This is a genomic window from Anaeromyxobacter terrae (assembly GCF_022690685.1).
Classification (GTDB): domain Bacteria; phylum Myxococcota; class Myxococcia; order Myxococcales; family Anaeromyxobacteraceae; genus Anaeromyxobacter; species Anaeromyxobacter terrae.
Genome location: NZ_JALCYY010000040.1, coordinates 1 through 52,463, shown reverse-complemented (window position 1 = coordinate 52,463; position 52,463 = coordinate 1). Strand labels below are relative to the sequence as shown.

Here is a 52,463-nt window from a genome sequence, read left to right as displayed (position 1 = left end):
GACCGCTGCGCGCGGCCGCCCTCGGCGCGGCCGCGGGCGCGCGCGGGCTTCGCCGGGTGCGGCCGCTGGCGCGGCTGGGCGGGGCCCGGGTCCTTCTGCGCGGAGGCGGCGCGCGCGAGCTCGACCTGGAAGATCTCCGCGTCGCGCGGCACCTCGGCGCGCGGCAGCACCGCGCGCGTGAGCCGCTCGATGGCGTGGAGGAGGTCGCGCTCCTCCGGCGCCGAGAAGCTCGAGGCCCGGCCGCTCGCGGCCGCCCGCGCGGTGCGGCCGATGCGGTGCACGTAGTCCTCAGGCACGTGCGGCAGGTCGAAGTTCACGACGTGGCCGATCTCGGCGACGTCGATGCCGCGCGCGGCGATGTCGGTCGCGACGAGCACGCGGTAGGTGCCGTCCTTGAAGCCGTCGAGCGCCATGCGCCGCTGCGCCTGCGAGCGGTCGGCGTGGATGCGCGCGACCTTGTGGCCGGCGCGCCCGATGTGCTTCCAGATCTTGTCCGCCCGCCGCTTCGTCCGGGTGAACACGAGCGTCGAGGCGTCGTCGCGCTCGAGGAGCGTGAGCAGGAGCGGGAGCTTCTCGTTCTGGCCCGCGAGGAACACCTGCTGCTCGGCGCGGGCCGCGGTCGTGCCGCTGCGCGCCACCTCGACGCGTACCGGATCCTTGAGGTGCGCGCGCGCGAAGTCGGCCACCTCGCCCGCAGTGGTGGCGGAGAAGAGCAGCGTCTGGCGCTGCTTCGGCAGCCGGCGCAGGATCCGGTCGAGCTGGGGCTTGAAGCCCATGTCGAGCATCCGGTCGGCCTCGTCGAGGACGAGCACCTCGATCGCGTCGAGCTTGGCGTTGCCCTGCTCGAGGTGATCGACGAGCCGCCCGGGCGTCGCGATGACGATCTCCCGCCGCTCCCGGAACGCCTCCGCCTGGGCGCCCATGCCGACGCCGCCGATGATCACGGCGCCGCGCACGCGCCGGCCGCGGCCGAAGCGCTCGAGCTCCTCGCCGATCTGGACGGCGAGCTCACGGGTGGGCGCGAGCACGAGCGCCCGCGTCCCGGCCGGCTTGCCGGCGAGACGCTCGATGATGGGGAGCAGGAAGGCCGCGGTCTTGCCGGTGCCGGTGGCGGCGGTGCCGATGACGTCGCGGCCCTCGAGCGCCGGCGGGATGGCCTGGGCCTGGATGGGGGTCGGGTGCTCGAACCCGGCGTGCGCGAGCGCGGTGAGCGCCTCGCGGGACAGCTTCAGATCTGCGAAGGACTTCGACGTCGACAGAGGGTGCTCCTCGTGGGAGGCGCGCGGCGAGTCGCGGCGCGCTCTTGAAGTGAGGCCGGCTGAACGGGGGGACCGCGCGGGCCGGGACACCTCCCGGCGACAGGCGTTCGGGCGCGGTACGAACGAAACGGCCGCGGATGGTATACCCGGCCGCGCATGCCGGGGCAACGCGCGATCGCTCGGGGTGGGGCCGGGTGGGCGAGAGGCTGCCGGCGTCGCCGGGGCCGCGCCCGGGGCGAGCGATCCGGCCGGGAGCGCGATACCGGGGGTACATGGACGCACGAACGACGCTGAAGCGGGCCGGGATCCTCGTCGCGGTGCCGGTCGCCGCGGTGGCGGGCTGGGCGGCGTTCGTCCGTCCCTGGCTTCGCCGCTGGGGCGCGACCGACGAGGAGGTCGCCCGGCCCATGCCCGGCGACGAGCTCGTCCCGAAGCCGCGCTACCGCTCCACGCGCGCCATCACCGTCCGTGCGCGCCCGGAGGAGATCTGGCCGTGGCTCGCGCAGATGGGGAACGGGCGCGGGGGGCTCTACAGCGTCGACCTGCTCGATCGCGCGCTCGGCGTCCTCGACGCGCCGAGCGCGGAGCAGGTGCACCCGGAGTGGCAGGATCTGAGGCCGGGCGACGTGGTCCCCATCGGCGGAACGCCGGGCTGGCCCGTGCACGCGGTCGAGCGGGAGCGCTCCCTCGTCCTGCGCATCGAGCACGGGGAGGCGCTCGTCACGCAGGCGTGGGGGCTCTACCCCGTCGACGCGGAGACCACGCGGCTCGTGCTGCGCGTCCGCGGGGCCGCGCCGCCGGGGCTCCGCAGCACCGCGCTCGTCGCCATGATCGAGCCGCAGGAGCTCATGATGGTGCGGGCGCAGCTCCTCGGGATCCGCCGGCGCGCCGAGGGCCTGGCCCGCGCGCGCCGGACCGGGGCGCGGGAGCTGACCCGCGGCGCTGGCGGTCCGTGAACGCCGTCAGAGGGGCTCGACGCGCGCCTTGCCGAACCGCGTGCGCGCCCACGCGTGCATGTTGTGCGGGAACCCGGTCTCGGGCAGCACCATGAACGGACAGAGATCGGTCACGACCGAGATCCCGTGCGCGTCGCAGTAGCGCAGCGCCTCCGCGCTCGCGGCGCCCACCCCCGCCCCCCGGTGCATCCAGACGTACCGCACGCCCGCGCGGGCGCAGTCGCGCACCACCTCCTCGGTCTGGGTCGGCGGCGTCAGGAGGAGCGCCGCGTTCACCGGCGGCTTCACGTCCTGCACGTGTGGGTAGCAGGCCTTCCCCTCGGCCACGTCGAGCGCCGGGTTCACCGGCACGACCTCGTAGCCCGCCTTCACGAGCGCGCGCAGCACCTGCCGGCTGAAGTCCTTCTCGTTCCGCGAGATCCCGACCACCGCGATGCGCTTCTGGGCCAGGAACTCGCGGGCGCGATCGAGTGCGATCCCCCGCATGGCATCCTCCTACGGCTTTGACGCTACCGCCCGGAACGGTGGGCGGGTTCCAGTCTACGGGGGTACCTCGGCGCGGTGCGCGCGGCAGCGCGTCGCGCACCCGTCCAGCCAGGCGGGCCGCTTCCGGGCGAAGGCCACATCCTGCGATCGACGACGGGGGGACGGCATGGCGGGGCGAGCGGGGTGCGAGGGGGCGAGGGGACGGGAGGGCAAAACGCCATGAGAGCACGGGCGAGGTTCCAGCGGCGCGGGCTCCTCCGGCCGAGGCCGTCCACCGCCCGGGTCGCGCGGGCGACGTTCGCGATCGCGGTCGGCGCCGCCGCCCTCGGCGCGCTCGCCGTGGGGAGCGTCGCCATCGCGGCGCTCGCGATCCGGAAGCTCGCGGTGAAGGAGGCGCGGATCGGCCGGCTCGAGATCGACGAGCTGCACGTCCGCAGCGCGCGCGGGCTGCCCCCGCCGCCAGGGTGAGCGCCGCGCGCCGTCCTCCGCTAGATCATCGGGCCGGAGGACGACGAAGCGATGCTCACCCTGTGGCACGCCTGGGGCTGCCCGTACTGCCAGCGCACCCGCATCCAGCTCGACGAGAAGGGGCTCGCGTGGGAGTCGCGCGAGATCGATCTCGCGAGGAAGCCGCCCGAGGTGCTCGCGATGAACCCGCCGCTCGGCGGCGTGCCGATCCTGGTCGACGGCGACGCGGTGATCCCCGACTCGCTCGTCATCGCGCAGTACCTCGAGGAGCGGTACGGCGAGGTTCCGCTCGTGCCCCGCGACGCGCTCGGTCGGGCGCGGATGCGGCTCCTGTTCGAGCGCATCGCCCCCCTCGCGGCGGCGATCGGGGTGCTCGCGAAGGGCGGACCGGAGGCCCGGCCCGAGGCCGAGCGGAGGGCGCGCGCCGCGCTCGAGCTCCTCGAGCGCGAGACCCCGGAGGACGGGTTCCTGCTCGGCGCGTACGGCCTCGCGGACATCGCGCTCGCGCCGTTCGCGCTGCGTCGCCCGGAGCTCTCGCCCGCGGCGCTCGGCTTCGTGCGCCTCGCGCGCTGGGCGGAGCGCGTCTCGTCGCGGCCGGCCGTCCGGCGGCACGTCGCGCCGAGAGCGTCCTGACCCACGCTCACCGCCGCCGCGGCCGCCACCGCCGGCGGTCGCGCAGCATCTCCCGCGCGGCGTTGTAGCCGCAGGCGCCCATGACCCCGCCGCCCGGGTGCGTGGCCGCGCCGCACAGGTAGAGGTTCGCGACGGGCGTGCGGTAGTCGGCGAACCCGGGCATGGGCCGCATCGAGAAGAGCTGCGGGAGCGTCATCGCCCCCTGGAAGATGTTCCCCCCGGTGAGGCCGAAGCGGCGCTCGAGGTCGGGAGGGGCGAGGACCTCGCGCGCCACGACCGACGCCGTGAAGCCGGGCGCGTACTCCTCCAGCGCCTCGAAGCAGCGATCCGCGAACCGCTCGCGCTCCACCTCCCAGCTCCCCTGCGCGAGCCGGTACGGCGCGTACTGCACGAACATGGACATGAGGTGCCTGCCGGCGGGCGCGACGGAATCGTCCACCACCGACGGGAGCGTGCACTCGAGGACCGGCGCGCGGGAAGGGATCCCCGCGCGCGCGTCGTCGAAGGCGCGCTCGAGGTAGTCCATCGACGGCGCGACGTGGATCGTCCCGCGGTGCTCCGGTCCGGGCCGGTCGCCGCCGCCCTGCAGCGCGCGGAACCGGGGCAGGGAGGAGAGCGCGACGTTGATCTTCACGGAGCCGCTCGCGTAGTCGATGTGCCGCGCCCGCGCCGCCGCCTCGGGCGGCAGGTGCGCCTCGCCGACCAGGCCGAGGAGCGTGCGGGTCGCGTCGGCGTTCGAGGCGACGCGCCGGGCGAGGAGCTCCGTCCCGTCCGCCAGCACGACCCCGCGCGCGGCGCCGTCGCGCACGAGGATCCGCTCGACGCGCGCGTTCGTCTGGATCTCGGCGCCCGCCGCGCGCGCCGCCGCGGCGATGGCCTCGGAGAGCGCGCCCATGCCGCCGCGCACGTATCCCCAGACCCCGCGCGCGCCGTCCACCTCGCCCATCACGTGGTGGAAGAGGACGTACGCGGTGCCGGGGGTGGAGGGCGAGGCCCAGGCGCCGATGATCGCGTCGGTCGCGAGCGTCGCCTTGAGCGCGTCGGACTCGAACCAGCGGTCGAGCACGTCGCGCGCCGCGCCGGTGAGAATCTCCACCGCCGCGGGGCCATCCTTGCCGAGGCGCAGGAAGCGCGCGCCCATCCGCGCGAGGCGCAGCAGCTCGCGCGGCCGGCGGGAGAACGGATCGGGCGGCGTCTCGAGGAGCGTCGGCTCGATGGCGCGGGCGATCCGCTCGAGCTGCGCCTCGTACTCCGGGAGCCGCGCGGCGTCGGGCGCGGAGAGCTTCGCCACCTCGCGCTGGTTCGCGGCGAGGTCGGGGCCGAGCAGGAGCGAGCGACCGTCGGGGAGGGGCGTGAACGAGGAGGGATCGCGGCGCAGCACCTGGTAGCCGTGGCGCGCGAGCTCGAGGTCGCGGACGATCTCGGGCCGGAAGAGGCTCACCACGTACGCGGCGGTGGAGACCTTGAACCCGGGCCACGTCTCCTCGGTGACGCACGCGCCGCCGACGCGGTCGCGCGCCTCGAGCACGAGCACGCGCTCGCCCGCGCGGGCGAGATAGGCCGCGAGGACGAGCCCGTTGTGGCCTCCGCCGACGACGATGACGTCCCAGGTACGCACCGGCACGCGCGGGCGCCGTGTGCAGGGCGCCCGGGGGCGTGCCTAGCGGGAGGGCCGGGCGGGCGCTCGGCCCGTCGGGGGCACCCTCGAGCGCCCGGCCCCGGGCACCCGAGGAGCCCCGGACCGTCACTGCACGGTGTGGTGGATGCAGAGGATGTTCCCGTCCGGATCCTTGAACCAGGCGCAGGTCTCGCCGTCCTTCTCGAGGATCCCGTCCTTCGTCTGCAGCTCCGGGTAGTCCTCGAAGCGCACGCCGCGGGCGCGGAGATCCTTCACCTCGGCGCGGACGTCGGGGACGTCCCAGCTCATCGCGGTGTGATCCGACTGCGGGGGTGTCTCGCGCGGATAGAGCGCGAACTCCGCTCCCTCGAGCTGGTACAGCACGTCCCCGGTCGGCAGGGTTCTCCCGGCGTGAATGCCGAGCGTCTCCTCGTAGAAGCGTCGCGCGCGCGCGACATCGGTGACCGGCAGCATGGCGGTGAAATGGCGGTTCCCCAGCATGGCGCTCCTCCTTCGACGGCTGCGACTGCGCGGTCGACGTAAGGGACGCGGCAGCTTGTCGCGGCGTCCAGCCGGGGATCCCGCGCGCGGGGGCAGCGCCGGACGGCCGGGCGCCGTTCCGTCCGCACGCAGCCGGGTGGCGTCCAGCGCGCGCGGGACGTAGCATGCGCGCCCGATGGAGATGGAGCACCGCACCGTGTCCCGCTTCCGGCTGCGCCCCGAGGCGTCGCGCGCCACAGCCCGGCGCATGAACCGCCGCTTCCTCGCGACGTTCGTCGCCGTCGTGGTGCTCGTGCTCGCCGCCTACGGGGCCGGGCTGCGCGATCCCGGCCGCGGCCTCGACGCGCTCGTCATCCCGTTCGCGCTCCTCCTCGTCCTCGCCGCCTTCTCCTACGTGCGCCGGATGCGCCGCTTCCGCGCGCGCTGGGCGTCGTTCGAGATCGGCCTCGAGGACGAGGCCATCGGGCGCGCGGTGATCGGCTTCCCGCCCGTCCGGATCCTCCGCGCCGACGTCGCGGCGATCGAGGAGATCCGCGCCGGACTCGCCGTGCGGGCCCGCGACGGTCGCGGGATCGTCGTGCCGCGCGAGCTCGACGGCTACGAGCGGGTGCGGGAGGCGCTCGCGGGGTGGGGGACGATCGCCACGCGAGGGCGGTGAAGCATCACTCGGGCGTGACCTCGCGCCGGTACCGCGCTCAGGCCACGGCCGGCGGCACCCGGCTCGCCCAGGGCCGCGCCGCCTCGAGCTGGGACGCGAGCCGCAGCAGCGACGCCTCGTCCCCGAACCGGCCCACGAGCTGGACGCCCACGGGGAGGCCGTCGGGGGTCCAGTGCAGCGGCACGCTCACGGCGGGCTGGCCGGTCTGGTTGAAGAGCATGGTGTTGCCGGTCGCCTCGAACGAGCGGCCGCCGATGTCCGCGAACAGCCGATCCAGGATCCGCCGCGACGGGAAGCGCGCGAAGGCGCGCAGCGCCAGGCGCTCGTGCAGGCGCGCGCCGAGGGTTCCGAGCCGCGCCGGCGGCCGCGCCATCGTCGAGGTGACGAGGACGTCGTGCGCCTCCATGAACGCGCCGACGCTCCGCGCGGCCTGGTGCATCTCGTGCTCGGCGAGCGCCAGCTCCTTCGCGCCGAGGAGCCGGCCGCCGGCGACGAGCGCGGCGGTCTCCGGCTCGAGCTCGTCGAGCCGCACCCGCCGGCCGGTCGCGCGCGCGATGAGCTCGACGTCGGCGGCGACCGACGCGCAGAGCACGACGAGGTAGGCGTGCACGAGCGCGTCGCGCGGAAACGCCGGGCGCGCCTCGACCACCTCGTGGCCGAGGTCGGCGAGGAGGGAGACGGCCCGCTCGACCGCGGCGGAGCACTCGGGGTCGGTGCGTGAGGCGAACAGCGACGCGGGCGTGAACGCGACGCGGAGCCGCTCCGGCGGCGCGCCGACCTCCTCACGGAACGGCCGCGCGGGCGGCGGCGCGGCGTAGGGATCGCCCGCCACCGGGCCGGCGAGCACGTCGAGGAACGCGGCGGCGTCCCGCACGCTGCGGGTCATGACCCCCTCGATGGCGAGGCCGCTCATGAGCTCGCCGTAGGCGGGCGCGAAGGAGACCCGGCCGCGCGAGGGCTTGAGGCCCACGATCCCGCAGCACGAGGCGGGGATGCGCAGCGAGCCGCCGCCGTCGTTGCCGTGGGCGGCGGGCACGATGCGCGCGGCGATCGCGGCGGCCGAGCCGCCCGAGGAGCCGCCCGGAGTGTGCGCCGGGCTCCACGGGTTCCGCGTGGGCCCGCGCAGCCGCGGCTCGGTCGTGCCCATCACCCCGAGCTCGGGCGTGTTGGTCTGGCCGAACAGCACGAGCCCGGCGCCGAGCAGCCGGCGCACCACCTCCGAGTCGAAGCGCGGCACGAAGCCGGCGAGCGCGCGCGACGAGGCGGTGACGGGGTGATCCTTCCAGGCGGTGAGGAGATCCTTCACGAGGAACGGCACGCCGGAGAGCGGGCCCGCCGGCAGCCGCGCGCGTGCGCGGCCGCGGGCCTCGTCGTCGTAGCGGGCGACGATGGCGTTGAGGCCGGGGTTCCGTGCGTCGGCTCGCGCGAGCGCCGCCTCGAGCAGCTCCGCGGCGGTGAAGTCGCCGCGCGCCACGCCCTCGGCGAGGGCGAGCGCGTCCATGCGGTCGTACTCCGGCATCGGGGTCACGGACGGTTCCTAACGAGGGAGCTCGCCGGCGGCCCGGGCCCGCGGGGAGCGTGTCCTGGCGCAGCGTCAGAGGTGCACGACCCGCACCTGCGGCTCCGCCGCGGCGAGCGCCTCGGCGAGCACCGAGCGGTGGCAGCGCGCCGGGTTCGCCTCCGCGCAGAGGAGCGCGGTGCGCTCGCCCGCGGCCGCGTCGAGCACCGCCCGGACGACCTCGGGGCGCTCCGCGAGGTGGGCGCGGTACCGCGCGAGGACGCCCGGGAGGTCGGCGGCCGCCTCCGCGTGGAACGGGTTCCCCGCCTCGGGAAGGTGACGGTACTCGAACCCGGCGGCGACGAGCGCGCGCTCGAGCGGGCCCCTCGAGAAGCCGGGCTTCGGTGAGCGCGCCGATCGCCTGACGTCGAGGACGCGCGTCACCTGCGCCTCGCGCAGCCGGGTCGCGAGGGCTCGCACCGAGCGGCCCTCGTATCCGATCGTGAAGACGAGCGCGGCGGAGGTCACTGCTTCAGCTGAGGTCGGTGCTGGGCCTCCTCGTCGAAGCCGTGCGCGACCACCACGTGGTAGACGGCGTACGGCTCCTCGCCGGAGCCCCCGACGAGCTCGAACAGGAACTGTCCCTGGTCTCCGTCGGGATCTGGCATCGCCTGCACGAACATCACCTCGCGCGCCTCGATGAGGATCTCGCCCAGGAGCTGCTTGCCGCGCAGGACCTGGATGGTCGGCGTGCGGTCCTCGTCCTCCTCGAGGTGCCAGTGCAGGTCCTCGTGGTCGTAGAGGTAGGCGTCGGACGTGCCCGCGCGGAGGATGCAGTTCGCGTGGCGCTTGAGCCAGCGCCAGAAGCGGTCGAACGCGAGGGTGGTGCCGGTCTCGACGGTCACGGACATGCTCGGAATATACCGGGCGGAGGAGCGCCGCGGGGGCGGGGAGGGGGCGAGCGTGGGGGCGCCCCCCTGGGACCAGCTCGGGTTCCCCCCGCGCGGGCGCATCCCGCCCCCTCCCGCGGACGTATGCACCAGGAAGCGCCGGAGGGCGCCGCGGGACGGGAGGTGCGCCATGCTGTGTCAGGACGTCATGAAGAGCGAGGTCGAGACGTTCCGGGAGACGGATCCGGTCCTCGACGTCGCGCGCCGCATGCGCGAGGTGAACATCGGGTTCGTGCCGATCTGCGACCGCGACGGTCACCCGGTCGGTGCGCTGACCGACCGCGATCTCGCGCTCCGCGTCTGCGGCGAGGACCGCCGCGCGAGCGAGACACGGGCCGGCGCGGTGATGACGCGCGAGATCATCACCTGCCGCGACAGCGATCCCATCGAGGCCGCCGAGGAGCTCATGGGGCGCTACCGCAAGTCGCGGATGATGGTCGTGGACGAGGAGGGGCGGCTCGTCGGCGTCATCAGCCTCTCCGACATCGTCGAGGAGGAGGACGACCGCCGCGCCGCCGAGACCATGCGGCACGTCTCGGAGCGGGAGCTGCATTAGGGCGGCCTGCGCGGCAGCCTACGCGTCCTTCGGCTCCCGCTCGGCGAGCGTCGACACCGCCTCGACCGCGCCGCCGCGGAGGTAGAGCCGCGGCACGCGGGCGGTGAGGCCGGCCAGGATCTCCCAGGAGATCGTGTCCACCAGGGACGCGAGCTCGTCGGCGTCCACCCGCTCGTCGCCGTCGCGGCCGAGGAGCGTCGCGACGTCTCCCGCGCGAACGTCGGGCACGGCGGTCACGTCCACCATGCACATGTCCATGGCGACGCGGCCGACCACCGGCGCGCGGCGCCCGCGTACCAGCACATGAGCGCGGTTGCCGAACGCGCGCCGGTACCCGTCGGCGTAGCCGCACATGACGAGCGCGATGCGCGACGGCCGGGGCGCCGCCCAGGTGCGGCCGTAGCCGACCGTCGCGCCGCGCTCCACCTCGAGCACGCGCGCGATGCGGCTGCGCAAGGACAGCACGGGCACGAGCTCCGCGTCGGTGCCGCACCACGGCGCCGGCCGGTAGCCGTACATCGAGAGGCCGGTCCGCACCACCTCGAGCGCCATCTCGTGGTCGAGGAGGACGCTCGCCGAGGCGGAGCAGTGGCGCTCCTTGACGAAGGGGAGCTTCGCGGAGACCTCGCGCAGCACCTCGAACTGCCGGCGCGTGAAGCGCTGGTCGCCCTCCTCCGCGGCGGCGAAGTGGGTGAAGAGGCCCTCGACGGAGAGCTCCGGGATCTCGCGCAGCCGGGTCGCGAGCGCGACGAGCGCGTCGGGGCCGAGGCCGTGCCGGTTCAGGCCCGACTCGAGCTCGAGGTGCAACGGGACCACCGCGCCGCGCCGCTTCGCCGCGGCCGCGAGGGCCTCGGCGACGTCGGCGGCGCCGACCGTGGGGCGGAGGCCGAGCGCGACCACGCGCTCGGCGTCGCTCGGCGGGGTGTAGCCGATGACCAGGATGGGCGCGTCCACGCCGGCGCGGCGGAGCTCCTCCGCCTCGTCCACGCAGACCACGCACAGCCCGGAGGCGCCGGCGGCGAGCGCCGCGCGCGCCACGGCCACCGCGCCGTGGCCGTAGGCGTTGGCCTTCACCACGGCGTAGAGCCGGGCAGGCGCCGCGCGGCCGGCGAGCAGGCGGACGTTGTGGGCGAGCGCGTCGAGGTCGACCTCGGCCCAGACCGGCCGGCCGCCCCACTGGGAGGGGTTCGAGGACATGGAGCCGTCAATATACCCAGCCGCCCCGCGCTGCCAGAGGGGCGAGCGGGCGGCCGCCGTTCCCCTGCCCGGGCGTGATGCGGCCAGGTCCGGGCCGCGCGTGCTACGACGCGTGCGTAGGAGGTGTCCGTGAGATACCAGCAGCTCTGCCAGACGCTCGAGGACGCCCGCTCCCGGTTCGCCGCGTACCGCTCCGAGTGCGTGCTGTTCGCCGCGACGCTGTCGCGCGGCTTCATGGAGTACGCCGGCTGGCCGCGCGAGCTCGTCACCTACGAGCCGCTCCCCGGCGACGCGCCCGAGGCGCCGACGCACCGGATCGAGGACGCGATGCACCTCGACGCGGACGCGTTCTGGCACGTCGGCCTGCGCCTCGCGATCGAGGAGCCGCGCGCGCGCGACTCGATCCTCCTGCGCGTGCGCTTCAAGAAGCTCGACACCCGCTACATCGTGAGCCTGTTCGGCTTCGAGGACTTCGAGGTCGCGGCGCCGACGCCCGAGCAGCTCCAGCCGATCTACGAGTCGATCCTGAACGCCGTGAAGCGCCACTACGAGTACGGGCTGCGCCTGTTCCTCGAGAACGGCGGGCGCGGCCTCAAGATCCCCATCTCCACCGAGCGGCTGCTCGAGCTTTCGCGCGGCGCGCCGCCGGTGTCGGCGCCCGGCGAGGGCGGCGAGGGCGCGGAGGCCGGCGAGGAGGAGGCCGCGCGCGCGCCGGAGCCCACACCGCACGCGAGGGCGGCCGCGGCCGCGCCGCGCGCCAAGGTGGTGACCGCGCCGCGCGCGAAGGCGGCCTCGCGGCCGCGATCCAAGGCGGCCGTCAGCGGACGAAGCTCTCCTGGTAGCCCGGGTCCTCGACCTCGAGCGCCGCGGGGGTCGCGGCGAGCGGGAGGTAGCAGTCGAGCATGACGGCGAGCTCGGTCGTCGTGCGCGCGCCGATCGAGCCCTCGTAGGCGCCCGGGTGCGGGCCGTGCATCACGCCCGCCGGGTGGTGCGAGATCGAGCCCGGGCCCACGCCGCGCCGAGAGGTGAACTCGCCGCGGACGTAGAAGAGGAGCTCGTCCACGTCCACCGAGGCGTGGGGGTACGGGCAGGGGATCGCCTCGGGGTGGAAGTCCACCACGCGCGGCACGAACGAGCAGACGAGCGCGCCGCGCGCGGCGAAGGTGCCGTGCCAGGTGGGCGGCAGGTGCACGAGCCCGGCGCGCGGCTGGAAGTTCAGGATCGGGAAGGCGAAGGGGTAGACCGCGCCGTCCCAGCCGACCACGTCGAGCGGCGACTCGTCGAAGCGGAAGCCGTGGAACGCGCCCGCGCGCTTCACGAGGAGCTCGCGGATCCCCTCGTCCATCGGCCCCTTCCACTCCACCCGGCGGAAGTCGCGGTGCGAGTAGGGGGCGTCCATGCGGAGCTGCCCGGTGTCGTTCCGCCACTGGGAGGGCAGGTGGACGCCGCCCGGGAACTCGAGCGAGAGCCAGCGCTGCGGACCGGGATCCGGCACGAACCGGTGGAGGAGGCCCTTCGGCACGTAGACGTAGTCGTCCTTCGCGAAGCGGAGGTCGCCGAGCGGCGTGCGGAGGAGCCCGCCGCCCTCGAACACGAAGAACAGGTCGTCGCCGTCGCCGTTCGAGAAGTAGACCGGGTCCTCGGCGGTGGGCGTCGCGAGGCCCGCCACCACGTCGGCGTTGAAGAGGAACGGGACGCGCGCGTCCACCGCCGGGCCGGACGGCGCGCGCAGGTCCTGCGTGCGGTAGTGCCGCTTCAGGAGCGCCCGGGGCGGCGCGGCCTGCGGGAGCGTGAAGCCGTGGCGGACCTCCGCGGCGTGCGTCGCGTGCGGCCTGTGGCGGTGGTAGGCGAGCGTGTACGGACCGTCGAACCCGGCGCGCGTGAACGCCTCCTCGTGCAGGAGCCGGCCGCCGGCGTCCCGGAACGCGATGTGGTGCTTCCGCGGCACCTCTCCCTGTACCAGCCGGTCGAGCATGGCGGCGTCCGCGCTACGCGCGCCCCTCGCGCTGCTGCTCGCGCTCGATCGACTCGAACAGCGCGCGGAAGTTGCCCGCGCCGAAGCCCTGGTCGCCCTTGCGCTGGATGATCTCGAAGAAGAACGGCCCGGCCTCGGGCTCGTGGTAGAGCCCCGCCGCGTCGCGCAGGAAGATCTGGAGGAGGTACGAGCCCCGGCCCGCGCCGTCGACCAGGATCTCGAGCTCCTGCAGCGTCTTCACCTCCTCGTCGATCCGCCCGATCCCGGTCTCCTGGATCCGCGCAGGGAGCGCCTCGTAGTAGGAGGCGGGGGTCGGCATGAACTCGACGCCGCGGGCGCGCAGGCCGCGCACCGCGGAGAGGATGTCCGTCACGGTGAGCGCCGCGTGCTGGATGCCGTCGCCGCGGTGGTCCTCGTTGAAGACGTTGATCTGCGAGGACTTGAACGCCGGCCGCCAGGGCTCGTTGTTCGCGAACTTCACGCCCGAGCGCGGGTCCTTCATCACGACCGAGCGGAGGCCGGAGCCCTTCTGCGCCTGGATCGCCGCGCGCCTCGCCTCGGCGGCGTCCTTCGTGTGGAACTGCACCTCCCAGAACTCCTCCAGGCCGAGCACGTGCTCCATCCAGAGGAGCGCCGGCTTCATGGTCTGGAAGTTCGAGGTGAGGTGGTCGATGTAGCCGAAGCCGAAGGCGTTCTGGCCGCCCTTCGGCGCCGCGTGCCGCGCGACGCCCGGGTAGAGCCCGCGGTAGCCGCGCCGCTCGACGAAGCGGAAGGTGGTGTCGCCGAGCGGCGTCGTGATGTTGAAGGTGCGGAGCGTGCCGCCCTCGTCCTCGTGGACCTGGAGATCGGTGACCGGGGTGCCGCCGCGCTCCTCGAGGAGCCGGAACGCGCGGTCCGCGTCCTCCACCTCGAAGATCACCGCGCCGACGCCGTCGGGGTGCTTGCGCAGGTAGCGCCAGGCCCGGCCGCCCTCGCCGAGCGGCTGCGAGCAGAGGATCCGGACGTCGCCGGCCTCGAACGCGGCCGAGCGCTGGTGGCCCTCGCGGTCGAGGTCCGAGGTGGACGCGCCCGTCTCGGCGAAGTCGAGTCGCTCGAGGTAGAAGCGCCGGCTCCGCTCGAGATCGTGCACGTAGTAGTGCAGGGCCTCGATGCGGACGATCCCCAGGGGCTCGAGCGTCGTCGTCATGGCGTCCTCCGATCCGGTGGCGGTGCGTCGGGCTGGCGGTCGGGGTGGGCGTCCTGGAACGGCGCGAGCGCCGCGCAGGCCTCCTCGATCCGCAAGAGCGTGGGGTAGGGCGCGAGGTCCAGCGAGAACCGGCGCGCGTTGTAGAGCTGGGGCACGAGGTAGCAGTCGGCGAGCCCGGGCGCGTCGCCGTGGCAGAAGCGGCCCGTCTCGTCGTCCTGCAGGGCGCGCTCGAGCGCCTCGAGGCCTCGCCGGATCCAGAGCGCGGCCCACTCCTTCTCGTAGCCGGGCAGCTTCTCGCGGAGGGTGCGCAGCACGATCGCGTTCTGCAGCGGCTGGATGCCCGAGTTCACGTGCTCGGCGAGGGCGCGGACCCGCGCCCGCCCGTCGAGGTCGCGCGGCAGGAGCGGCGCCTGCGGGTAGCGCTCGTCGAGCCACTCCAGGATCGCCATCGACTGCGCGAGCCGCACGGAGTACCCGTGCTCCGACACCTCGAGCACCGGCACCTGCGCCATCGGGCTGCGCGCCTGGTAGTCCGGGCCGAACTGCTCCTGGGCGAGGAGGTTCACCGGCGCGTACTCGTACGCGAGCCCCTTCAGCGCGAGGCCGATCCGCACGCGCCAGGCCGAGGAGGAGCGCCAGTAGGAGTAGAGCCGGATCACGGCGTCACCACCTTCTGGTCGATGGTGCCGAAGACGTTCCGACCGGCGGCGTCGCGCACCTCGATCTCGACCCGATCGCCGGGCGCGAGGAACCGCGTCCGCGGCGCGCCGTGGTCGATCATCTCGAGCGCGCGCTGCTCGGCGATGCAGGAGTAGCCGCGGGCGCGGTCGGCGTTGGAGACCGTGCCGCTGCCGAGGATCGTGCCGGCGGTGAAGGCGCGCGTCTTCGCGACGTGGCGGAGCAGGTCGTGGAAGGAGAAGTGCATCTCGGGCCCGGTCTCGACGTCGCCGACCCGCTCGCCGTTCCAGCGCACCGTCATGCGCAGGTGGAGCCGGCCGCCCCGCCAGGCGCCGCCGAGCTCGTCGGGCGTGACGGCGAACGGAGAGAACGCGGTCGCCGGCTTCGACTGGAAGAAGCCGAAGCCCTTCGCGAGCTCGGGCGGGACGAGGTTCCGGTGGGTGACGTCGTTCGCGAGGCAGACGAGCCGGACGTACCGCTCCGCGTCCGCCGCCGCGACGCCGCGCGGCACGTCGCCGAGCACGACGCAGACCTCCGCCTCGAAGTCCATGCCCCAGGCCGGATCGGGGAGTGGGATGTCCTCGCGCGGCGCGAGCAGCACGCCGGAGCCGCCCTGGTAGACGAGGGGATCCTGCTCGAGGGTGGGCGGCGGCTCCGCGCCGCGCGCCCTGCGGACGAGGCGCACGTGGTTCAGGTAGGCCGAGCCGTCCACCCACTCGAAAGCGCGCGGCAAGGGCGAAAGGAGGCGGCCCGGCTCGAGCGGCGCGAGGTGCACCTTGCCGGCGTCGACCGACTCGGCGAGGGCCCGCAGCGCGGGCTCGCACGCCTCCCAGCCGTCGAGCGCGGCCTGCAAGGTCGGCGCGATGCCGGAGGCGTCGGCGTACGCAGCGCCGTCCCGGTGCACCACCACGAGCCGACCGTCGCGGCTCCCATCACGTAAGGTCGCGAGGCGCATCTTGGGGCGAAGGTAGTAATGGACGCCCCGCACCGACGCGAGGTGCGCGGGGCGTCCCGTGTAGGGCGAGCGGCCGGCCGTGCCGCGTTGCGGCAGACGGCGCGCCAGCGCTAAGAACCGCCCGTGACCGGCCTCTCCCTCACCGCACACGCCTCGATCTCGGAGCTCCCCGCCGCGGAGTGGGACGCGCTCCTCGCCCACGAACCGGCCCGCGCGAGCCCGTTCGTGCGCCACGCGTTCCTGCGCGCGATGGAGGAGAGCGGCTCGGCGTCCCCGCGCACCGGCTGGCGCCCGCGGCACCTCGCCCTCCGCCGCGGCGGGACGCTCGTCGCCGCCGCGCCTGCCTACCTGAAGGGCGGCTCCGACGGAGACTTCTCGCGCGACTGGGAGTGGGCGGCGGCGGCGGAGCGCGCCGGGATCCCGTACTACCCCAAGCTCGTCCTCGCGGTCCCGTTCACTCCGGCGACCGGGAGGCGAATCCTGGCCGCCCCCGGCGAGGACCGGCGCGCGCTCGTCGCGGCGCTCCTCGCCGGCGCGCGGCGGGTCGCCGAGGACGAGGGCGCGCACGGCCTCCACGTGCTCTTCGCCGACGCGGAGGAGGCCCGCGAGCTCGAGGAGGTCGGGCTCGTCCTGCGCGTGGACTTCCAGTACCATTGGCGGAACGAGGGCTACGCCTCGCCCGAGGAGTTCCTCGCGCGCTTCCCCTCCAAGCGCCGGAACGCCATCCGCCGCGAGCGGGCGGCGCCGGCGCGCCAGGGGATCGCGATCCGCACGGTCCGCGGCGACGAGCTCTCGCGCGACCCGGAGGGCTGGGCCCGCGCCTGCTACCGGCTCCACCGCGCCTCGACGGACCGCATGGTGTGGGGGATGCGCTTCGTGAACCTCGGCTTCTACGAGCGCGCCCTCGCGTGGCTCCCCGAGGCGGTGGAGGTGGTCGAGGCCCGGCGCGAGGGGAAGCTCGTCGGCATGGCGTTCAATCTCGCCGGCCCCGACCGGCTCTACGGGCGCTACTGGGGCTGCGTCGAGTCCCACCCGTTCCTGCACTTCAACGTCGCGCTGTACCACTCCATCGACGAGTGCATCCGGCGGGGCACCCGCGTGTTCGAGGGCGGCGCCGGCGGGGAGCACAAGGTCGCGCGCGGCTTCGAGCCGGCGGAGACCTGGAGCGCCCACCTCCACCTCGACGCGCGCCTCGACGGCGCCGTGCGACGCCACCTCGCGGACGAGCGGCAGGAGCGGCTCCTCGCGGTGCGGCGCTGGCGCGAGGAGCACCCGCGGCTCGGGGGGTGAGGGTGAGGGAGGGCTAACCGCCTCGCCTCGCCCACGCGAGCGCGAGCTCGCGCCGCCACACCGCCCCGCCGTGGGCGTCCGCGAGGGCGCGCCCGTCGGCGAGGAGCGCCGCGAGGGCGGTCTCGCCGAGCGCCGGACCGACGTAGGAGAGCGACCGCAGCACGGCGTCGAGCCGCGACGGGGTGAGCTCCTCCTCGGCCTCGAACCGCTCGGACACCGGCGCGCCCAGCCCCGCGACGGAGAAGAGGAGGCCGACGGGCGGCGGCGCGGGGCGGGCCTTGAAGTTCGCGGCGGCGATGCGCGCCGAGAGCGCGGCGAGGAACGGGGTGTCCGCGAGGCGCGGGGTCACGACCGCGAGGACGCCCGTGGGCGCGAGGAGCCGAGCCGCCTCCCGCCCGCCGCGCTCGGGATCCACCCACTGCAGCGCGTCCGCGAGGACGACGAGCTCGAACGCGCCGTCCGGGAGGCCGGTCTCCTCGGCGGCGGCGTGCACCGCGGTGACGCGCGGGGCGCCCTCGGCGGTGAGGACGTCGAGCATGGCGCGCGCCGGCTCGACCGCGAACACCTCCGCGCCGAGCGCCGCGAGCGGCAGCGCGAGCTGCCCGGTCCCGGCGCCGAGGTCCGCGACGCGCGCCCCCGAACCGCCCGCGAGCGCGAGGAGCCGCGAGACGAGCGGCGGCGGGTAGCCCGGCCGCTGCCGGTAGGGCTCCGCGAGCCGGTTGAAGACCCAGCGGGAGGGATCGGTGACGCGGACGCCGCGGCGGGACACCCGCGTAGCCTAACCGAACCGCGCCGCCCGGGCGCCACCGCGCGCGGCGAGGCCGGCCGCGGTGGCACCTGGGCCCCGGCGCCCCCTCTGCGACCCTCAGCGGCTCGCGCGCGGCATGCGCCACTCGAGGCCGGCGATGGCGCGCACGTTGTCGTAGCTCCAGCGGATGTCGTAGAAGCGGCCGGCCGGATAGACGCCGGGGACGTAGTCCGGGTAGTTCGTGTCGCGCGTCACCCACTCGGCCTCGGCGCGCAGCGCGAGGCCGCCCGCGAGCGCGTAGCGCAGCTCGCCGCCGAGCGCGAGCCGGCGGTCGTAGAGCCGCGCCCCGTCCGACGTGTTCGCCTTCGAGTCCGGCCCGTACCCCCGCAGCCACGCCTCGGCGCGGAGCTGGGCCTCGAGCCGCTCGGTGAGCGGGGACTTCACGAGGAGGCGCGGGTGCTGCCCCTGGTAGGAGTAGTAGCCCTGGAACGCGTCGCGCTGGACCTCGTACCCGTAGCGGAGCGACACGTCGACCGCGCCGCCGAGCCTGGAGAGCTCGACCTCCACCGACGGCTCGACCGTGTCGAGCTCCTGCTCCGGGTTCCCGCTCGTGGCGCCGGTGCGCGCGTCTCGCGCGAGGAGCGTGAAGTCCTGACGGTGGACGTAGTCCACCCGGAACGCCGTCGCGTAGCGCTCGCCCAGGATCCGCCACGAGGCCTCGAGCTGATGCTGGCCGTTGTCGCGCGGGGTGAGGTGCATCGGCACGGCGGGATCGAAGTTGGGGTCCTGGGCGTAGGAGTACGAGACGTAGCGGTACTTGAGCCGGAGGTGCTGGTGCGCCACGGGGGTCGCGTAGAGGTTCACCCCGGCGCGCCAGGTGAGGTACCCGTAGCGGTCGGTGCCGGGCATGTTGCCGAGCGCGTCGCGCTGGTACAGGTCCTCCCAGCCGGGCCGATACGCGCCCCCGATCGACGCCTCCGCCCCGAGCCTGAGCCGCTTCAGGACCCGGTACTCGGGCTCGACGCCCACCGAGCCGGTGGTCTCGGACAGCGTCGCGCCGAAGGTCTGCCGGTGCGCGAAGCGGACGGGCAGGGCGAGCTGGAAGGCGCCGCTCCGGAGCTCGGGCGTGAGGGCCCCCTCGGCGAGGGCGAGCGCGCCCGAGTCGCGCCGGACGCCGTAGCCGTCGAAGGCGCCCGCGTACACGCCGGCGCGCGCGTCGAGGGTCCACTGCGGCGCGGCGTCGGCGGCCGCGGCGGGGGGCGCGGCGACGAGGAGGGCGAGGGCGGAGAGGGCGGCGAGGGCGCGGATCATCGCGGGGTTCCTTGTCACGGGCAGAGGCACGGCGGGGTCGCGGCGGCGAGGTAGGTCGCCGTCGACGAGACGTAGGTGCTCGAGGGGAAGTCGGCGGAGAGCTTCGCGTAGGCCGCGCAGGCGGAGGCCGGGGCGGGATCCGACGCGCGCGGGGTGGTGCAGAACTGCCAGGTCGAGTTCACGTAGGTGCGCGCCAGGTAGTGGAGCGCGTTGTCCGCGTAGGTGTTCGTCGCCGGGACGGCGCGGAACGCGCCGGCGGCCGCGGCGAGGTCCGCGGGGTCGAGCCCGGCGCTGGCGTAGTAGAACGCGTGCGCGTAGCGGGCGCGGCCGAGCCAGTACTGGGCGGAGCCTGCGTAGCTCGACGCAGGCACCGCCAGCGTCCGCTCGAACGCCGCGACCGCTGCCTCGAGGTTGGCCTTGCGCGCCGCCGCCTCGGCGGTGGAGAGCCCGGTGAAGGTGGCCGTGGCGTTCACCGGCTCCGCGAGGTAGCTCCGCCCGAGGTAGTACTGCGCGTTGTCGTAGTACGTGCTCGTGGTCGGAACGACCTGCAGCTCCGCCTCGGCGAGGTCGAGCTTCGCGATCGCGCCGAGCCCGTCCCCCGCGCCCGCGAGCGCGAGCCCTAGCTCGAAGTCGCAGCGGCCGAGGTAGTACTGCGCGTTGTCCGCGTAGGTGCCGGTCGGGCCCGCCGCGAGCGACCGCTCGAACTGCGGGCGCGCCGTGGCGTAGTCCCCGAGCTGGAAGCGGGCGCGGCCGTCGAAGTAGGCGGCGTTGTCGATGAAGGGAGAGGCGGGGAAGGCCGCCAGCATCGCGTCGAGGCGCGCCACCGCGTCCTGGAACTCGGCGGGATCACCGCCGAGCGTGCCGCGCTCGTAGCTGCAGCGACCGGCGAGGTACGCGGCGTTGTCGAGCCGGATCGAGGTCGGGAACTGGACCGGGAGGGCGTCGAACCTGGCGCGCGCGTCCGCGTAGTCCTGGAGCGCGAGGGCTGCCTTCGCGGCGCTCGCGGCGGCGTCGGTCGGGGCCAGCGTGCGCGCCTCGCTCGCGGCGGCGTTGGCGGCGTCGTAGAGCGCGAGCCCCTCGGCGAAGAGCGAGTCGCCGGGGCGGTTGGGATCGATCGGGACCCCGCCCGGCGCGCTCGGGCTCTTCTGCCCGCCGCTGCACGCGAGCGCGAGGGCCGCGAGGACGGCGCAGCCGAGGAGGCCGGACGAGATCTCGAGGTGAGGCTTGGGCACGTGAAGCTCCTTCGGGCGAGGCTAGGGTGCGACGGCGGTGGTGGGGACGGGCCTGGGGGTGGGGATGTGCGAGGCGGCGCCCGCGCATCGCGACGGCAGGGCCTGGACGGCGGGGTCCTTCGGGGCCTCGGCGAGGAGCCGCCGCGCGGCCGTCTCGCAGGCGGTGCGGTTCCCTTCGCGGGCGGCGATCTCCGCGAGCGCCGCGCGCGCCTCGACGTCGCCGGGGACGAGGTCGAGGAGCTCCTCGAAGGCCTTCCGCGCGTCCGCCGTCCGGCCGGCGTCGAGGTGGAGCTCGGCGAGCGCGCGCTGGGAGGGCGCGTGGCCGGGGTCGATCGCGAGCGCGTGGGCGAGGGCGTCGCGCGCCTCGTCGCGCCGGGAGACCTCCTGGAGCACGAGCGCGAGGTCGTACCAGGCCGAGACGCTCCGCGGCGAGCGGGCGAGCACCGCCTGATACGCGGCGATCGCCTCGTCGGGCCTTCCGGCGCGCACCGCGGCGACGCCGAGGGAGAGCTGCGCGGCGTCGTACCCCGGGCGCGCCGCGAGCGCGCGCCCGAGCGAGGCCCGCGCGTCGTCGTAGCTCCCCGCCTCCGACTGGAGCTGCCCGAGCGCGAGCCACGCCGCCGCGTACTTCTCGTCGAGGGCGATCGCCTTGCGGTACGCGGCCTCGGCCGCGGCGCGATCGCCGCCCGCCTCCTCCAGCTTGCCGAGGTTCACCCAGGCGGCGCCGTACGCGGGGCGCAGGCGCAGGGCCTCGCCGTAGGCGGCGCGCGCGGCGGCCGCGTCGCCCGCGCGCTTCTCGAGCACCCCCAGGTTCAGGTAGGCCTCGGGGTAGTCGCCCTTCGCGACCTCGATCGCCTTGCGGTAGGCCCGGCGCGCGTCGTCGTCGCGGCCGTCGCGATCGGCGACGAGCGCGACGAGGAACTGGTGCTCCGGCTCCTGCGGCGCGTCGGCGACGAGCCGGTCCGCCTCGTGGCGCGCGCGGGCGAAGTCACGGGCCTGGAGCGCGAGGCGCAGCAGGCGCCGGCGCGCGTACCGCTGGGAGGGGTCGAGCCGGAGCGCGCGGTCGTACGCCTCGAGCGCCGCGGGCGTCTCGTCGGCCCGCTCGTGCGCGCGCCCGAGCAGCGCGTACACCGCGGCGAGGTCCGGCGCCACCTCGGCGGCGCGGAGGAGCACCTGCACGGCGCGGTGAGCGTCCTGGGCGGAGCTGGTGCCGAGCCAGGCGCGCGCGGTGCCGAGCAGGATCTCGGCGCGCGCGGGCGCGTACTCGACGGCCTTCGAGAAGCGCCGCTCCGCGCTCTCGCGCCGTCCGGCCGCGAGCTCCGCCGCGCCGAGCGCGACGAGGGCGCGAGCGCGGTCCTCGTTCGAGCCGGACGCCGCGGCGGGCTCGAGGATCGCGATGGCGCCGGCGGGATCGCCGCGCCGTCGCAGCAGGTTCCCGAGCGCGACGCGCGCGTAGCCCGTGGGCCGCTGCGCGAGGGAGCGACGGAGATCGCGCTCGGCGCCGTCCAGGTCGTCGAGGCGCGCGCGGGCGAGCCCGACGTGGAGCGCGCGCTGCGGCCCGGGCCCGAGCTGCTCCGCGCGCACCAGGTGCGGGAGCGCCTTCGCCGGGTCGCCCGCCGCGAGGAGCACCGCGCCGAGCTCCTCCTCGACCGCGGCGGCGCCCGGGCTCGCCGCGAGCGCGGCCTCGTAGAGCTTCAGCGCCTCCGCCTGCTCTCCGCGGCGCGCGGCGCGCCGCGCGCGCGCGTGCGCGTCCGAGACGGGCGCGTCGTCCCCGGCGCTCGCGGGGGCGGGCGCGTCGCCGTCGTCGCCCAGCGCCTCCTCGTCCCCCGCGATGGAGATGACGAGCGCGTCGTTGCCGCGCCGCGCCGCGAAGCTCTCGAGCGCGAGCGCGCCGGCGAGCAGCGCGCCGAGGAACACCAGCATGGGCCAGAGACGATCGAGGACGAGGCGGTTCATGCGGCGCTCCCGCCTGCGGCGCGCGGCTCGGGGAGCCCGCTCGGCGCGTCCGCGAGCGCCGCGAGCGCGTCCCCGAGCGCCCGGCCGGTGACGTTCTGGATCTCGAGCCCGGGGCGGGCGTTGATCTCGAGGACGAGCGGGCCGCGCTCGCGGTCGACCACCACGTCCACGCCGAGGTAGCCGAGCGGCACCGCTCGCGCGGCCCGGCGCGCGACCTCGAGGATCTCCGGCCAGCGGGGCAGGGCGAGCCCGAGCAAGGGCGCCCCGGACTCCGGGTGACGCTCCACGGCGCGGCCGTGGTGGAGCGCGCGGGAGGTGTGCCCGGTAGCGAGATCCACCGCGATGCCGAGGCCCCCCTGGTGCAGGTTCGCGCGCCCGCCCGACTCGGCGGTGGGCACGCGGATCATCGAGAGCACCGGCTCGCCGCGCAGCGTGATGACGCGCACGTCGCAGAGCCCGTCCGCCCACAGCGCGGCGAACAGCGCGTGCGGCTCGACGCGGCCCTCGACGAAGGCCCGGTCCTCGAGCTGGTTCGAGTGGACCCCGAAGACCACGTCGGCGAGGTGGCGCGCAAGCTCGCGCGGGGTGAGGAGCGCGCCGCCCGCGCGGCGCCAGCCGCCGGCGTCGGGGAGCCACTCGCCGGCGACGAGGATCCCGCCGCCGCCCGAGCCGTTCGCCGGCTTCACGACGAAGCGCGACCTCCCGCGCAGCGCCTCCACGACGCCGGGCACCGCGAAGAGCCCGTCGCACACCGCGAGCGTCTCCGGCACCGGCACCCCCGCCGCGGCGAAGCGCTCCTTCGCGAGGAGCTTGTCGTCGGCGAGCGGGTAGTCGCGCCGGTCGTTGTTCGGGTAGACGAGGACGAGGTTGCGGCGGTTGATGCCGTACACCGCCTCGCGGCGGGCGAGGAGCGCACGGATGCGATCGCGCGCGGCGGCGAGGAGGCTCACGGGGCGCCCCCCGGCGCTCCGGCCCCGAGCAGCCCGCGGAACCTCCGGTACTCGCTGAGCCGCATCCCCACCCAGCGCCCGAGGTAGACGTTCGCCGCGACGGCGAGCAGGAGCACCTCCGGGAACCCGATGACGAGCACCTGCAGCGCGAGCGAGTTCATCACCACGTAGCAGGCGAGCATCACGACGAGCGTGCCCACGAGCTCCTTCCCCGCCGCGCGCGGCCCGTGCTCGGTGAGCGACAGGTAGAAGCGCTCCGCGCAGATGGCGAGCACCGCGATCGGGAACATCGTGACGTGCGTGAGCCCGGCGATGCCGAGCCGATCCGCGAGCATCGAGGTGCCGACGAGCGTGACGACCACTGCGCAGAGGAGGATCGCGAGGGTGGGCGAGTGGAGGAGCTCGAGCCGCGCCACGGCCCAGCGCGCGGTCGCGACCGCGGCGACGACGATGAGCACCGCGAGCGCGCCGAAGCCGGCGCCGGTCTCGCCCGCCGCGGCGGCGAGCAGCGCAGGCAGGAACGTGCCGTAGGTCGGCATGCCGACGACGTTCCGGAAGAGCACGGTGAGGAGCGCGCCGATGGGGAGCATGAGGATCGTCCGGAGCAGGCTGAACGGCAGCTTCAGGCGATCGAACAGGCCCCACACGTCGAGGAAGGTGAAGGACGCCTTCGCGCGCGGCGACGGGACGAGCTGCGTGCGGATCTCGAACCGGTAGTCGAAGTTCACGTCCGAGGTGTGCCGGAACAGGACCTCGTCGCCGTAGTAGAGCGTGAGGTAGCGCTCCGGCAGCTCGGCGAAGTGATCGTTCGTCGGGCAGAACGGGATCCAGTGGCCGGAGACGTACGCCTCGACCCACTGGTGCGAGGTGCGCTTCGAGCCGGGCTCCAGGATGAGCCCGCCGACCAGGCGCGCCGGGATGCCCGTGGCGCGCGCGAGCGCGACGAAGAGGCGGCTCTTGCCGTTGCAGCTCGCCTCGCCCAGGCGCAGCGCGGTGAGCGCGTCGGTGGTCCCCTTGAACGGCCGGGACGTGAGCCCGTGGGCGAAGTCGTGGATCCGCCGCAGCCGCTCCATGACCGGCCCGCGGTCCGCGCCGATGCGCGCGAGGGTGTCCGCGATCTCCGGCGCGTCCACCTGGATCTCCTTCTCCGGGCGGAGCGCCGCCGCCGTCGAGGCCGGGTAGGAGGTGGGGACGGGGAGATCGGCGGGGATCGTGTACGAGACCCGCCGCGGCACGATCTTGACGGTGTGCCGGATCGCGGCCCCGTCCGGCACCTGCGCGCCGACCCAGGTCGCGACCCGGTTCGGGCCGTCGAGGACCTGCGACAGGTGGAACCCCGTGGACTCGGTCCGCTCGTCGGAGATCGTCTGCCGCGCGTCGCTCGCCGGGAGGAAGGTCCGCACGCGCACGTCGCCGCCGTGCCCGTCGAGCCGCAGCGCGTAGGAGACCTCGTACTGGCGCACCGGCAGGACGTCCGCGAGCGAGTACCCGAGCGCGCGGACCTTGTAGAGCATCAGGCCGGCGGTCGCCGCGACGAGGGCGACGAGGGTGATTGCGACCTTCCGCGGGTGGGCGAGCGCCATGAGGGTGCGGCGGATGATCACGGAGGACCCGCGTCCGGTCAATCGTGCGCTCGCTCGCTCCTTCGCCGACAGGTGCGGCGAACGGAGGCGCTCGGCGCGCGCGCGCACCTCGCCGCAGACGGCGGCGCGAGGGCTCCCGCTCCGGGCCGACCGCGCGTACTCTCCGCCCGACCGAACCGGAGGACCGCGTGATTTCCGACGAGCTCCGCGCCAGCGCCCGCCGCGCCCTCGCGCTCCCCGACGCGGCGCTGCTCGCCGAGTGCGAGGAGTCGTTCTTCGTGGGCAGCGGTCCCGGCGGTCAGCACCGCAACAAGACGGAGAGCGCCGTGCGGCTCGTCCACGGTCCCACCGGCGTGACGGTCACCGCGACGGAGCGGCGCAGCCAGCTCCAGAACCGCGAGGCCGCGCTCGCGCGCCTGCGCGACCGGCTCGGCGCGCTCGCTCACCGGCCCAAGCCGCGCCGGCCGACGAAGCCCACGCGCGGCTCGAAGGAGCGGCGCATCACCGAGAAGAAGCGGCGCGGGGAGCGGAAGGCGACGCGGAGAGGGTGGGACTAACGCCCGCCAGACGACCCCGCGTCAGTTCCCGAGCTGGGACGCGAGCGGGATCGGGGCCACCACGCCGGCTGCGACGAGCCGCTCGAGCGAGGCGCGCACCTCGTCGGCGGCGATGCCCGCGGCCTCGAGCTCCCGGACGAGATCCGGGACCCCGAGCCGCTTGCCGCGGAGCTCCGCGAGCACGATCCCGTCCGCAGGCGTCACGCGGTGCGGCCCGGCCCACGCGGCGAGCGCGGCGTCGAGGGCGGCGCGGCCGCTCGCGCGCGACTCCGCGACGACGTTCCGGTAGGCCGCCTCGACGTCAGCGCCCTCCGCGGAGAGCGTGAACTTCTGCCCGCGGGGCCATCGTTTCGGTTCGTTGCGTTTACCCAGCATCGGCGGGAACTTATGCTGCCGAGGCTGGGTCGTTGTCAATCGCGGGTCCCGCGGACCTCGGTAGGAGGCGAGCGTCCGCCCCATCGTCGCCGCGTGAGAAGCCCCAGCGCGGCGGCGGGCGGGGCTTCAGCAGCCGGCTTCAGCAGCCGCCCGGCTCCAGCCGGGGGCTGTAGGCGACGAGCCCCTCGCGCCCGAAGACGCGCTGGACCTCGATGCGGAGCCCGTTCACGAGATCCCGCTGGCGCGCCTCCGCCAGGAAGCGGATCCCGGCCTCCTCGATCACCACGTCGCGCTGCGGGTCGGCCGTCTCGTCCAGAGACAGGTTGAAGCTCACGCCCCCTCAGCCACGCCCGACGTGGATCCGGACGTACTGGGCATGCTCGCCCGTGCCCGCGAGGGCGAGGAGCGTCTCGCGGGCGCGGGGCTCGATCTCGATGATGGGGTCGGAGGCGCTGGTCATGGGTGCGTTGGAGCCCTGCTTCGCGTGGAGGGTTCGGGAGCTCAGTACGCCGCCGGCGCCCCGCGGGGAAGAGAACGCGAGGGGCCCCGTCCCGGGCTTTACCCCGGAGGCTGCGTCGTCCATGAGATGGCTCCGCATGGAGGAGGAACGCGAACGCCGCCCGCGGGCCGCCCCGGGGTGGGGGAAGGCGCAGGTCCTCGCCATCGGCCACTCCACCCGGCCGATCGCCGAGCTCGTCGAGCTGCTGCGGGGCGCGGACGTCGTCACCGTGGCGGACGTCCGGACCATCCCGCGCTCGCGCGCGAACCCGCAGTACGAGGGACCGGCGCTCGCGCGCGCGCTCGCGGCCGCGGGCATCGGCTACCAGCACCTGCCGGCGCTCGGCGGCCTCCGGCGCGCGCGCAAGGACTCGCCCAACGCGGGCTGGCGGAACGCGAGCTTCCGCGGCTACGCGGACCACATGGCGACGCCGGAGTTCGAGGAGGGCCTCGTCCAGCTCCGCTCCGTCGCCCGCGAGGGCCCCGTCGCGATCCTGTGCGCGGAGGCGGTCCCGTGGCGGTGCCACCGCTCGCTCATCGCCGACGCGCTGCTGGCGCACGGGGTGGTCGTCCGCCACATCGTGGGGCGGGGCCGGACGCGGCCACACCGGCTCACGCCGTTCGCGCGGATGGAGGGGCGCCGGGTGACCTACCCAGAGCCCGAGCCCGGCGATCCCGGCGCCGGTGGCGGAGGACGATGAGGAGCCCCAGCACCCCGCTCCCGAGGAGGATCGCGTTCGTCGCGACGAACACGGGGTTGCCGACGAGGGCGCTGTAGATCGTGAAGCCGGTCGAGGCGGCGATCTGCCCCACGAAGAGCCAGCGCGAGACGCCCTCGCTCGTGCCCTCCTTCCACTGCTTGTGCACCTGCTTCGCGAGGGTCGCGACGAGGATGGCGGAGCTGAGCCAGCCGAGGAGCTCGGTCACCCGGGAACGGTGCACCTCCGGGGCGCGAGCGGCCACCGTTTGCGCTCGCCCCGCCGGACAGAGGACACTCGCGCCCTCCCCCCCGCTCCCGAGGAACCCCTTGCTCACCCTCCCGCTCGTCCTCCTGCTCGCCACTGCCACCGGTCCGGGCGCGAAGGCCCGGCCGGCAGCGCCGGCGCCGGAGCGCTCCTCCGCCGCGAAGGGCGCCCCGCTCCCCCGCGAGGTCGCGGCGCTCGTCCGGCGCTGCGTCGAGGCCTACGGCGGCGAGGCGGCCGTCGCGCGCGCCGCGACGAGCCTGCACGAGGGGACGGTGACCTCGCTCCTGCACCCGGGCGGCCCGGGCCGCATCGGCCGTGCCTATTCGCGCCCCGGCCGGCTGCGCGTCGAGGTGGCGTTCGGCGACGCGCAGGGCGCGGAGATCCGCGTGCTCGACGGCGCGCGCGGGTGGCGTCAGGGGCAGGAGGTCACGGGGCCGCTCCTCGATTCGATGATCCTGCAGGCGGCGCGCATCGACCTGCCCGCGCAGCTCGCCGCGCCGGGGGCGAAGGTGACGGCGCGCGGCACGCTCGCGCTCGGGGGCAAGACGCTGCGGGTCCTCGCGCTCGAGCTCGCGCCCGGGTTCGTCGTCGAGGCGGCGATCGACCCCGACTCCGGCCGGATCCTGCGCTCGCGGGGGAGCCGCGCCGGGCCGTCGCCCGTCGAGTTCATCACGACCTACTCGGACTTCCGCACCGTGGACGGCGTGCTCGTGCCGTTCCACGAGGAGAACTGGGCGAACGGGAAGACGACCGGGGAGACGGTGCTCTCGCGCGTCGAGTTCCCCGGTTCCTTCCCGCCCGAGCTGTTCCGGCCGTAGCTCCGCGAGCGAAGCGAGCGCGCCGGGGCGCCGCCGCATTCGCGGCGAAGCCGCCACGCGGCGGCGCACGGGACCCGGCGAGCAGGGGTGGGGCCCCGACGACGGCCCGGCCGTCGGCGGGGCGGGGGCGCAGCCCCCGTGCGCGGCCCTTTAACCCCCCACGCGCACGAGCGAGAGCAGCGGCAGGTCCGGCTCCCGCGGGGAGGTGAGGTCGATCTCGCACTGGATCATCCAGTCGACCTCGCCCTTCTCGTCCACGATCCGCTGGACCGCCTCCCAGCGCCGCGGCCCGAGCTCCTTCACGAACGTGTTGTGCGGCCGGCGCGCGGCGGGGGTCGTGTCGATCCGAGGGTGCTCGGCCCAGTACGGCGCCATCGCTTCCTCGAGGCCGGCCGGCGTCCAGTCGCCGCCCGGCGCGAGCGCGGCGAGCGCGGCGGCCGCGTCCTTGCGGGCGAGCGCGACGAGCAGCGCGTGCAGCTCGGTGCGGATCCGCGCGGCGAACGCGCGCGGATCGGCCCAGACCGGCGGCGGCCCGAGCGTCTCCGCGACGGCGGCCCGCGCGTCGACCGCCCGCGCCTGGTACGCCGGGTCGCGCATCCGCTCCCACTCGTCGATGAGCGACGAGTCGACGCCCCGCACCGTGGCGCGCAGGAAGGCGATGACGTCGAGGAGCGCGTCGTCGCGGTAGGTCTCCGGCACGGTCTGCACGAGCGTCTTGTAGGTCTCGGAGAGGTAGCGCAGGACGAGCCCCTCGGAGCGCTGCAGCTCGTACTCCCGCACGTAGTCGCCGAAGGTCATGAACCGCTCGACCATCTCGCGGGCGACCGACTTCGGGCGGATGTTCTCCTGCCCGACCCAGGGGTGCTTCGCGGCGAACTCGTTGAACGTGGCGTAGACGAAGTCGCGGTTGGGCTTCGGGTACTCGACGTTCTCGAGCTCCTTCATCCGCTCGTCGTACTCCATCCCCTTCGCCTTCATCTCCGCGACCGCCTCGCCGCGCGCCCGATCGAGCTGCTTCCAGAGGATGACGTCCGGGTCCTCGAGGATCGACTCGACGGTCGAGAGGACGTCGAGAGCGTAGGTCTCGCGCTCGGCGGGGATCCGCGGGAGCGTGTCGAGCAGGTACAGCGCGAGCGTCTGGAAGAGCGAGAAGTCCTTCTGCAGGCCGCGCGAGGGGCGCACGTACGCGCCGCGGTACCCCTCGACGCGGCGGACGTCCACGAGCCCCGCCCCGCGGAGCGTGCGGAACCGCTGCGCCGCGAGCCGGCGGTGCTTCGCGCGGACGTGGTCGTTCCCGTGCGAGCGCGCGATGAGCTCGACGAGGCGGCCGTAGCCGCCGCCGACCCGCGAGGTCTCGCTCTGCAGGAGGTTCACGAGGAGGCCGAAGGTCGGATCGAACCGGCTCTCGAGCGGCTCCGGCTCCTTCTGGATGAGCTTCTCGAAGGTGCTCCTGTCGAAGTGGACGTAGCCCTTCGTCGGCGGCTGCTTCTTCACCACCTTCTTGCCCGCGGCGGCCTTCTCGGCGAGCCGCTTGTTCTCGATGACGTGCTCGGGCGCCTGCGCCACCACGAAGCCGCGCTCGTCGAACCCCTTGCGCCCGGCGCGCCCGGCGATCTGGTGGAAGTCGCGCGCCGAGAGGATCGCCGTCTTCTGGCCGTCGAACTTGCAGAGCTGGGTGAACAGCACCGTGCGGATGGGGATGTTCACGCCCATGCCGAGCGTGTCGGTCCCCGACACGACCTTGAGGAGCCCGCCCTGGGCGAGCTTCTCGACGAGGAGCCGGTACTTGGGGAGGAGCCCGGCGTGGTGGAGCCCGATGCCGTGCCGGAGGAAGCGCTGCAGGTCCTTGCCGTAGGGCGAGTCGAAGCGCACGCCCTCGAGCATCGCGGCGATGCGCGCCTTCTCCTCCTTGGAGGAGAAGTTGGCGCTCATGAGGTTCTGCGCCTGCTCGGCCGCGGCGCGCTGCGTGAAGTTGACGAGGTAGATGGGGGCGCGGCTCGAGGTGACGAGCGCCTCGATCGTCTCGTGCAGCGGCGTCTCGCGGTACTCGTACTCGAGCGGCACCGGGCGCGCCGCGTTGCGCACCGCCGAGACCTCGCGCCCCGTCACCTGCCGGAGCGAGTCCTCGATCGCCCGCGTGTCGCCGAGCGTCGCGGACATGAGGAGGAAGCGCGTGCCCTCGAGGGCGAGGAGCGGCACCTGCCAGGCGACGCCGCGCTCCCGGTCCCCGTAGTAGTGGAACTCGTCCATGACGACCGCGTCCACGCGCGGGTCCGCCTCGCGCACGGCGAGGTTCATGAGGATCTCGGCGGTGCAGCAGACGATGGGCGCGTCGCGGTTCACCGCCGCGTCGCCCGTCATCATCCCCACGTTGTCCGGTCCGAACAGGCGGCACAGGTCGAAGAACTTCTCGTTGACGAGCGCCTTGATCGGGCAGGTGTAGAAGGACCGCTTCCCCGCCGCCATCGCCTGGAAGTGCAGGAACGTCGCGACGAGCGACTTGCCCGAGCCCGTGGGCGTGTTGAGGACCAGGTGGCGCTCGTCGAGGAGCTGGAGGATCGCCTCCTCCTGGTGCGGGTAGAGCGTGAGGCCGGTCGCGCCCACCCACGAGACGAAGCGGTCGAGCACGGCGTCCGGAGCGAGCGTCTCGCCCTGCGACGGGAGGAGCGCGGCGAGGGGGGCCTCGCCCGGGGTGGCGGCGGCGGTGGTCATGGGCGGAGGCTTTCGTACCGCGCGCCGGCTGCCGGCGCCAGCGCCGTCCGGCGCCCGCAGCCTGCGCGGCGGCGCCGAGGGCGTCTCCCGCGCGCTCCGGCGGGCGCGACTCGCCTACACCCGGAACCCGTCCGCGATCGCCGAGATGCGCGCGGCGGTCGCGGTCAGCTCCTGCGCGGCCCCCTGCAGCACCTGCACGCGCGCGACCGTCTCCTCCATCCCGCGGTCGAGGTCCCGCATCGCGCCCGCGATCTGCGCGACCCCTTGCGACTGCTGCTGGACCGCGGTCGCGATCTGCAGCGCCGCGTCGCTCGTCTCCCGCACGAACGCGCCGATCTCCCGCAGGCTCTCGCCGGAGGCGCGGATCCGCGCGACCGAGCCCTCCATCCCGCGCGTCCCGCTCTCGGTCGTGTCGAGCGTCGCCCGCACCGCGCCCACGATGTCCTCGACGATCCGGGCGATGCGGCCCGCGCTCTGGCCGGACTGCTCGGCGAGGGCGCGCACCTCGGAGGCGACCACGCCGAACCCCTTGCCCGCCTCGCCGGCGCGCGCCGCCTCGATGGAGGCGTTCATGGAGAGGACGTGCGACTGCACCGAGAGATCGCGGACGCTCTCCACGATGTCGCTCACCTGCTGCGTCTGGTCGAGGAGCCGCGACGAGCGCCCGAGGATCTCCCCGACCGCCGCCTGGATCCGACGCAGCCCCTCCACGCTCTCCTCGGCGGCGGACTGTCCCTCGCTGGAGAGCTCCGCCGCGCGCCGCGCCACGTCGAGCACGGAGGCCGCGCGGCTCGCCGCGACGGCGGAGGTCTGCTCGAGCTCCCGCGTCGTCGCGCTCGTCTCCGAGACCCCCGCCGCCTGCCGCTCGAGGATCGCGTTCTGCGCCCGGGCGTGCTCCGCGAGCCGCTCCGCGGCGCGCCCGAGCTCGCCGGACGAGGTCTTGAGCGCGGCGACGATCTGGCGGAGCCGCTCGGTCATGCGCCGGAAGCTGAAGGCGAGCGTCCCGATCTCGTCGCCGGTGCGCAGGTCGATGTCGTGCGTGAGATCGCCGTCGGCGATGCGGAGCGCGGCGCGGTTGAGCGCCAGCACCGGGCGCGAGAGGCGCCAGGCGAGGACCCAGGCGAGCACGGCGGAGCCCACGGCCGCCGCGAGCAGGATCGCGGCGCTCGCCACGACGGCGCGGCGCTGGAGCGCCCGCGCCGCCTCGAACCCGCTCGCCATCGCCTCGCGCGCGCGCCGCGTCTCCGCCGCGAGCGCCTCCTTCACGGCGAGGTACCGGGTCGACACCGCGCGCGTCGCGGCGTCGTCCGCCGGGGCGGTCTCGGCCCGCACGCGCGCCGCCGCACGCGCTCGGGCCACGCCGTACCAGCCCTGGATCCCGTCGACGAGCGTCGCGGCCCGATCGTCCTCCACGGAGCTCGTCGGAGCGGCGGCGAGCCGCGCGAGGAGGTCCTCCTGGAGCACGTCGGCCGCCTCGAGCGCGCTCGCGTCGCGCTGCTCCGACGCGTCCTGGAGCTGCCGCTGCACCCTCGCGAGGCTGCCCTCCAGGTCCTGGAAGAGCTGGAGGGTGGGGAACTCCCGGGTCTCCACGCGGCGGAGCTCGTCGGCGGCCGACGACGAGAGCCGGGAAGAGACCCCGGTCGCGAGCAGCGTCGCGACGGCCGCGATGAGCGAGGGGGCGACGATCTTCTGGCGGAACGAGAGGGCGAGCGGGCGCATGGCGCGCGCGGAGGATAGCACCGCCCGCCCGCAGGCCCGAGGAGCCGGGGAATGCCTCGGCCCATACCGGCCAGGGGGTGTGGGGGAGTGCAGGTGCCCCCAGGAGCTCGGGCGCGACCGCGCGGCGCGCGGGCGGCCGGTCGGGAGTGTGGCGGGGCGGGAGGCGTTGCAGCACAATCCGGCGGCGACCGGATCCGGAGGACGGCGGCGACATGAAGCGGCTCGGCTACGACTGGTATGGCGCGCTCATCGGCGTGGGGCTGCCCGTGGTCGCGACGTTCGTCGAGGCCTATCGCCACCTGGGCACGCTCACGCCCGACGCGCTCCTCCGCACGCACCTGCACCAGCCGCTCCTCTGGCTCATGGACACGACGCCGTTCGTCCTCGGCGCGATCGGCAAGCTCGTGGAGCGGCAGCACGACGAGCTCGTCCGCCAGAGCGCGGAGATCCTGCGCCAGAGCGACGAGATCGTCCGGCTGGAGCAGGCGCGCCGCGAGAGCTTCGATCGGACCGCGAAGGAGCTCTCCCTCGTTGCGCAGGGGCTCCTCGGGAACGTGGCTGCCTTCACCCGGACCACCTCCGAGGCCGCCGCGGGCGTCCGCGAGACCACGGCCGCGATGAACCAGCTCTCCCTGAGCGCCAGCTCCGCCGCGCTCACCGCCGAGACGGTCATCGGTCTCGCCGTCCAGGCGGAGCGCCAGAGCGCGCAGGGCCTCGCGCAGGCGGAGGCCTCCGGCGCGGAGCTCCTGCGGCTCGCGGAGGAGGTCCGCGGCCTGTCGCGGCAGATCGAGGCGCTCGACGCGCGGATGCGCGACGTCTACGACCTCGGCGACCTCCTGCGCGACGTGGCGGATCGCTCCGAGCAGCTCGCGGAGGGCGCCGCCGGGATCGCGGCCCGCGCCGGCTCCGGCACGGAGGGGCCCGGGGACGTCGCCGAGCGGCTGCGGCGGCAGGGCGCCGAGACCCGCAGCGCCGCCGCCCACGCGCGCCAGACCCTGTCGGACGTCCACCGGGCGATGCTCGATGCGGTGAGCGCGGCGGAGGGGGGCATCGCGCACGCCCAGCTCGGGGCGGCGACCGCGACCCGCACCGCCGAGACGATCCGCGGGCTCGCGACCGCGCTCTCGGAGTCCTCCCGCGCGGCGCGGGAGATCGCCCGGGTCGCGCAGCAGCAGGAGGGCGCGATCGAGCAGGTGCTGAAGGCGATGAACGAGATCGCCCACTCGACCGACGACACGCTCGCCTCGACGCGCGAGGTCGACCGCGAGGCGCGCGCGCTGAACGAGCTCGCGACGTTCCTCAGGGCGGCGACGAAGGCCTGATCCGCCGTCGGAGCACGGGACCCGGCGAGCGGGGGGGGGCGCAGCCCTCATCATTCATCACATCCTGAGGCTGACCGACCGTGCACGCGGTTGCCGTTCGACGAGCGGCCCAGCGCGCGCGGCGGTTGGGGCATCGACGGGGTGAGCACGCGCCGTCCGGGAAAGCGCCCTTCGGAGGGCGGCAAGACACGACGAGCGTGACCGTGGGGACCTGGGTCACGGGTTCGGAAGCTTGGCGGTGGCGGGCGCCGCAACGGGCGGCCGGAGTGCCGTCGCTTCCGCTCGCGCAGGCGAACGGCGAGGACGTTCGAGTCGAGGGAAGCGGGGGCGAGCGAAGACATGGAGTGCACCTCCAGATGCACCCTTCGTAACACGCATTTTTCGGGAGCTCCGGAAGCCCTCCAGGCTCGTGCGAGTGCGGCTATTCTCGGTGTGCCCTCGGCGACCCCCTGCCGCGGTCGAACGCGCGCGCCAGGCCCAGGTGCGCGCGCGTGAGTGGCTCTGTCGCGCCGCCTCGAACCCCGGAGCGAAATTTCGGCGGGGAGTAGTCAAGGGCGTTCTTCACGCACCGCAACTGGGACCAATTGTTCACATCGCCATGAAGCGCGTAAGACGACCGGCGCTACCTCTGGCGATAGTTGTTACGTTCAGTGAATCCAACGCAGGCGCCTGCGCCGCTTCCGGGCTCGCCTCCGCGCGTGGGCGCGAGCGCCCACGGCAAGACTCTCGGTGAATAGACGCTCGCCTGCACCCGCCACTCCGGCTGGGCCGCTCGGAACAATGCTCGACAGCGGGATCCCACCTCGTCGATGCCCGAGTCCGATGTGCGCATCCATACGCCGGTCCAACGGCGTACGGCCCTCCGGGCGGTCGGCCCTGAAATGTGATGAGTGGAGCCCCGACAGCTTCAGCCCCGCCGCCGGGCTGCGCTGAACAGCACCTCGAGCTTCCCGGTCCGGCCGTCGCACCGCTCGACGTGCTCGGGGATGACGCGCAGGAGCGCGAGCTCGCGCTGCTCCGGGCCCTCGGGGAACCAGCGCACCCACGACGGATCCCACAGCTCCTGCGCGAGCTTCTTGTCCTTCAGCACCTCGCCGCGGCCGGACACGGAGACCGTCGTCCCGTCGGCGGCGTCGAAGAAGACGAGCGCGCAGCGGGGATCGGCCTCGAGGTCCTTGCACTTGCTCGAGGCGAGCGAGGTCGCGAACCAGATCTCCTCGCCGCGGACCTGCTGGCGCATCGCCATCGGGCGGGCGTGGAGGTGGCCGTCCTCCGCGCCGCGCGTCGTCAGGATCGCGGTCCGGTAGCCGGAGAGGAGCTTGGCGTACCCGTGGGGATCGTCGGCGGCCATGTTCGAATCATGGATCCGGGGGCGCGCGCGGACGCGCGCCGGTTGGGGCCGGTCAGGCCCTGTCCTTCCAGCGCGTGTGCCCGAGCCACTCGCGGACGGAGGGGCGGGCGAAGATGGCTCGCGCGTAGTCGGCGAGCCGCTCGGGGCAGGGGTCGTGGTTCGCGGCCAGGCGCTGGAGCATGAGCGCGAGGTCGGCGTCCGCGGGCGTGAACGCGCCGGTGAGGAACGACGCCCCGGCGGGCAGCACGCGGTCGGCGATGCGGACGAGCCGCTCGGCGTCGGCGCGCCCGGTCGCCGTGAAGGGCTTCGCGGGCTCGCCCGAGAAGAAGGTCGAGGTGGGCCGCTCCACGCGGAGGGCTCCGAGGTCGCTCCGGACGAACGCCTGGATCATGCGGACGCGCGCGCGGGCGCGGACGTCGGCGGGGTAGAGGCGTGGGTGCGGCGGGCCGAACGCCTCGTCCACGTACTCGTCGATCGCCGAGGACTCGGCGAGCCAGAAGTCCCCGTGGCGCAGCGCCGGGACGCGCCCGGTGAGCGACGCGTCGGCGTACTCCGGGCGCAGGTGCTCCCGGCGTTCCAGCGAGAGGAGCTCCATCCGGAACGGCACCCCCTTTTCCTGGAGGGTGACGAACGCGGAGAAGACGTAGGGGCTCGTCCAGCCGTCGCTGCCGTAGAGGATGAGTTCGTCGGCCATGGCGAACGAACCGTAACGCCGAATGGGAGCCGCGGAGCGGGGCGACCCACGAGGCAGCGGAGGCCCGGGTGGGGTCCTTCGGAGGCAGGCCGCCCCGCCGGCGGGAGCCGTCGACGGGGCCGGGGCCGCGCGCTTACTTCACAATCTCCAGGAGCTCGATCTCGAACGTGAGGACCGCGTTGCCCGGGATGACGGGCGGCCGGCCCTGGGCCCCGTAGGCGATGTCCGACGGGCACACGAGCTTGGCCTTGCCGCCGACCTTCATCTTCTGGAGCCCCTCCGTCCAGCACTTGATGACGCCGCCGAGCGGGAACTCCGCCGGCTGGCCGCGCTGCACGGAGCTGTCGAACACCTTCCCGTTCACGAGGGTGCCCGTGTAGTGGACCTTCACCTTGTCCGCCGCAGTCGGGCTCGCCCCGGTGCCCTCCTTGATCGGGATGACGACGGCGCCGGACGCGGTCTTGACGGCGCCCTTCTCGCCGGCAGCCTTGGCGAGGTACGCCGGGCCGGTCTCCTTCTCCTTGGCGGACGCGACCGCGTTCGCCTTCTCCATGCGCGAGCGCGCGAAGTCGTTCACCGCCTGGCCCGTCTTGGGATCGAGGTCCGTCTTCGCCTTGCCCGTGGCGCCGTCGCGGATGCCCTTCATGACGATCTCGAGCTCGGCGGGGGTGAGCGCGAACACCTGCAGGCTGTTCGCGACCGCGAGGCCGACGGAGTAGAGCGTCTTCTCGGTGTCCGCCGGGCTCTCCTTCTTCTCGGCGGCGGCGGCGGCCGGCGCGGGCGCGGGCTTCTTCTCGGGGGCCTTGCCCCCCTGAGCGTGCGCGGAGGTCCCGAGCGTGAGCGCGGCGAGCAGGGCGAGTGACTTTCTCATGTGGAGCTTCCTTTCGTGCGCGGCGCTTCGAGCGCCGCGTCCTGCGGGGTCGCTGCGGGCACCGCTCGAGCCTCGGCGGCGCGAGCGTCGAGCTCCGCCAGCTTGCGGTGCAGGAACCTGAAGATCGCGACCACGACGCTCGCCACCGGAACCGCGAGCAGCGCGCCGACGAGCCCCCAGGTGCGCTCGCCAATGACGAGCGCGAGGACGATGAGCACGGGGTGGATCTTCGAGGCGTCCCCCATGATCTTGGGGTTCAGGACGTACGCCTCGAGCGCGTGGATGACGAGGATCCACCCGAGCGCCAGGGCGGCCTTCGAGAGGCCCCCGGCGGTGAGGGCGAGCAGCACGATCGGGACCGAGGAGAGGATCGTGCCGAAGATCGGGACGACGTAGAGGACGGTCGCGAGCGCGCCGAGCGCGAACGCGAACGGCACCGGGATGAGGAGGAGGCCGACGAGCGTGAGCACGCCGTTCACGAGCATGATCGTGAGCTGGCCGCGCACGACGCCGGACAGCCCCGAGTCGATGCCGCGCAGGAGGCGCCGGAAGTCGTCGCGCAGGTTGGCCGGGACGAGGGACTCGAAGAACCGCACGATGCGCGGCGCGTCCATCGAGATGAACGCGGTGAGCATGAAGAGCAGGATGCAGAAGAACAGCGTCTGGATCGTTCCGGCGAGGAGCACGCGCGAGAACGTGACCACGTCGCCGACGCGGCCCCGCATCCCCTCGCTCGCGTCGTGCAGCGCGTCCGCGATCCCCGCCGCGAGGTCCACGGAGAAGCGCGCCCCGCCCTGGCGAGGCCCCTCGTAGGGCAGCAGGTCGACGGGGATGCCGTAGCGCTCGAGGAACGCGTCCATCCCGCGCACCCAGCCCTGGATCTTCTCGGGCGTGATGCCGGCGAGGAAGTCGCGCAGCTCGACGAGGCCGCGGACCGCCTCGCGGTAGATCTGCGGCAGGATCGAGACGCCGGCGAGGTACGCGAGCGCGCCGAGCGCGACGTACACGACGAGCACCGCGGCCCAGCGCGGGACGGCGCGCCCGGCGACGCGCGTCCGCGCGAGCCGCGAGATGAGCGGATCGAGCACGTAGGCCGCGAGCGCCGCGAGCACGAAGGGCAGCAGCACCGGCCAGGCGATCACGAAGATCGCGAGGACGAGCGCCCAGACCACCGCGGTGAGCGCGAAGAGCTGCGCGCGAGGTCTCTTCCAGAGCGGTGCGCGGTACGCCATCGGCGCGCGAGTATCCCCCATCGTCCAGCCGGGCGCCGCCCGAAAGTCCTCACTCCTCCAGGGTCGACACGTCGCCCTCCGGGAGGCCCTGCGCGCGGGCCTTCAGCACGCGGCGCATGATCTTGCCGGAGCGGGTCTTCGGCAGCGCGTCGACGAAGGTCACCTTCTCGGGCCGGACGATGGGGCCGAGGTGCTGGGCGACGTGGTTCTTCACCTCGTCCTCGAGCTCGGGGCTCGGCTTGAAGCCCTGGCGGAGCAGGCAGTAGCAGTGGATCGCCTGTCCCTTCACCTCGTGGGGCAGGCCGATCACGGCCGCCTCCGCGATGGCCGGGTGGGCGACGAGGGCGCTCTCGATCTCCGCGGTGCCGAGCCGGTAGCCCGACACCTTGATCACGTCGTCGGTCCGCCCGATCACCCAGAAGTACCCGTCGCGATCGCGCTTGGCGGAGTCGCCCGCCATGTACTTGCCGGGGTACTTGCCCCAGTACGTGCGCACGAACCGCTCCGGGTCCCGGTAGATGGTCATCGCCATCGCCGGCCACGGCTTCTCGAGGACGAGGTAGCCCTCCTCGCCGTCGGGGACGGCCTTGCCCTGCTCGTCGAGGATCGACGCCACCTGCCCGAAGAACGGCTTCGCCGCGGACCCGGGCTTGAGCGGGAGCGTCGGGATCGGGGTGATCTGGAACATCCCGGTCTCGGTCTGCCACCAGGTGTCCATGATCGGGCAGCGGCCCTTCCCGATGACGCGGTGGTACCACTTCCACGCCTCGGGGTTGATCGGCTCGCCGACCGAGCCGAGGATCCGCAGCGTCGAGAGGTCGTGGCGGTTCGGCCACGACTCGCCGAAGCGCATGAGGCCGCGGATCGCCGTCGGCGCGGTGTAGAGGATCGTGATGCCGTACTTCTCGACGAGCGACCACCAGCGGTTCGGGTACGGATAGGTCGGGGCGCCCTCGTAGATGAACGTCGTCGCGCCCATGAGCAGCGGCCCGTACACGATGTAGCTGTGTCCGGTGACCCAGCCCGGATCCGCGGCGCACCAGTAGCGGTCCTCGTCCTTCACGTCGAAGACGTACTTGAGCGTCGAGTAGATCCCGACCATGTAGCCGCCGTGCCCGTGGATGAGCCCCTTGGGCTTGCCGGTCGTGCCGGACGTGTAGAGCACGTAGAGCGGGTCGGACGACTCCATCACCTCGGTCGGGCAGTTGCCCGTGGCGAGGGGGAGCTTCATGAGCTCGTGGTACCAGTAGTCGCGCCCCGGCTCCATCCGCACCTCGTGCCCGGTGCGCTGCACGACGATCACCGTCTCGACGGTCGGGCAGCGCCGGACCGCGTCGTCGACGATCTTCTTGAGCTCGACGACCTTGCCGTTCATGAAGCCGCCGTCGGCGGTCAGGACGACCTTCGACTCGGAGTCCTCGATGCGCCCCTGCAGCGCGTCGACGGAGAACCCGCCGTAGACGACCGAGTGGATCGCCCCGATCTTCGCGGTCGCCAGCATCGCGATGACGATCTCGGGGATGCGCGGCATGTAGATCGTGACGCGATCGCCCTTCTTCACCCCCATCGCCTTGAGGACGTTCGCGAACTTCGAGACGTCGCGGTTCAGGGCGAAGTACGAGTAGGTGCGGACCTCGCCCTTCTCGCCGACCCACACGAGCGAGAGCTTGTTCTTCCGCCAGGTGCGCTGGTGGCGGTCGAGGCAGTTGTGGACGATGTTCGTCTGGGCGCCCTTGAACCACTTGAAGAAGGGCTTCTCGGACTGGTCGAGGACCTTGTCCCACTTGCGGTACCACTCGAGCTCCTCGGCCTCGGCCCCCCAGAAGCCCTCGAGATCGTCTTCGGCGCGGCGCGCGAGCGTTTCCCAGTCCTTCACGCGGGCCTGGGCGACGACCTCGGCGGAAGGGGGGAAGACCTCGCCCTCGAGCTCCTGCGGGTTCTTCATGACGCGACTCCTTTGCTCCCGGGCGCCGGCCCGCGGCGGACCGCTGAAGAGCGGGGATATCCGTGGGTGTAGCCGAAACAGATTCTCAGAGCAGCGTAGCGAAAGCCGGTCCCGAGTGGGGCGGCGATCGTCGCCCTGCCCGTCGGGCGAGGCGATCACTCGTGACGCGGTGCGGCGCGGCTCCTCGACCGGACCCCCGCACGCGGTTATCCTCCCGCTCGCCGTGATCCTCCCGCCCGCGCTGCGTCCCGGAGACGTCGTCCGCGTCATCGCCCCCTCGAGCTCGTTCGACCCGGAGCCGTTCGAGCGCGGGCTCACGGTGCTCTCCGCGCGGCTCGGGCTCCGGCCGCGCATGCGCGCCGACGTCGCGGCCCGCTGGCGCTACCTCGCCGGCGACGACGCCCGCCGCGCGGACGAGTGGCGCGAGGCGGTGGCCGATCCGGAGGCGCGGGCGATCATTTGCGCGCGCGGCGGGTACGGGGCGATGCGCCTCCTCCCGGCGATCGATCCGGCGCCGCTCCTCGCCCATCCGAAGCTCCTCGTCGGCTTCTCCGACGTCACCGCGCTGCACGCGCTCCTGAACCGCGCCGGGCTCGCGACCGTGCACGGGCCGGGAGTGACCCAGCTCGCGCGGCTCCCCGAGGAGGCGCTCGTCCACCTCGAGGCGCTGCTCCGGCGGAGCGCGCCGCCCGCGGGCGGCGCCCCGCCCGCGCCGGGCGCGGGTCTCGCCGGGTGCGCCAGCGTGCGGCCCGGGCGCGCCTCCGGCCCGCTCCTCGGCGGCTCGCTCACGCTGCTCTCGCACCTCGCCGGCACGCCCTACGCGCCGCGCCTCGAGGGCGCGATCCTCTTCCTCGAGGACGTCGCCGAGAAGCCCTACCGGCTCGACCGCTACCTCACGCACCTCGCCCTCGCCGGCGCGTTCCGTGGCGTCGCCGGCATCGCGGTGGGCCAGCTCACCGGCTGCGACGACCAGAACGCGCACGGCGCGGACGTCGTCCGGGAGGCGATCCTCGCGCTCGGCGTCCCCGCGATCGAGGGCCTCTCCGCCGGGCACGAAGACGCGAACTTCGCGCTCCCGCTCGGGGCGCGGGCGACGCTCATCGCCCCGGCGCCAGGCGAGGGCGGTGCGCCGCGGCTCGAGTTCGACGGCTGGACGGGCGGGGAGGGGGGCGTCGCGTGACCCCGGTGCTCCCGCCCGTCGTGGCCGTGCTCCAGGCCGGCCTCCGCGACGGCGTCGCCGGCGCGCTTTCGGCCGAGGTGTTCGCCCGCGGCCGGCGGGTCCACGCGAGCTGCCACGGCGCGCTCGACGCGCCCGGGCCCCGCGCCCTCCGCCGCGACGATCTCTTCGACGTCGCCTCGCTCACCAAGGTGATGGCGACGACCACGCTCGCGGCGCAGCTCGCCCAGGCGGGCGCGCTCAGGCTCGACGCGCCGGTCGCGGAGACGCTCCCCGGGTTCGAGGCGGGCGGCAAGGGCGCGGTCAGCGCGCGCCACCTGCTCGCGCACGCGAGCGGGCTCCCGGAGTGGCGGCCCTACTTCGAGAGCGCCGCGCGCGATCCGGTCGCCGGGCAGGCGTTCCTGCCCCCCGGCGAGCGGCCTCCGCCGCCTTCCCTCGCCGCCGCCGCGATCCGGGGCCGCGCGATCGTGCGGGAGCTCGTCCTCGCCGAGCCGCTCGAGGCGCCGCCCGGCGCGCGGGCCGCCTACTGCGATCCCGGCTTCATCGCGCTCGGCCTCGCCGTCGAGGCGCTCGCCGGGGCGTCGCTCGCCGGGCTCGCCGAGCGGCGCGTGTTCGGGCCGCTGGGCCTCGCGTCGACGGGCTTCCTCGACGGCGCCGACCCTGCCCGCGCGCGCGCCCGCGCCGACGGCCGGACCTTCGTCCCCACCGGCCGGAGCGCGCCTCGGCGCGAGGTGCTGTGCGGGGCCGTGAACGACGACAACGCCTGGGCGATGGGCGGGGTGGGTGGGCACGCGGGCCTCTTCTCCACCGCGTCGGACGTCGCCGCGTTCGGCCAGGCCTGGCTCGATGCGCTCTCGGGCGGCCGCGGCCCCATCCCGTCCGACGCCGCCGCGGAGTTCGCCCGCCGCGACACCGCGACGCCCGGCAGCGGGCGCGCCCTCGGCTGGGACACGCCGAGCGGTGCGGAGCCGGCCATCGGCAGCCGCCTCGGGCGCGGCCCCCGCGGCGCCATCGGCCACCTCGGCTACACCGGCTGCTCGCTGTGGATCGATCTGGACGCGGGGGTGGTCTGCGCGCTGCTCACGAACCACGTCCACCCCACCGGAAAGTCGGACAAGCCGCGAATCCGCGAGCTGCGCCGCCGGTTCCATGACGCGGTGGCGGAGGGGCTGGGGATCGGGTAGGTCCTCACGCTCGTCGCGTTCGCCCCCGTCACACTCGTCGCCCGCCCTCGTCCCACTTCAGGAGCCCTCCGCGTGATCGACTGGTCCCAGGTGAAGCGCATCCACCTCATCGGCGTGGCGGGCACCGGCATGGGCTCGTTCGCCGGGATGCTCAAGGCGGCGGGCTACGCGGTGACGGGCTCGGACGAGAACGTCTACCCGCCCATGTCCACCCAGCTCGAGCGCTGGGGCATCGAGGTGATGACGCCCTACCGCGCCGAGAACCTCGAGCGCGCCCGGCCGGATCTCGTCGTGGTCGGCAACGTCGTCCGCAGCGTGAACCCCGAGGCGGCGGCGATGCGCGAGCGTGGCCTCGCGCACGTCTCGTTCCCGCAGGCGCTCGGCGAGGCGTTCATCGGTCCGCGGCACGGCGTCGTGGTGGTGGGGACGCACGGGAAGACGACCACCTCGGCGATGATGGGCTTCCTCCTGCACCACGCCGGTCGCGACCCCTCGTTCCTCGTGGGCGGGGTGACGCGCGACTTCGACTCGAACTACCGGCTCGGCGCGGGCCCGCACTTCGCGGTCGAGGGGGACGAGTACGACACGGCCTACTTCGACAAGGGGCCCAAGTTCCTCCACTACCGCCCGCGCACCGCGATCTTCACGAGCTGCGAGCTCGACCACGCCGACATCTATCGCGACGAGGCGCACTACGAGAGCGCGTTCGAGCGGTTCGTGGAGATCGTCCCCCAGGACGGGTTCCTCGCCGCCTGCGCGAGCTACGAGAGCGTGCTGCGCATCGCGCGCGGCGCGCGCTGCCGCGTCGAGACCTACTCGGTCGATCGCCCTGGGGCGGACTGGGAGGCGCGCGGCCTCGCGCTCTCGCCCGACGGCGCCCGCTTCACGCTCGTGCGCAAGGGCGACCCGCTCGCCGAGGTGCTCCTCCCGGTGGGCGGCGCCCACAACGTCGAGAACGCGCTCGGCGTCGCCGCGGCGGCCACCGCGCTCGGGCTCTCCCCGGCGGAGATCGCCTCGGGCCTCGGCGCCTTCCACGGCGTGAAGCGCCGCCAGGAGGTGCGCGGCAAGGCGGGCGGCGTCACGGTGATCGACGACTTCGCCCACCACCCCCGGGCCGTGCAGAAGACGCTCGCGGCGATCCGCGGGGCCTATCCCGGCGCGCGCCTCCTCGCCGCGTTCGAGCCGCGCTCCAACACGAGCCGGCGGAACCTGCACCAGCGCGAGTACGCCGCGAAGGAGACCTGGGCGGACGCCGCGGAGGTGTTCCTGCTCCGGCCCGCGCCCACGGACCGCGTGCCGGAGAGCGAGCGGCTCGACGTGGACGCCCTCGTCCGCGACCTCTCCGCCGCCGGCAAGCCCGCCCGCGCCTTCGCGACGGTCGACGAGATGGTCCCGGCGATCGCCGCGGCCGCCCGCGCGGGCGACGCCGTCGTCGCCATGTCGAACGGCGCGTTCGGCGGGATCTGGGGGAAGCTGCTCGAGAAGCTCGGGAAGCGCTGACCCCGACGGCTCGCGCTCCACGCGTCGAGACGCTCCCCCGAAAAGCAAGAGGCCCGGCCGCTCTCGCGACCGGGCCTTCTCGTTCAGCTCAGCTCGGCTCTGCTAGGTGCCGTGGTGGCAGGCCGCGCACATCGTGTTGTTCCGGCGGTCGTCCGTGTCGTGCTTACGGAGGAACGTCTTCGGGTGCGGGTTCCCGCCGCTCCCGCCGACCTGGTGACAGAGCACGCAGACCGAGTCGGCGCCCTGATCGTGGCACGCGGCGCAGCTCGAGACGTCGCGCCGGGCGGCGTCGCCGTGGAAGTTCCCGCTCGCGCGGTCGTTCACCCACCCCGCCTTCTCGTGCGTCGCGGGGACCCGCGAGCCGGAGAAGAGCTTCGTCAGGTTCTGCTGCTCGTGGCAGGACTCGCAGTACTTCTTGCCGTGGCAGCGCGAGCAGCTCGCCGGATCCTGGGCGGCCTCGATCATGTGGCGCGAGACGTAGTCACCGCGGTGGATGAAGTCCCGCTTCACCTCCTCGGGGAAGATGATCGAGGGGCGGGCGGCGGCCGTGGTCGGCGAGTGGCACTGCGAGCAGTAGGTCTGGTCGTGGCACTGCGCGCAGCTCTCCGCGCTCGGGCGCGCGAGCGGGCCGTGGAGGCGGAGCCAGTCGCCCTTGTGCGCGTACGCGCGCTCGGGGAAGTAGCCCTTCAGGTCGACGTGGCAGGGCCGGCAGCGGCCCTCGTTGAAGTCGGTCTGGTGCTTGTGACACGAGGTGCAGATGTCCATCGGCGGCGACCAGGCCGGCTCACCGGCCTCCGGGAGCTTCTTGTGGCAGGTGTCGCACTTGCCCTTCACCGCGGCCTGGCCGAGGTGCTTCGCGTGCGAGAAGTGGACGCGCGGCTCGATCGCGGCGGGCTTCGGCGCGGTCTTGTCGTCGTGACACTCCTTGCACTTGTCGGTGGCGGGCAGGTGCCGCTCGGCGAGCGAGGTCGCCTTGTCGATCCCGGCGTGGCAGTCCTTGCACTCGATGCCCTGGTCGACGTGGATCGAGTGAACGAACTCCGTCTCGGGCCGCTGCGCCTTCTCTTCCTTCTCGACCTTCTTCGCCTTCGCGCTGCAGCCCGCCAGGGCGAGCGCGGCGGCGAGGACGACGGGGAGCGTGCGGTTCATTAGCGCACCTCCCGGATGCGGTAGGTCTGGTTGTAAACGAGCTTCGCCATGACGTCGTACGTCTGCTCCAGGAAGGGGGTCATCCCGGCGCGCCCCGCGATGACGGCGCTGAAGCCCTTGGCGAGCTCGACGCCCGCCGTGAGGGTGCCGGAGATCGAGTAGTCCTCGCCGTTCACCTGCTCGCGGAAGAAGTACCCAAGCACGTCCGCGGCGGCGAAGAGCTTGCCGAGGTCCTGGCGCCCGAAGAGGCGGCCGCCGACGTAGCCGTTCTCGAGCTGGTCCCGGTAGAAGACCTCGCCGCCCGCAGAGGTGTGGCCGCGCTCCCAGTCGAGGCTCGCCTCCACGATGTGTCCGTAGAAGTCGCCGTCCTCCCCCGGCTCGATGGCGAGGTGGTAGTCCGCGCCGACCTCGAGGCCGTGCTGCAGCTCGTACCGGACGCCGCCGCCGATGTCGTTGCGGCGCTCGGTGGAGAAGACGGAGAGGATGGAGTTCCGCGCGAGGAAGAGGTCGGGCGCGGTGAAGCGCCAGTCGGCGGTGAGGTGCAGCCGCGGCTGCACCGTCCAGCTCACCGCGGCGTTCCCCTCCGAGAACCGCTCGTCGTAGAGGCTGTAGGAGCCGAAGCCGGAGAGGGTGAGGTTCTTCGCGAGCGGCTGGAGGCGGAAGTCCGCGCCGACCTCCTGCCGGACGGGGTCGCCGCCGTCCTCGACGAAGTTCGCAGAGGCGCCGACGTCGAGGCCGCGTCCCGCGTAACCCGAGATGGGAACGAAGACGGCCGCGCGCCCGCCGTAGGCGAGATCGCCCGCGACCGGGTTCCAGCTCCGGACGCCGCTGCGCGTGCCGAACCGCTGCGACACGGGCGCGCCGGCGTAGCCGGAGAGGCGAACGCCGAACGGCAGGGTCACGATCGCCTCGCCGCCGTCGAGCTGGATCATCCGCGCGACGCCGGTCATGACGTGCGCGCGGCCGAGCCGGAGCGTCAGCGCGTCGCCGAGCAGGCGGCCCGAGAGGTAGCCCGTCATGACGTCGCCGGTCAGGTCCGAGCCCGTCCCGTTGTCCCAGCGCCGATCGGCGAGCTCGTACGAGCCCCACGTCGAGACCACGAGCTGCAGGTCCTTCGCGATCGGGTTCGTCACGCCCCGCGCCGCGATGTTGAGGATCTCGTACGCGGGGGCGACGGTGACGAGCTCGGGCTTCTCGCCCGGCACGCCGCCGCGCGTCTGCTCACCCACGGTGAGGAGGGTGGTCGAGGTCACGTCGACCGTGTCCGCCCGCACCGTCGGACCGGCGAAGAGCGCCAGCCCGAGGGCGATGACTGGTGTGATGTTGCGCATCAGGAGCTCACCTCGAGCGTGGGTGCGTCGCGGCAAGGCTCGGCGGATGCGCCGGCCACCGGCCGCGGAGTTCCGCGGACGATGCCACAGGCCACGCCGGCCAATCTTGTCGAAGATCATTTACACCCCGGAAACCTCCGTCATGGTGCGGGATTTACGGCATCGCGCTCGGGCGGCGCGCGAAGACCGACGCAGGGTGAAATCGGCGCCTCGGCGGACGGTTCGACACGCGTCCGGAAGTAACGACCGGCCCCGATTATGATGTGACGATGCGCCGCGCTCTCCTTCTCCTCGGCCTCCTCGCCACCGCCTGCGCCGGGGGGCGCCCCGCGCCCTCGCGCTCCCCCCTGATCGGCCAGCGCGCGGATCTCACCGCGGAGGACCTCGCGGGGCGGGAGGTGCGGGTCGAGGACGCCTCCGGCGGGAAGGTGCGGGTCATCGACTTCTGGGCGAGCTGGTGCGAGCCGTGCCGCGAGCAGCTCCCCCTCCTCGACCGGCTCGCCCGCGACTACGGCGCGCAGGGGCTCGCAGTCTACGGCGTGGCGTTCGACGAGGACCGCGCCATGGTGGAGGCGTTCCTCTCCGGGACCCCGGTGTCGTTCCCCGTCCTGTGGGACCGCGGGGGTGGGCGGCTGTCGGCGCCGTTCTCGATCAGCCGGCTGCCCACGACCCTCCTCGTGGACCGCGCCGGGGTCGTCCGCTCCGTCCACCTGGGGTACGACGTGGCGGAGGGGCGCAAGCTCGAGGGCGAGGTCCGCAAGCTGCTCGCGGAGTGACCAGGGGGCTTCAGGGGCCGGGCGGCGCCGGCGAGCCCGCCGGCGCGGGGCGCGGGACGAGCGAGAACCGCACCCGCTCCCGCTCGCGCTCCACCTCGCCCGCGTCGGCGGGCGACTCGCGGAGCCAGTAGGCCATCTCGTCCGCCTCCCACGTGTACGGCTCCCCGTCCATGAGCACGCGCCCCTCGGCGACCGCGATCGTCGCCTCCAGGAGCGGCACGTGGGCGAGGTCGCGGATGAGCGCGTCGAAGCGGCCCTGCCGCTCGGGGTCGATGAAGGCGAACGCGTAGCGGGCGGCGTAGGCCGTGTGGAAGTGGGCCGGCCGGAACACGACCCCGCCGAGCCCGAGCCGGACCGCCATGCGCGCGAGCATCGTGCCCGCCTCGCGCGCGAGCCCCAGGCCCGGCACGTCCTGTCCGGGGAGGCGCGGCCGCCGCTCGCTGAACTGCGCGCGCGGGTTCCGCAGCGAGAGCCAGTGGACGTACAGGACCTCCACGCCGAGGACGCGCCTCCGCTCGAGGACGATCTCCACGAGCAGGTGCTCCTGGGCCTCCGACTCGCCGTACACCCGGACGCGCTCCCCGAGGCCGGTCGAGTCGAACGTGACGTGGAACTGGCGGTACCCGAGGCGCTCGAGCTGCGCGAAGATCCCGTAGCGGAAGAGGGCGTGCTCCATCCCCGAGGCGGTGTAGAAGCCGAGCAGGAGGCGCTGCCGCTGCGGGCGGATCCCGAGCGCCTCCTCGAGGTCGTCGGCCGTGAGCTCGCCCGCGTCGGTGAGCTCGCCCGGTGACATCTCGCGCGACAGGAAGGTGAAGCGCGCGCCGAGGGGGTCGTAGTCGGCCGGGATGGGCTCCGAGGAGCCCGCCGCGAGGGCCATCCCGGTGCCGGCGAGCACGCGCCACGCGCGAGTGGAGTATCCGCCGGCAGGCAGCCACACCGTCGGGACGCCGTCGAGCTCGGTCGCGACGAGGAGATCGCGCTCCCGGACGCCCTCGAGGGTGAGCCCGAGCTTCCCGAAGCGATCGCCCTCGAGCACGTCGCCGCCGGCGAGGACGAAGGCGAGCTGCGGGCGCGGCATCCGGTCGAGCAGCCCGGTGAGCGCCTCGAGGTACCCCGCGTCGCCGGTCCCCTCCGGCAGCACCGTCTCGTCCACCTCCTCGAGCGGGCCCCAGTCGGACCCGGAGATCGAGCCGATCCAGCGCTTCCTGTCTCCGGCCAGGCAGGCGGCGATGCCGTCGGGCGGGTGGGCGTCGAGGTCGAGCACCGCGACCCGGCCCGAGAAGCCCTCGCTCCGCAGCGCCGCCACCGCGACCGCGACGTCGTTGACGGGGCAGAAGCCGCCGGCCGCTCCGGGCGCCGCGTGATGGAACCCGCCGAGCAGGTTCAGCGCGGGGTGCTTCGTCCGGAGCGTGTCGCGCGCCGCGGCGAGGGTGGCGCCGCAGGCGAGCCGGATGGTGGTCATGACCTCGTCCACCGGCACGTCGGACGGGTCCACCGCGAAGATGTGCGCCATCGTCGCGGGCCGCCCGAGCGACTCGAGCAGCTCGGGCGTGTGGACGCGCGCGAGGTCGTCGTAGGCGATACGCCGGGGCACGTGCACCGCGCTCGCCGGCACCGCGCCGCACTCGCGCAGCCACCACATCACGAAGTCGGCGCGGCGCGGCTCCATCCCCGCGCCGACCTCGAGCCCGGACAGCGGCAGCCGGTAGCGCGGGTCGTACCAGACGCTCACGTCCCGGCGGTGCAGCCAGGAGCGGAGCCGGTAGAGGAGGGTGCGGGCGCGCAGCAAGGGCTACCGGTGGCCCGGCGGCGCGAACGGCGGCTCGCCGCCGCCCTTCGGCACGTCCACGCCGAGCTTCGCGGCGCGCGAGGCGCGGGCGGCGCGCGTCGCGAGCCACCAGCCGATCGCCGTCTCGAAGGCGATCCAGGCGATGGCGATCCAGGCCGCCCGCAGGAGGAGGCCCAGCCCCGTGGCGCAGCGGGCGTACTGCTCGTCGAAGGTGCGCGACACCTCCCCGATGAAAGGTGTCGCACGGACCGTGTACCCGACGATGAAGACGAGGAAGATCGAGCGCAGGATCGCGAGGAGCTTGAGCATGCCGCGGAGTGTAGCGCAGCCCTGCGCCCGGGTCCGGATCGTGGCGCGGGCCCCCGGCGGCGCGGGGGCCCGCCGCCGCGGGTCAGGGGCCGAACGTCACGAGGCCGTAGTGGACGGTCAGGTCGGCGAGCGTCGCCTTCACGATCGCCTTCCGGCTGCCGTCAGGGGCGAGGAAGACGAACAGGCCCTGCGCGGCGTACGGCGCGCTGGCCTCCGCCCAGACGGGGATGGGCTCGGTGGCGGCGCCCGGGAGCGCCACGAAGGAGGCGTCGTAGCGGTGGATGGCCGTGGCGGTCGTGTCGAGCAGCGCCACGTTGCCGGAGGCGTCCGCGTGCGCGAACCGCACCGAGGTCACCCCCGGGAACGATCCCATCGACGCGGAGAGGTAGTCCGCCGTCGAGTAGATCTGGTTGCAGGTCGAGAAGAGGTGGTTGCCGTTCTGCTCCACCCAGAGCCGGGCCGAGGTGCACCCCGACGCCGTGCCGAGATGGAGGAGGTCGCCGCTGTTCTGCAGCACCCACTGCTCGACGGAGCTGCCGTTCGCCACGTAGAAGCGGTTCGGGTCCGTCGGATCCGCCGCCCCCGCGGTGCCGTACACGCCGCGCGTCGTGAGCGCGCCGTTGCTCGTGTCGAGATCCCCGATCCACTGGCCGGTCGTCTTCGGGAAGACGAACACGTGTCGCGCAGTGACGGCGGCGAGGTCGCTCACCTGGAAGTTGGCGGAGATCGAGCTCGTGACGGCGGGCGTCGCGCCGAGCGAGACGACCCGCAACCAGACATCGTCGCCGACCACCGCGGTCGCCCCGGACGCGAGCACGCCGACCACGTTCGGCGCCGTCGCGAGCGCGAGGCTCGCGGTCTCGTTGCCGGTGGAGGCGTCCAGCACCCAGAGCTTGCCCCCGCCGGCGACCGACGGGTCGGCGCCGACGAGGACGATCTTGCCGGCGGCGTACTCGGCGTCGCGCACCTCGTGGCCGAGGTCCTGGATGTGCGGGTACGAGGTCACCGTCACGGTGTCGCTCGTGCAGGACGCCTCGCGGTCGCACACCGTGGCCTGGAGGACGTAGTCGCCGAGCGCGTCGGGGACGAAGCTCGCGCTCGCGGTGTCCGCGCCGGTGAGCGAGCCGCTCGTCACGCCGCTGCCCGCGGGGGTCGAGACGACCGTCCAGCTCCAGGTGAACGTCGTGTCCTGGTTCCGGTCCGTGGCGCTGCCCTGCGTCGTGACCGCGGGGGTGACCGCGGGCGTCGCGGTGCGGTTCACCGCGCGGGCCGGGCCTGCCTCGGCGACGGGGGCGTCGTTCACGCAGGTGACGGTCTTCTCGACCGCCGTGACGTTCACGCCGTCGCTCGCGGCGAGCGTGACCACCCAGGCGCCCTCGTCCGCGGGGGTCGGTCCGCAGGTGACGGGCAGCGAGACGGCGCCGCGGCAGGAGCCGGGCGTGCCGTAAGGCTGCGCGGTGCCGCCCGGCGGCGTCACCGTCCAGCTGCACTCGAGCGGATCCCCGTCGGCGTCCGCCACGGTCCCCTGCGCCGTGAACTGGACGTTCCGCGACTGGGTGGCGGGGACGGTGACCGTCACCGCCGGCGCCGTGTTGATCGCCGTGACGACCACCGTGTCCGTGGCCGTGAGGAAGCCGTCCGAGACGGTGAGCGTCACCTCGTACGGGCCGGTCACGTCGGGCGTGAAGGAGGGCGTCGCGGCGGTGGTGCTCGAGAGCACCGCGGTCGTGGAGCCCACCGGCACCTTGAGCGACCAGGTGTACTCGAGCGCGGTGCCGTCCAGATCGGTGCTCGCGTTCGAGAGGGTGAAGAGCACGTGGCGCGGGACCGTCGCGTCCGCGCCCGCGTCGGCGACGGGCGCGCGATCGGGGGCGCAGGTGTTCGTGTCGATGCGGCAGAGGCCGCTGCAGCAGTCGTTCGAGAAGCCGCACGTGTCGCCGTCGACGCGGCACTGCACCTCGCTCGTGCAGTGGTTCGCGACGCACACGCGCGGGAAGCCGCAGTCGTCGGTGTTCTTGCACATCCCGCCCTCGAGCGGGTTGCGCATGCAGACGCCCTGGACGCAGCCGTAGGAGCAGCAGTCGGTGTTCTCGCCGCAGGCCGTTCCGGTCGGGCGGCAGGAGGCCTCGGGGGCGGTGATCGTGTCCTTCTGGCACGCCGCGGCGAGGAGGGCGGCGAGGGCGACGGCGAGCTTCGTGCTCGTGGGGAGGCGCATGGCGGTTGGCTCCTACAGCCGGAACGAGACGCCGGCCGCGAACGACCAGTCGGCGCCGCCGTCGAGGTCGTAGCCGACGGAGAGGGGCTCGAGATCCAGGACGAGCGTGGGCGTGAGGGCGACGCTGCCGCCGAGGCCGAGGCGGAAGATGCCGGCGGTGGAGGTCTCGGTCTGGCGGATCCGGCCGACGAACACCTGGTCGACGAGGACGGTCACGCGGTGGTGGACGACGCCCACGCCGGCGTCGGCGCGGACCGCGGCCTTCCCGCCGCGGAGCGGCAGCGCGAGCCGCACGCCCGGCGTGACCTCGAAGCTGACCCCGCTCGTCTCGATGCCCTCCGTCTCCTCCGGCCGCAGGTAGACGACCCGCAGCGGCGCGACGAGCCCGACGGAGAGCCCAGCGGGCGTGCGGGAGAGCGGCAGGACGCCCTCGACCCGCAGCATGGGGGAGAGGTCGCCGCCGTCCTGGCTGCGGGCGAAGCCGAGGAGCGCGGCGGCGCGCAGCGGATCGCGCGCGCCGGGAGGAGGCGTCGCGAGGCGGGAGGTGCCCGCGGGCGGCGGCGGCAGGGGGATCGCACCGGACTGGGCGGCGGCGGCGCCGGCCGCGCCGGCGAGGGCGAGGGCGACGAGCGCGCGGGCGAGATGGGGGATCTTCATGGCGGGTCCTCCGGAGCTCACAGGCGGTGGCTCGCGGACACGAGGAACGAGAAGGCGGAGCCGACGCCGTCGCCGAACCGCACGTCGAACCCGACGAGCTGGGCTCCGACGCGGACGTTCGGGGTCGGCGCGAACGCGAGCCCACCGGCAAGCCGCAGGACGCCGGCGAGGCCGCCCGAGACCGGCTCGATTCGCCCGAGGCCGGGGACGTCGACGGAGCCGGAGGCGGCGGTGTACGCGACGCCGAGGCCGGCGTCGGCGTTCACCCAGAGCTTCGGGGCGAGCGCGTAGGTCACCCGGGCCGAGGGGACGACCTCGAACAGGTTCGCGCCCCACTCCATCGAGACCGTGCCCATCATCGGCACCGCGACGGCCTGGGAGTCCGACGCGTGCAGCACGCCGGCGGAGACGACGAAGCCGAGCGCCGCGCGCGGGGAGAGCGCGCGCACCGTACGCTCCGCGTCGATGCGGAGCTTCAGCGCGTCGTAGCTCGCGTCGCCGAGGCCGAACTCCCCGCCGAGGAGCGTCGCGACGCGCCACTCCGGCTCGGCGAACCAGGCCGCGGCCGGCTCCTGGCCGAGCACGGGGGTGCTCTCGCCGGCGGCGGCGACCGGCGCCTGGCTGCGAGGGGCGAGGGCGCGCTCGGGCGAGAGCGCGGCGGGCGCGGCGGGCG

The 52,463-nt window shown here is 74.3% G+C and carries 50 protein-coding genes; 15 read left to right on the top strand and 35 right to left on the bottom strand.

Annotation, left to right across the window (positions count from 1 at the left end; genetic code table 11):
- Positions 1 to 1,349 (bottom strand): DEAD/DEAH box helicase (locus MNY62_RS17325; RefSeq protein WP_408629092.1); only part of this gene is annotated, 1,349 nt, incomplete at its 3' end.
- Between the two features lie 182 nt (positions 1,350 to 1,531).
- Between MNY62_RS17325 and MNY62_RS17320 the strand changes: the two genes are divergently transcribed.
- Positions 1,532 to 2,215, top strand: coding sequence for a hypothetical protein (locus tag MNY62_RS17320; protein ID WP_242345445.1), 684 nt, complete (start codon positions 1,532 to 1,534; stop codon positions 2,213 to 2,215).
- Positions 2,216 to 2,221: 6 nt separating this feature from the next.
- On the opposite strand, the gene MNY62_RS17315 is transcribed toward MNY62_RS17320, so the two are convergent.
- Positions 2,222 to 2,701: a CoA-binding protein gene (locus MNY62_RS17315; protein WP_242345444.1), complete on the bottom strand. Its 480-nt coding sequence runs from the start codon at positions 2,699 to 2,701 to the stop codon at positions 2,222 to 2,224.
- A gap of 219 nt (positions 2,702 to 2,920) precedes the next feature.
- On the opposite strand from MNY62_RS17315, the gene MNY62_RS17310 reads away from it, so the two are divergent.
- Positions 2,921 to 3,169, top strand: coding sequence for a hypothetical protein (locus MNY62_RS17310; protein WP_242345443.1), 249 nt, complete (start codon positions 2,921 to 2,923; stop codon positions 3,167 to 3,169).
- Between the two features lie 51 nt (positions 3,170 to 3,220).
- A complete protein-coding gene (locus tag MNY62_RS17305; RefSeq protein ID WP_242345442.1) occupies positions 3,221 to 3,802 on the top strand; it encodes a glutathione S-transferase family protein in 582 nt (193 codons plus the stop codon).
- Positions 3,803 to 3,809: 7 nt separating this feature from the next.
- Here MNY62_RS17305 and MNY62_RS17300 read toward each other — a convergent pair whose 3' ends face one another.
- Together MNY62_RS17300 and MNY62_RS17295 are read right to left on the bottom strand one after the other, a co-directional pair.
- Entirely contained in the window at positions 3,810 to 5,426 is a 1,617-nt protein-coding gene (locus tag MNY62_RS17300) for a phytoene desaturase family protein (protein ID WP_242345441.1), read from the bottom strand.
- Positions 5,427 to 5,546: 120 nt separating this feature from the next.
- Entirely contained in the window at positions 5,547 to 5,921 is a 375-nt protein-coding gene (locus MNY62_RS17295) for a VOC family protein (protein WP_242345440.1), read from the bottom strand.
- Between the two features lie 175 nt (positions 5,922 to 6,096).
- Here MNY62_RS17295 and MNY62_RS17290 point away from each other — a divergent pair, with 175 nt between their 5' ends.
- On the top strand, positions 6,097 to 6,579 hold the full coding sequence (locus MNY62_RS17290; RefSeq protein WP_242345439.1) for a hypothetical protein: 483 nt from the start codon (positions 6,097 to 6,099) through the stop codon (positions 6,577 to 6,579).
- Positions 6,580 to 6,616: 37 nt separating this feature from the next.
- Here the strand turns inward: MNY62_RS17290 and MNY62_RS17285 are convergent, their stop codons facing one another.
- The 3 genes from MNY62_RS17285 to MNY62_RS17275 all read right to left on the bottom strand — a co-directional run bounded on the left by MNY62_RS17285 (position 6,617) and on the right by MNY62_RS17275 (position 8,988).
- Positions 6,617 to 8,098: an amidase gene (locus tag MNY62_RS17285; protein WP_242345446.1), complete on the bottom strand. Its 1,482-nt coding sequence runs from the start codon at positions 8,096 to 8,098 to the stop codon at positions 6,617 to 6,619.
- 75 nt (positions 8,099 to 8,173) lie between these two features.
- Positions 8,174 to 8,605 carry a DUF488 domain-containing protein gene (locus MNY62_RS17280; protein WP_242345438.1) on the bottom strand — a complete coding sequence of 144 codons (432 nt, stop codon included), beginning with the start codon at positions 8,603 to 8,605 and terminating at the stop codon, positions 8,174 to 8,176.
- Positions 8,602 to 8,988: a hypothetical protein gene (locus MNY62_RS17275; RefSeq protein ID WP_242345437.1), complete on the bottom strand. Its 387-nt coding sequence runs from the start codon at positions 8,986 to 8,988 to the stop codon at positions 8,602 to 8,604. The genes MNY62_RS17280 and MNY62_RS17275 overlap by 4 nt, the downstream gene beginning before the upstream one ends.
- Before the next feature lie 169 nt (positions 8,989 to 9,157).
- Here MNY62_RS17275 and MNY62_RS17270 point away from each other — a divergent pair, with 169 nt between their 5' ends.
- Positions 9,158 to 9,583, top strand: coding sequence for a CBS domain-containing protein (locus MNY62_RS17270; RefSeq protein WP_242345436.1), 426 nt, complete (start codon positions 9,158 to 9,160; stop codon positions 9,581 to 9,583).
- Between the two features lie 18 nt (positions 9,584 to 9,601).
- Here MNY62_RS17270 and alr read toward each other — a convergent pair whose 3' ends face one another.
- Positions 9,602 to 10,780: an alanine racemase gene (alr, locus tag MNY62_RS17265; RefSeq protein WP_242345435.1), complete on the bottom strand. Its 1,179-nt coding sequence runs from the start codon at positions 10,778 to 10,780 to the stop codon at positions 9,602 to 9,604.
- A gap of 129 nt (positions 10,781 to 10,909) precedes the next feature.
- Here alr and MNY62_RS17260 point away from each other — a divergent pair, with 129 nt between their 5' ends.
- Positions 10,910 to 11,686: a hypothetical protein gene (locus MNY62_RS17260; RefSeq protein ID WP_242345434.1), complete on the top strand. Its 777-nt coding sequence runs from the start codon at positions 10,910 to 10,912 to the stop codon at positions 11,684 to 11,686.
- Here MNY62_RS17260 and MNY62_RS17255 read toward each other — a convergent pair.
- Genes MNY62_RS17255 through MNY62_RS17240 form a run of 4 tightly spaced genes read right to left on the bottom strand, consistent with a single transcriptional unit; the run spans position 11,598 to position 15,574 of the window.
- On the bottom strand, positions 11,598 to 12,755 hold the full coding sequence (locus tag MNY62_RS17255) for a homogentisate 1,2-dioxygenase (RefSeq protein ID WP_242345433.1): 1,158 nt from the start codon (positions 12,753 to 12,755) through the stop codon (positions 11,598 to 11,600). The genes MNY62_RS17260 and MNY62_RS17255 overlap by 89 nt on opposite strands.
- Before the next feature lie 13 nt (positions 12,756 to 12,768).
- A complete protein-coding gene (locus MNY62_RS17250; protein ID WP_242345432.1) occupies positions 12,769 to 13,941 on the bottom strand; it encodes a 4-hydroxyphenylpyruvate dioxygenase family protein in 1,173 nt (390 codons plus the stop codon).
- Positions 13,938 to 14,600, bottom strand: coding sequence for a maleylacetoacetate isomerase (gene maiA / locus MNY62_RS17245; protein WP_242345431.1), 663 nt, complete (start codon positions 14,598 to 14,600; stop codon positions 13,938 to 13,940). Before maiA ends, MNY62_RS17250 begins: the two co-directional genes overlap by 4 nt.
- On the bottom strand, positions 14,597 to 15,574 hold the full coding sequence (locus tag MNY62_RS17240; RefSeq protein WP_242345430.1) for a fumarylacetoacetate hydrolase family protein: 978 nt from the start codon (positions 15,572 to 15,574) through the stop codon (positions 14,597 to 14,599). Before MNY62_RS17240 ends, maiA begins: the two co-directional genes overlap by 4 nt.
- Before the next feature lie 123 nt (positions 15,575 to 15,697).
- Between MNY62_RS17240 and MNY62_RS17235 the strand changes: the two genes are divergently transcribed.
- Complete coding sequence (locus MNY62_RS17235) at positions 15,698 to 16,864, top strand: GNAT family N-acetyltransferase (RefSeq protein WP_242345429.1); 1,167 nt, start codon at positions 15,698 to 15,700, stop codon at positions 16,862 to 16,864.
- A gap of 13 nt (positions 16,865 to 16,877) precedes the next feature.
- Here the strand turns inward: MNY62_RS17235 and MNY62_RS17230 are convergent, their stop codons facing one another.
- From MNY62_RS17230 to MNY62_RS17205, 6 genes are all read right to left on the bottom strand, one after another.
- Positions 16,878 to 17,633, bottom strand: coding sequence for a class I SAM-dependent methyltransferase (locus MNY62_RS17230; RefSeq protein ID WP_242345428.1), 756 nt, complete (start codon positions 17,631 to 17,633; stop codon positions 16,878 to 16,880).
- Between the two features lie 96 nt (positions 17,634 to 17,729).
- The gene (locus tag MNY62_RS17225) at positions 17,730 to 18,923 is read right to left on the bottom strand and encodes a hypothetical protein (protein WP_242345427.1); all 1,194 of its coding nucleotides are present in this window, start codon (positions 18,921 to 18,923) and stop codon (positions 17,730 to 17,732) included.
- A gap of 14 nt (positions 18,924 to 18,937) precedes the next feature.
- A complete protein-coding gene (locus tag MNY62_RS17220) occupies positions 18,938 to 20,155 on the bottom strand; it encodes a tetratricopeptide repeat protein (RefSeq protein ID WP_242345426.1) in 1,218 nt (405 codons plus the stop codon).
- Positions 20,156 to 20,176: 21 nt separating this feature from the next.
- A complete protein-coding gene (locus tag MNY62_RS17215; RefSeq protein ID WP_242345425.1) occupies positions 20,177 to 22,111 on the bottom strand; it encodes a tetratricopeptide repeat protein in 1,935 nt (644 codons plus the stop codon).
- Positions 22,108 to 23,061, bottom strand: a complete 954-nt coding sequence (locus tag MNY62_RS17210) for a sugar-transfer associated ATP-grasp domain-containing protein (RefSeq protein ID WP_242345424.1) — start codon at positions 23,059 to 23,061, stop codon at positions 22,108 to 22,110. Before MNY62_RS17210 ends, MNY62_RS17215 begins: the two co-directional genes overlap by 4 nt.
- Entirely contained in the window at positions 23,058 to 24,665 is a 1,608-nt protein-coding gene (locus tag MNY62_RS17205; protein ID WP_242345423.1) for a 7TM domain-containing protein, read from the bottom strand. The genes MNY62_RS17210 and MNY62_RS17205 overlap by 4 nt, the downstream gene beginning before the upstream one ends.
- 167 nt (positions 24,666 to 24,832) lie before the next feature.
- Here MNY62_RS17205 and MNY62_RS17200 point away from each other — a divergent pair, with 167 nt between their 5' ends.
- Positions 24,833 to 25,201, top strand: coding sequence for a peptide chain release factor-like protein (locus MNY62_RS17200; RefSeq protein WP_242345422.1), 369 nt, complete (start codon positions 24,833 to 24,835; stop codon positions 25,199 to 25,201).
- A gap of 21 nt (positions 25,202 to 25,222) precedes the next feature.
- On the opposite strand, the gene MNY62_RS17195 is transcribed toward MNY62_RS17200, so the two are convergent.
- Together MNY62_RS17195 and MNY62_RS17190 are read right to left on the bottom strand one after the other, a co-directional pair.
- On the bottom strand, positions 25,223 to 25,576 hold the full coding sequence (locus MNY62_RS17195) for a hypothetical protein (protein ID WP_242345421.1): 354 nt from the start codon (positions 25,574 to 25,576) through the stop codon (positions 25,223 to 25,225).
- Between the two features lie 139 nt (positions 25,577 to 25,715).
- Positions 25,716 to 25,910: a hypothetical protein gene (locus tag MNY62_RS17190; RefSeq protein WP_242345420.1), complete on the bottom strand. Its 195-nt coding sequence runs from the start codon at positions 25,908 to 25,910 to the stop codon at positions 25,716 to 25,718.
- Positions 25,911 to 26,157: 247 nt separating this feature from the next.
- Here MNY62_RS17190 and MNY62_RS17185 point away from each other — a divergent pair, with 247 nt between their 5' ends.
- A complete protein-coding gene (locus MNY62_RS17185) occupies positions 26,158 to 26,775 on the top strand; it encodes a DUF488 domain-containing protein (protein ID WP_242345419.1) in 618 nt (205 codons plus the stop codon).
- On the opposite strand, the gene MNY62_RS17180 is transcribed toward MNY62_RS17185, so the two are convergent.
- On the bottom strand, positions 26,687 to 27,001 hold the full coding sequence (locus MNY62_RS17180; protein WP_242345418.1) for a hypothetical protein: 315 nt from the start codon (positions 26,999 to 27,001) through the stop codon (positions 26,687 to 26,689). The genes MNY62_RS17185 and MNY62_RS17180 overlap by 89 nt on opposite strands.
- A gap of 100 nt (positions 27,002 to 27,101) precedes the next feature.
- On the opposite strand from MNY62_RS17180, the gene MNY62_RS17175 reads away from it, so the two are divergent.
- The gene (locus MNY62_RS17175) at positions 27,102 to 27,857 is read left to right on the top strand and encodes a DUF4292 domain-containing protein (protein ID WP_242345417.1); all 756 of its coding nucleotides are present in this window, start codon (positions 27,102 to 27,104) and stop codon (positions 27,855 to 27,857) included.
- Between the two features lie 150 nt (positions 27,858 to 28,007).
- On the opposite strand, the gene MNY62_RS17170 is transcribed toward MNY62_RS17175, so the two are convergent.
- Complete coding sequence (locus tag MNY62_RS17170) at positions 28,008 to 30,569, bottom strand: DEAD/DEAH box helicase (protein WP_242345416.1); 2,562 nt, start codon at positions 30,567 to 30,569, stop codon at positions 28,008 to 28,010.
- A gap of 114 nt (positions 30,570 to 30,683) precedes the next feature.
- Complete coding sequence (locus MNY62_RS17165; protein ID WP_242345415.1) at positions 30,684 to 32,288, bottom strand: methyl-accepting chemotaxis protein; 1,605 nt, start codon at positions 32,286 to 32,288, stop codon at positions 30,684 to 30,686.
- A 212-nt stretch (positions 32,289 to 32,500) separates the two neighbouring features.
- On the opposite strand from MNY62_RS17165, the gene MNY62_RS17160 reads away from it, so the two are divergent.
- The gene (locus tag MNY62_RS17160) at positions 32,501 to 33,610 is read left to right on the top strand and encodes a methyl-accepting chemotaxis protein (protein ID WP_242345414.1); all 1,110 of its coding nucleotides are present in this window, start codon (positions 32,501 to 32,503) and stop codon (positions 33,608 to 33,610) included.
- Positions 33,611 to 34,517: 907 nt separating this feature from the next.
- On the opposite strand, the gene MNY62_RS17155 is transcribed toward MNY62_RS17160, so the two are convergent.
- The 5 genes from MNY62_RS17155 to acs form a co-directional block, all read right to left on the bottom strand.
- Complete coding sequence (locus MNY62_RS17155; RefSeq protein ID WP_242345413.1) at positions 34,518 to 34,961, bottom strand: pyridoxamine 5'-phosphate oxidase family protein; 444 nt, start codon at positions 34,959 to 34,961, stop codon at positions 34,518 to 34,520.
- Positions 34,962 to 35,013: 52 nt separating this feature from the next.
- Positions 35,014 to 35,655 (bottom strand): glutathione transferase, encoded by a 642-nt coding sequence (yfcF, locus tag MNY62_RS17150; RefSeq protein WP_242345412.1) that lies wholly within the window; start codon positions 35,653 to 35,655, stop codon positions 35,014 to 35,016.
- 133 nt (positions 35,656 to 35,788) lie between these two features.
- Positions 35,789 to 36,526, bottom strand: coding sequence for an FKBP-type peptidyl-prolyl cis-trans isomerase (locus tag MNY62_RS17145; RefSeq protein ID WP_242345411.1), 738 nt, complete (start codon positions 36,524 to 36,526; stop codon positions 35,789 to 35,791).
- The gene (locus MNY62_RS17140; RefSeq protein ID WP_242345410.1) at positions 36,523 to 37,758 is read right to left on the bottom strand and encodes an AI-2E family transporter; all 1,236 of its coding nucleotides are present in this window, start codon (positions 37,756 to 37,758) and stop codon (positions 36,523 to 36,525) included. Before MNY62_RS17140 ends, MNY62_RS17145 begins: the two co-directional genes overlap by 4 nt.
- 49 nt (positions 37,759 to 37,807) lie before the next feature.
- Complete coding sequence (gene acs, locus MNY62_RS17135; protein WP_242345409.1) at positions 37,808 to 39,703, bottom strand: acetate--CoA ligase; 1,896 nt, start codon at positions 39,701 to 39,703, stop codon at positions 37,808 to 37,810.
- A gap of 223 nt (positions 39,704 to 39,926) precedes the next feature.
- Between acs and MNY62_RS17130 the strand changes: the two genes are divergently transcribed.
- The 3 genes from MNY62_RS17130 to mpl all read left to right on the top strand — a co-directional run bounded on the left by MNY62_RS17130 (position 39,927) and on the right by mpl (position 43,564).
- On the top strand, positions 39,927 to 40,883 hold the full coding sequence (locus MNY62_RS17130) for a S66 peptidase family protein (protein ID WP_242345408.1): 957 nt from the start codon (positions 39,927 to 39,929) through the stop codon (positions 40,881 to 40,883).
- Positions 40,880 to 42,064, top strand: a complete 1,185-nt coding sequence (locus MNY62_RS17125) for a serine hydrolase domain-containing protein (protein ID WP_242345407.1) — start codon at positions 40,880 to 40,882, stop codon at positions 42,062 to 42,064. The genes MNY62_RS17130 and MNY62_RS17125 overlap by 4 nt, the downstream gene beginning before the upstream one ends.
- A 72-nt stretch (positions 42,065 to 42,136) precedes the next feature.
- A complete protein-coding gene (gene mpl, locus MNY62_RS17120; protein WP_242345406.1) occupies positions 42,137 to 43,564 on the top strand; it encodes a UDP-N-acetylmuramate:L-alanyl-gamma-D-glutamyl-meso-diaminopimelate ligase in 1,428 nt (475 codons plus the stop codon).
- A gap of 102 nt (positions 43,565 to 43,666) precedes the next feature.
- Here the strand turns inward: mpl and MNY62_RS17115 are convergent, their stop codons facing one another.
- A complete protein-coding gene (locus MNY62_RS17115) occupies positions 43,667 to 44,713 on the bottom strand; it encodes a cytochrome c3 family protein (RefSeq protein ID WP_242345405.1) in 1,047 nt (348 codons plus the stop codon).
- A complete protein-coding gene (locus MNY62_RS17110; RefSeq protein ID WP_242345404.1) occupies positions 44,713 to 46,044 on the bottom strand; it encodes a hypothetical protein in 1,332 nt (443 codons plus the stop codon). Before MNY62_RS17110 ends, MNY62_RS17115 begins: the two co-directional genes overlap by 1 nt.
- Positions 46,045 to 46,313: 269 nt before the next feature.
- Between MNY62_RS17110 and MNY62_RS17105 the strand changes: the two genes are divergently transcribed.
- A complete protein-coding gene (locus MNY62_RS17105) occupies positions 46,314 to 46,820 on the top strand; it encodes a TlpA family protein disulfide reductase (RefSeq protein ID WP_242345403.1) in 507 nt (168 codons plus the stop codon).
- A gap of 10 nt (positions 46,821 to 46,830) precedes the next feature.
- Here MNY62_RS17105 and MNY62_RS17100 read toward each other — a convergent pair whose 3' ends face one another.
- The 5 genes from MNY62_RS17100 to MNY62_RS17080 all read right to left on the bottom strand — a co-directional run.
- On the bottom strand, positions 46,831 to 48,606 hold the full coding sequence (locus MNY62_RS17100) for a histone deacetylase family protein (RefSeq protein WP_408629093.1): 1,776 nt from the start codon (positions 48,604 to 48,606) through the stop codon (positions 46,831 to 46,833).
- Positions 48,607 to 48,612: 6 nt separating this feature from the next.
- A complete protein-coding gene (locus MNY62_RS17095) occupies positions 48,613 to 48,918 on the bottom strand; it encodes a hypothetical protein (protein WP_242345401.1) in 306 nt (101 codons plus the stop codon).
- 82 nt (positions 48,919 to 49,000) lie between these two features.
- Positions 49,001 to 51,133, bottom strand: coding sequence for a PKD domain-containing protein (locus MNY62_RS17090; RefSeq protein ID WP_242345400.1), 2,133 nt, complete (start codon positions 51,131 to 51,133; stop codon positions 49,001 to 49,003).
- A gap of 12 nt (positions 51,134 to 51,145) precedes the next feature.
- On the bottom strand, positions 51,146 to 51,790 hold the full coding sequence (locus MNY62_RS17085; RefSeq protein ID WP_242345399.1) for a hypothetical protein: 645 nt from the start codon (positions 51,788 to 51,790) through the stop codon (positions 51,146 to 51,148).
- Positions 51,791 to 51,807: 17 nt separating this feature from the next.
- A partial coding sequence (locus tag MNY62_RS17080) for a hypothetical protein (RefSeq protein WP_242345398.1) occupies positions 51,808 to 52,463 on the bottom strand: 656 nt, incomplete at its 5' end.

Coding starts and splice junctions, on each gene's coding strand:
- MNY62_RS17320 (WP_242345445.1), top strand. CDS start 1,532: ATGGACGCACGAACGACGCTGAAGCGGGCCGGGATCCTCGTCGCGGTG.
- MNY62_RS17315 (WP_242345444.1), bottom strand. CDS start 2,701: ATGCGGGGGATCGCACTCGATCGCGCCCGCGAGTTCCTGGCCCAGAAG.
- MNY62_RS17310 (WP_242345443.1), top strand. CDS start 2,921: ATGAGAGCACGGGCGAGGTTCCAGCGGCGCGGGCTCCTCCGGCCGAGG.
- MNY62_RS17305 (WP_242345442.1), top strand. CDS start 3,221: ATGCTCACCCTGTGGCACGCCTGGGGCTGCCCGTACTGCCAGCGCACC.
- MNY62_RS17295 (WP_242345440.1), bottom strand. CDS start 5,921: ATGCTGGGGAACCGCCATTTCACCGCCATGCTGCCGGTCACCGATGTC.
- MNY62_RS17290 (WP_242345439.1), top strand. CDS start 6,097: ATGGAGATGGAGCACCGCACCGTGTCCCGCTTCCGGCTGCGCCCCGAG.
- MNY62_RS17285 (WP_242345446.1), bottom strand. CDS start 8,098: ATGCCGGAGTACGACCGCATGGACGCGCTCGCCCTCGCCGAGGGCGTG.
- MNY62_RS17275 (WP_242345437.1), bottom strand. CDS start 8,988: ATGTCCGTGACCGTCGAGACCGGCACCACCCTCGCGTTCGACCGCTTC.
- MNY62_RS17270 (WP_242345436.1), top strand. CDS start 9,158: ATGCTGTGTCAGGACGTCATGAAGAGCGAGGTCGAGACGTTCCGGGAG.
- alr (WP_242345435.1), bottom strand. CDS start 10,780: ATGTCCTCGAACCCCTCCCAGTGGGGCGGCCGGCCGGTCTGGGCCGAG.
- MNY62_RS17255 (WP_242345433.1), bottom strand. CDS start 12,755: ATGCTCGACCGGCTGGTACAGGGAGAGGTGCCGCGGAAGCACCACATC.
- MNY62_RS17250 (WP_242345432.1), bottom strand. CDS start 13,941: ATGACGACGACGCTCGAGCCCCTGGGGATCGTCCGCATCGAGGCCCTG.
- MNY62_RS17240 (WP_242345430.1), bottom strand. CDS start 15,574: ATGCGCCTCGCGACCTTACGTGATGGGAGCCGCGACGGTCGGCTCGTG.
- MNY62_RS17225 (WP_242345427.1), bottom strand. CDS start 18,923: ATGATCCGCGCCCTCGCCGCCCTCTCCGCCCTCGCCCTCCTCGTCGCC.
- MNY62_RS17215 (WP_242345425.1), bottom strand. CDS start 22,111: ATGAACCGCCTCGTCCTCGATCGTCTCTGGCCCATGCTGGTGTTCCTC.
- MNY62_RS17195 (WP_242345421.1), bottom strand. CDS start 25,576: ATGCTGGGTAAACGCAACGAACCGAAACGATGGCCCCGCGGGCAGAAG.
- MNY62_RS17185 (WP_242345419.1), top strand. CDS start 26,158: ATGAGATGGCTCCGCATGGAGGAGGAACGCGAACGCCGCCCGCGGGCC.
- MNY62_RS17170 (WP_242345416.1), bottom strand. CDS start 30,569: ATGACCACCGCCGCCGCCACCCCGGGCGAGGCCCCCCTCGCCGCGCTC.
- MNY62_RS17165 (WP_242345415.1), bottom strand. CDS start 32,288: ATGCGCCCGCTCGCCCTCTCGTTCCGCCAGAAGATCGTCGCCCCCTCG.
- MNY62_RS17160 (WP_242345414.1), top strand. CDS start 32,501: ATGAAGCGGCTCGGCTACGACTGGTATGGCGCGCTCATCGGCGTGGGG.
- MNY62_RS17155 (WP_242345413.1), bottom strand. CDS start 34,961: ATGGCCGCCGACGATCCCCACGGGTACGCCAAGCTCCTCTCCGGCTAC.
- yfcF (WP_242345412.1), bottom strand. CDS start 35,655: ATGGCCGACGAACTCATCCTCTACGGCAGCGACGGCTGGACGAGCCCC.
- MNY62_RS17145 (WP_242345411.1), bottom strand. CDS start 36,526: ATGAGAAAGTCACTCGCCCTGCTCGCCGCGCTCACGCTCGGGACCTCC.
- MNY62_RS17140 (WP_242345410.1), bottom strand. CDS start 37,758: ATGGCGTACCGCGCACCGCTCTGGAAGAGACCTCGCGCGCAGCTCTTC.
- acs (WP_242345409.1), bottom strand. CDS start 39,703: ATGAAGAACCCGCAGGAGCTCGAGGGCGAGGTCTTCCCCCCTTCCGCC.
- MNY62_RS17115 (WP_242345405.1), bottom strand. CDS start 44,713: ATGAACCGCACGCTCCCCGTCGTCCTCGCCGCCGCGCTCGCCCTGGCG.
- MNY62_RS17110 (WP_242345404.1), bottom strand. CDS start 46,044: ATGCGCAACATCACACCAGTCATCGCCCTCGGGCTGGCGCTCTTCGCC.
- MNY62_RS17105 (WP_242345403.1), top strand. CDS start 46,314: ATGCGCCGCGCTCTCCTTCTCCTCGGCCTCCTCGCCACCGCCTGCGCC.
- MNY62_RS17095 (WP_242345401.1), bottom strand. CDS start 48,918: ATGCTCAAGCTCCTCGCGATCCTGCGCTCGATCTTCCTCGTCTTCATC.
- MNY62_RS17090 (WP_242345400.1), bottom strand. CDS start 51,133: ATGCGCCTCCCCACGAGCACGAAGCTCGCCGTCGCCCTCGCCGCCCTC.
- MNY62_RS17085 (WP_242345399.1), bottom strand. CDS start 51,790: ATGAAGATCCCCCATCTCGCCCGCGCGCTCGTCGCCCTCGCCCTCGCC.